This is a genomic window from Acinetobacter sp. GG2 (assembly GCF_000292385.1).
Classification (GTDB): domain Bacteria; phylum Pseudomonadota; class Gammaproteobacteria; order Pseudomonadales; family Moraxellaceae; genus Acinetobacter; species Acinetobacter seifertii.
This window is the reverse complement of the sequence record NZ_ALOW01000027.1, coordinates 57,672-115,342: the sequence shown is the minus strand read 5'-3', so window position 1 is coordinate 115,342 and position 57,671 is coordinate 57,672. Positions and strand designations below refer to the sequence as shown.

General features: G+C 38.4%; 55 protein-coding genes, 1 tRNA gene and 2 pseudogenes (1 of these 58 only partly in view). 34 read left to right on the top strand and 24 right to left on the bottom strand.

Annotated features, from left to right (window positions below; all coding sequences use genetic code 11):
- Window positions 1-101: 101 nt before the first annotated feature.
- Window positions 102-1,316, top strand: coding sequence for a multidrug effflux MFS transporter (locus tag B554_RS0105370; RefSeq protein ID WP_019457238.1), 1,215 nt, complete (start codon window positions 102-104; stop codon window positions 1,314-1,316).
- A 24-nt stretch (window positions 1,317-1,340) separates the two neighbouring features.
- Here the strand turns inward: B554_RS0105370 and B554_RS0105365 are convergent, their stop codons facing one another.
- Window positions 1,341-2,045 carry a nitroreductase gene (locus B554_RS0105365; RefSeq protein WP_019457237.1) on the bottom strand — a complete coding sequence of 235 codons (705 nt, stop codon included), beginning with the start codon at window positions 2,043-2,045 and terminating at the stop codon, window positions 1,341-1,343.
- Between the two features lie 509 nt (window positions 2,046-2,554).
- On the opposite strand from B554_RS0105365, the gene B554_RS0105360 reads away from it, so the two are divergent.
- The 6 genes from B554_RS0105360 to sbmA all read left to right on the top strand — a co-directional run bounded on the left by B554_RS0105360 (window position 2,555) and on the right by sbmA (window position 8,658).
- Entirely contained in the window at window positions 2,555-2,758 is a 204-nt protein-coding gene (locus B554_RS0105360; RefSeq protein ID WP_004705793.1) for a hypothetical protein, read from the top strand.
- 183 nt (window positions 2,759-2,941) lie between these two features.
- Window positions 2,942-3,082 carry a hypothetical protein gene (locus B554_RS18520; RefSeq protein ID WP_077162500.1) on the top strand — a complete coding sequence of 47 codons (141 nt, stop codon included), beginning with the start codon at window positions 2,942-2,944 and terminating at the stop codon, window positions 3,080-3,082.
- A 99-nt stretch (window positions 3,083-3,181) separates the two neighbouring features.
- Window positions 3,182-4,657 (top strand): alanine/glycine:cation symporter family protein, encoded by a 1,476-nt coding sequence (locus B554_RS0105355; protein WP_019457236.1) that lies wholly within the window; start codon window positions 3,182-3,184, stop codon window positions 4,655-4,657.
- Between the two features lie 165 nt (window positions 4,658-4,822).
- Window positions 4,823-5,794: a patatin-like phospholipase family protein gene (locus B554_RS0105350; RefSeq protein ID WP_019457235.1), complete on the top strand. Its 972-nt coding sequence runs from the start codon at window positions 4,823-4,825 to the stop codon at window positions 5,792-5,794.
- A gap of 196 nt (window positions 5,795-5,990) precedes the next feature.
- Window positions 5,991-7,226, top strand: a complete 1,236-nt coding sequence (locus B554_RS0105345; RefSeq protein ID WP_019457234.1) for a threonine ammonia-lyase — start codon at window positions 5,991-5,993, stop codon at window positions 7,224-7,226.
- Window positions 7,227-7,461: 235 nt separating this feature from the next.
- Entirely contained in the window at window positions 7,462-8,658 is a 1,197-nt protein-coding gene (sbmA, locus tag B554_RS0105340; RefSeq protein ID WP_019457233.1) for a peptide antibiotic transporter SbmA, read from the top strand.
- A 42-nt stretch (window positions 8,659-8,700) separates the two neighbouring features.
- Here sbmA and B554_RS0105335 read toward each other — a convergent pair whose 3' ends face one another.
- Window positions 8,701-9,450, bottom strand: coding sequence for a DUF4850 domain-containing protein (locus B554_RS0105335; protein ID WP_019457232.1), 750 nt, complete (start codon window positions 9,448-9,450; stop codon window positions 8,701-8,703).
- 126 nt (window positions 9,451-9,576) lie between these two features.
- On the opposite strand from B554_RS0105335, the gene B554_RS0105330 reads away from it, so the two are divergent.
- Both B554_RS0105330 and B554_RS0105325 read left to right on the top strand, forming a co-directional pair.
- A complete protein-coding gene (locus B554_RS0105330) occupies window positions 9,577-10,644 on the top strand; it encodes a DUF1176 domain-containing protein (protein ID WP_019457231.1) in 1,068 nt (355 codons plus the stop codon).
- An 83-nt stretch (window positions 10,645-10,727) separates the two neighbouring features.
- Window positions 10,728-11,246, top strand: a complete 519-nt coding sequence (locus B554_RS0105325) for a hypothetical protein (protein ID WP_004705802.1) — start codon at window positions 10,728-10,730, stop codon at window positions 11,244-11,246.
- A gap of 78 nt (window positions 11,247-11,324) precedes the next feature.
- Here B554_RS0105325 and B554_RS0105320 read toward each other — a convergent pair whose 3' ends face one another.
- The 5 genes from B554_RS0105320 to gatC form a co-directional block, all read right to left on the bottom strand.
- On the bottom strand, window positions 11,325-11,903 hold the full coding sequence (locus tag B554_RS0105320) for a DJ-1/PfpI family protein (RefSeq protein ID WP_019457230.1): 579 nt from the start codon (window positions 11,901-11,903) through the stop codon (window positions 11,325-11,327).
- 169 nt (window positions 11,904-12,072) lie between these two features.
- Window positions 12,073-12,537 (bottom strand): hypothetical protein, encoded by a 465-nt coding sequence (locus B554_RS0105315; RefSeq protein ID WP_025465099.1) that lies wholly within the window; start codon window positions 12,535-12,537, stop codon window positions 12,073-12,075.
- Between the two features lie 109 nt (window positions 12,538-12,646).
- Window positions 12,647-14,116, bottom strand: coding sequence for an Asp-tRNA(Asn)/Glu-tRNA(Gln) amidotransferase subunit GatB (gatB, locus tag B554_RS0105310; RefSeq protein ID WP_019457228.1), 1,470 nt, complete (start codon window positions 14,114-14,116; stop codon window positions 12,647-12,649).
- Window positions 14,116-15,594: an Asp-tRNA(Asn)/Glu-tRNA(Gln) amidotransferase subunit GatA gene (gene gatA / locus B554_RS0105305; RefSeq protein ID WP_019457227.1), complete on the bottom strand. Its 1,479-nt coding sequence runs from the start codon at window positions 15,592-15,594 to the stop codon at window positions 14,116-14,118. The genes gatB and gatA overlap by 1 nt, the downstream gene beginning before the upstream one ends.
- Window positions 15,595-15,647: 53 nt before the next feature.
- The gene (gatC, locus tag B554_RS0105300) at window positions 15,648-15,962 is read right to left on the bottom strand and encodes an Asp-tRNA(Asn)/Glu-tRNA(Gln) amidotransferase subunit GatC (protein WP_000107699.1); all 315 of its coding nucleotides are present in this window, start codon (window positions 15,960-15,962) and stop codon (window positions 15,648-15,650) included.
- Between the two features lie 133 nt (window positions 15,963-16,095).
- Here gatC and B554_RS0105295 point away from each other — a divergent pair, with 133 nt between their 5' ends.
- The 6 genes from B554_RS0105295 to B554_RS0105270 all read left to right on the top strand — a co-directional run bounded on the left by B554_RS0105295 (window position 16,096) and on the right by B554_RS0105270 (window position 20,919).
- Window positions 16,096-17,136: a rod shape-determining protein gene (locus B554_RS0105295; protein ID WP_000601379.1), complete on the top strand. Its 1,041-nt coding sequence runs from the start codon at window positions 16,096-16,098 to the stop codon at window positions 17,134-17,136.
- Between the two features lie 16 nt (window positions 17,137-17,152).
- Entirely contained in the window at window positions 17,153-18,010 is an 858-nt protein-coding gene (gene mreC, locus B554_RS0105290; protein ID WP_004705808.1) for a rod shape-determining protein MreC, read from the top strand.
- Window positions 17,997-18,488 carry a rod shape-determining protein MreD gene (gene mreD / locus B554_RS0105285; protein ID WP_004705810.1) on the top strand — a complete coding sequence of 164 codons (492 nt, stop codon included), beginning with the start codon at window positions 17,997-17,999 and terminating at the stop codon, window positions 18,486-18,488. Before mreC ends, mreD begins: the two co-directional genes overlap by 14 nt.
- On the top strand, window positions 18,476-19,036 hold the full coding sequence (locus B554_RS0105280) for a Maf-like protein (protein WP_004705811.1): 561 nt from the start codon (window positions 18,476-18,478) through the stop codon (window positions 19,034-19,036). The genes mreD and B554_RS0105280 overlap by 13 nt, the downstream gene beginning before the upstream one ends.
- 113 nt (window positions 19,037-19,149) lie before the next feature.
- The gene (rng, locus tag B554_RS0105275; RefSeq protein ID WP_004705812.1) at window positions 19,150-20,604 is read left to right on the top strand and encodes a ribonuclease G; all 1,455 of its coding nucleotides are present in this window, start codon (window positions 19,150-19,152) and stop codon (window positions 20,602-20,604) included.
- Between the two features lie 141 nt (window positions 20,605-20,745).
- Complete coding sequence (locus B554_RS0105270; protein ID WP_002116397.1) at window positions 20,746-20,919, top strand: PA1571 family protein; 174 nt, start codon at window positions 20,746-20,748, stop codon at window positions 20,917-20,919.
- Between the two features lie 29 nt (window positions 20,920-20,948).
- Here B554_RS0105270 and B554_RS0105265 read toward each other — a convergent pair whose 3' ends face one another.
- Window positions 20,949-22,334: a WS/DGAT/MGAT family O-acyltransferase gene (locus B554_RS0105265; RefSeq protein ID WP_019457226.1), complete on the bottom strand. Its 1,386-nt coding sequence runs from the start codon at window positions 22,332-22,334 to the stop codon at window positions 20,949-20,951.
- Between the two features lie 173 nt (window positions 22,335-22,507).
- Window positions 22,508-23,242 carry a phosphoadenylyl-sulfate reductase gene (locus B554_RS0105260; RefSeq protein ID WP_019457225.1) on the bottom strand — a complete coding sequence of 245 codons (735 nt, stop codon included), beginning with the start codon at window positions 23,240-23,242 and terminating at the stop codon, window positions 22,508-22,510.
- Window positions 23,243-23,426: 184 nt separating this feature from the next.
- On the opposite strand from B554_RS0105260, the gene thrH reads away from it, so the two are divergent.
- Window positions 23,427-24,044: a bifunctional phosphoserine phosphatase/homoserine phosphotransferase ThrH gene (gene thrH / locus B554_RS0105255; RefSeq protein WP_017400224.1), complete on the top strand. Its 618-nt coding sequence runs from the start codon at window positions 23,427-23,429 to the stop codon at window positions 24,042-24,044.
- Window positions 24,045-24,104: 60 nt separating this feature from the next.
- On the opposite strand, the pseudogene B554_RS18515 reads toward thrH, so the two are convergent.
- Window positions 24,105-25,536: pseudogene (locus B554_RS18515) on the bottom strand (OmpP1/FadL family transporter).
- Between the two features lie 597 nt (window positions 25,537-26,133).
- Window positions 26,134-26,832, bottom strand: coding sequence for an NAD(P)H-dependent oxidoreductase (locus B554_RS0105240; protein ID WP_019457224.1), 699 nt, complete (start codon window positions 26,830-26,832; stop codon window positions 26,134-26,136).
- 157 nt (window positions 26,833-26,989) lie between these two features.
- On the opposite strand from B554_RS0105240, the gene B554_RS0105235 reads away from it, so the two are divergent.
- Entirely contained in the window at window positions 26,990-28,024 is a 1,035-nt protein-coding gene (locus B554_RS0105235) for an AraC family transcriptional regulator (RefSeq protein ID WP_019457223.1), read from the top strand.
- A 42-nt stretch (window positions 28,025-28,066) separates the two neighbouring features.
- On the opposite strand, the gene B554_RS0105230 is transcribed toward B554_RS0105235, so the two are convergent.
- Window positions 28,067-29,059 (bottom strand): fatty acid desaturase family protein, encoded by a 993-nt coding sequence (locus tag B554_RS0105230; protein WP_019457222.1) that lies wholly within the window; start codon window positions 29,057-29,059, stop codon window positions 28,067-28,069.
- A gap of 106 nt (window positions 29,060-29,165) precedes the next feature.
- Window positions 29,166-29,966: a PaaX family transcriptional regulator C-terminal domain-containing protein gene (locus B554_RS0105225; RefSeq protein WP_019457221.1), complete on the bottom strand. Its 801-nt coding sequence runs from the start codon at window positions 29,964-29,966 to the stop codon at window positions 29,166-29,168.
- A gap of 344 nt (window positions 29,967-30,310) precedes the next feature.
- Between B554_RS0105225 and B554_RS0105220 the strand changes: the two genes are divergently transcribed.
- The 4 genes from B554_RS0105220 (at window position 30,311) to hchA (ending at window position 34,304) form a co-directional block, all read left to right on the top strand.
- Window positions 30,311-31,129: an undecaprenyl-diphosphate phosphatase gene (locus B554_RS0105220; RefSeq protein WP_017393864.1), complete on the top strand. Its 819-nt coding sequence runs from the start codon at window positions 30,311-30,313 to the stop codon at window positions 31,127-31,129.
- Between the two features lie 159 nt (window positions 31,130-31,288).
- Window positions 31,289-32,182 (top strand): AraC family transcriptional regulator, encoded by an 894-nt coding sequence (locus B554_RS0105215; protein WP_019457220.1) that lies wholly within the window; start codon window positions 31,289-31,291, stop codon window positions 32,180-32,182.
- Window positions 32,183-32,228: 46 nt separating this feature from the next.
- The gene (locus B554_RS0105210; RefSeq protein ID WP_019457219.1) at window positions 32,229-33,227 is read left to right on the top strand and encodes an NAD(P)H-quinone oxidoreductase; all 999 of its coding nucleotides are present in this window, start codon (window positions 32,229-32,231) and stop codon (window positions 33,225-33,227) included.
- A 201-nt stretch (window positions 33,228-33,428) separates the two neighbouring features.
- Window positions 33,429-34,304, top strand: coding sequence for a glyoxalase III HchA (gene hchA, locus B554_RS0105205; protein ID WP_019457218.1), 876 nt, complete (start codon window positions 33,429-33,431; stop codon window positions 34,302-34,304).
- A 9-nt stretch (window positions 34,305-34,313) separates the two neighbouring features.
- Here the strand turns inward: hchA and B554_RS0105200 are convergent.
- Window positions 34,314-34,386: transfer RNA gene (locus B554_RS0105200), tRNA-Arg, on the bottom strand.
- A 312-nt stretch (window positions 34,387-34,698) separates the two neighbouring features.
- On the opposite strand from B554_RS0105200, the gene B554_RS0105195 reads away from it, so the two are divergent.
- Window positions 34,699-34,953 (top strand): TIGR03643 family protein, encoded by a 255-nt coding sequence (locus tag B554_RS0105195; RefSeq protein ID WP_004705831.1) that lies wholly within the window; start codon window positions 34,699-34,701, stop codon window positions 34,951-34,953.
- 85 nt (window positions 34,954-35,038) lie between these two features.
- Here the strand turns inward: B554_RS0105195 and B554_RS18510 are convergent, their stop codons facing one another.
- Together B554_RS18510 and B554_RS0105190 are read right to left on the bottom strand one after the other, a co-directional pair.
- Complete coding sequence (locus tag B554_RS18510) at window positions 35,039-35,179, bottom strand: DUF2256 domain-containing protein (RefSeq protein WP_077162469.1); 141 nt, start codon at window positions 35,177-35,179, stop codon at window positions 35,039-35,041.
- A 4-nt stretch (window positions 35,180-35,183) separates the two neighbouring features.
- Window positions 35,184-36,707: a cryptochrome/photolyase family protein gene (locus B554_RS0105190; protein ID WP_019457217.1), complete on the bottom strand. Its 1,524-nt coding sequence runs from the start codon at window positions 36,705-36,707 to the stop codon at window positions 35,184-35,186.
- A gap of 288 nt (window positions 36,708-36,995) precedes the next feature.
- On the opposite strand from B554_RS0105190, the gene nudC reads away from it, so the two are divergent.
- Window positions 36,996-37,775: an NAD(+) diphosphatase gene (gene nudC, locus B554_RS0105185; protein ID WP_019457216.1), complete on the top strand. Its 780-nt coding sequence runs from the start codon at window positions 36,996-36,998 to the stop codon at window positions 37,773-37,775.
- Window positions 37,776-37,871: 96 nt separating this feature from the next.
- On the opposite strand, the gene B554_RS0105180 is transcribed toward nudC, so the two are convergent.
- Complete coding sequence (locus B554_RS0105180; RefSeq protein ID WP_004705835.1) at window positions 37,872-39,227, bottom strand: amino acid permease; 1,356 nt, start codon at window positions 39,225-39,227, stop codon at window positions 37,872-37,874.
- Between the two features lie 379 nt (window positions 39,228-39,606).
- On the opposite strand from B554_RS0105180, the gene prpF reads away from it, so the two are divergent.
- The 3 genes from prpF to B554_RS0105165 all read left to right on the top strand — a co-directional run bounded on the left by prpF (window position 39,607) and on the right by B554_RS0105165 (window position 42,294).
- A complete protein-coding gene (gene prpF / locus B554_RS0105175) occupies window positions 39,607-40,794 on the top strand; it encodes a 2-methylaconitate cis-trans isomerase PrpF (RefSeq protein WP_019457214.1) in 1,188 nt (395 codons plus the stop codon).
- 160 nt (window positions 40,795-40,954) lie between these two features.
- The gene (locus B554_RS0105170; RefSeq protein ID WP_019457213.1) at window positions 40,955-41,866 is read left to right on the top strand and encodes a polyprenyl synthetase family protein; all 912 of its coding nucleotides are present in this window, start codon (window positions 40,955-40,957) and stop codon (window positions 41,864-41,866) included.
- A 59-nt stretch (window positions 41,867-41,925) separates the two neighbouring features.
- Window positions 41,926-42,294, top strand: coding sequence for an MmcQ/YjbR family DNA-binding protein (locus B554_RS0105165; RefSeq protein WP_019457212.1), 369 nt, complete (start codon window positions 41,926-41,928; stop codon window positions 42,292-42,294).
- A gap of 69 nt (window positions 42,295-42,363) precedes the next feature.
- On the opposite strand, the gene B554_RS0105160 is transcribed toward B554_RS0105165, so the two are convergent.
- The 4 genes from B554_RS0105160 to B554_RS0105145 form a co-directional block, all read right to left on the bottom strand.
- Window positions 42,364-43,218 (bottom strand): SPFH domain-containing protein, encoded by an 855-nt coding sequence (locus tag B554_RS0105160; RefSeq protein WP_004705838.1) that lies wholly within the window; start codon window positions 43,216-43,218, stop codon window positions 42,364-42,366.
- 28 nt (window positions 43,219-43,246) lie between these two features.
- Window positions 43,247-43,708, bottom strand: coding sequence for an NfeD family protein (locus B554_RS0105155; protein ID WP_004705839.1), 462 nt, complete (start codon window positions 43,706-43,708; stop codon window positions 43,247-43,249).
- Between the two features lie 105 nt (window positions 43,709-43,813).
- Window positions 43,814-44,731, bottom strand: a complete 918-nt coding sequence (locus B554_RS0105150) for a patatin-like phospholipase family protein (protein ID WP_019457211.1) — start codon at window positions 44,729-44,731, stop codon at window positions 43,814-43,816.
- 67 nt (window positions 44,732-44,798) lie between these two features.
- A complete protein-coding gene (locus tag B554_RS0105145) occupies window positions 44,799-45,425 on the bottom strand; it encodes a lysophospholipid acyltransferase family protein (RefSeq protein ID WP_019457210.1) in 627 nt (208 codons plus the stop codon).
- A gap of 127 nt (window positions 45,426-45,552) precedes the next feature.
- Here B554_RS0105145 and B554_RS0105140 point away from each other — a divergent pair, with 127 nt between their 5' ends.
- From B554_RS0105140 to B554_RS0105120, 6 genes and pseudogenes are all read left to right on the top strand, one after another.
- Entirely contained in the window at window positions 45,553-46,800 is a 1,248-nt protein-coding gene (locus B554_RS0105140; RefSeq protein ID WP_019457209.1) for an MFS transporter, read from the top strand.
- An 80-nt stretch (window positions 46,801-46,880) separates the two neighbouring features.
- Window positions 46,881-47,070 (top strand): annotated as a pseudogene (locus B554_RS18935) (hypothetical protein).
- A gap of 272 nt (window positions 47,071-47,342) precedes the next feature.
- A complete protein-coding gene (locus B554_RS0105135; protein ID WP_019457208.1) occupies window positions 47,343-48,677 on the top strand; it encodes a DcaP family trimeric outer membrane transporter in 1,335 nt (444 codons plus the stop codon).
- Window positions 48,678-48,860: 183 nt separating this feature from the next.
- Window positions 48,861-50,510 (top strand): phosphoethanolamine transferase, encoded by a 1,650-nt coding sequence (locus tag B554_RS0105130; RefSeq protein ID WP_019457207.1) that lies wholly within the window; start codon window positions 48,861-48,863, stop codon window positions 50,508-50,510.
- Window positions 50,511-50,524: 14 nt separating this feature from the next.
- A complete protein-coding gene (locus tag B554_RS0105125; protein ID WP_004705846.1) occupies window positions 50,525-51,199 on the top strand; it encodes a DNA-binding response regulator PmrA in 675 nt (224 codons plus the stop codon).
- 25 nt (window positions 51,200-51,224) lie between these two features.
- Window positions 51,225-52,559, top strand: a complete 1,335-nt coding sequence (locus B554_RS0105120) for a two-component system sensor histidine kinase PmrB (protein ID WP_025465096.1) — start codon at window positions 51,225-51,227, stop codon at window positions 52,557-52,559.
- Here B554_RS0105120 and B554_RS0105115 read toward each other — a convergent pair.
- From B554_RS0105115 to B554_RS0105105, 3 genes are all read right to left on the bottom strand, one after another.
- On the bottom strand, window positions 52,556-53,254 hold the full coding sequence (locus tag B554_RS0105115; protein ID WP_019457205.1) for a phosphatase PAP2 family protein: 699 nt from the start codon (window positions 53,252-53,254) through the stop codon (window positions 52,556-52,558). The genes B554_RS0105120 and B554_RS0105115 overlap by 4 nt on opposite strands.
- A 259-nt stretch (window positions 53,255-53,513) precedes the next feature.
- Entirely contained in the window at window positions 53,514-54,701 is a 1,188-nt protein-coding gene (locus tag B554_RS0105110) for an ammonium transporter (protein ID WP_025465095.1), read from the bottom strand.
- A 306-nt stretch (window positions 54,702-55,007) separates the two neighbouring features.
- On the bottom strand, window positions 55,008-55,892 hold the full coding sequence (locus B554_RS0105105; protein ID WP_019457203.1) for a LysR family transcriptional regulator: 885 nt from the start codon (window positions 55,890-55,892) through the stop codon (window positions 55,008-55,010).
- 115 nt (window positions 55,893-56,007) lie between these two features.
- Here B554_RS0105105 and B554_RS0105100 point away from each other — a divergent pair, with 115 nt between their 5' ends.
- Window positions 56,008-56,913, top strand: a complete 906-nt coding sequence (locus B554_RS0105100) for an AEC family transporter (RefSeq protein ID WP_025465094.1) — start codon at window positions 56,008-56,010, stop codon at window positions 56,911-56,913.
- Between the two features lie 94 nt (window positions 56,914-57,007).
- Window positions 57,008-57,671, top strand: partial view of a molecular chaperone DnaJ gene (locus B554_RS0105095; RefSeq protein ID WP_019457201.1) — the 5' portion only. Its footprint extends 353 nt past the window's final position; 664 of the gene's 1,017 nt are visible here — the first part of the coding sequence; its start codon is at window positions 57,008-57,010; its stop codon lies off the right edge, out of view.

Below are 57,671 nucleotides of genomic sequence, written 5' to 3'. Positions count from 1 at the left end.
TGATAAAGGATTTGTGTATTTCTACATCAATGTTGCACAAATCATACGATAGACAGTGTAAGCTTGTCTGTATGCAAATGAGTGAAAAATGAAATATCGTTATGTCTGAACAAACAGCCCAGCGTCAATATTCTATTGGCTGGATTATGTTGCTCGCGTTACTCACGGCCTTAGGGCCTTTATCTATTGATATGTACTTACCTGCGTTGCCTCAAATGGCTCACGACTTTGGGGTAAGTACGCAAATGGTGGCAAACACACTACCAGCTTATTTTTTTGGTCTAGCCATTGGACAGCTGGTGTATGGCCCATTAAGCGACCGTATTGGAAGAAAGAAACCGCTTTATTTTGGTCTCGCACTTTATGCAGGTGCAAGTTTATTGTGCGTGCTTGCTAAAAATGAATGGGGTTTGATTGCAGCGCGTATTTTACAAGCTTTAGGTGGTTGTGTCGGTGTGGTCATGGCTCGCGCCGCTATACGTGATAGATTGGATGTTCAAGGCTCGGCTCAAGCTTTTTCTAGCATGATGATCGTGATGGGTTTAGCACCTATTTTGGCACCTATGATTGGAGCTTGGATTTTAATCTGGTTTCCGTGGCAAGCGATTTTCATTACGCTTTCAATTGTGGGCGCGATATGCTGGCTATGTGTACATTTCTTTTTCAAAGAAACTTTGGCAATTGATAAAAGACTTAAACTATCTTTATATCAAGTGGCTACCTTATATGGTGCTATTTTCAAAGATGCGAGTTTCCGCTTACCTATGTTCGCAGGATGCTTAACAGGTGCAGCGTTATTCTGTTATATCAGTTCTGCTCCAGCTGTTTTTATGGACCAATATGGCCTAAATCAGCAAGAATTTGCTTATGTATTTGGTCTCAATGCTTTTGGTATTATGCTGATGTCATCGTTAAACAAGCATTTAACAACACGTGTTGAAATTACCAAGCGTTTAAAAGCAGGTTCAATGGTACAAGTAACTGGGGCAAGCATTGTATTAATTGCTGGTTTAATCCCTATGGCACCTTTATGGCTTGTAATGTTAGGACTATTTTTAGCGATTTCAGGAATTGGATTAACTGGTCCAAATGCTATGGCACTTGCAATGTCTAAGCAAGGTGCTCGTGCTGGAACAGCAAGTGCAATTATGGGCAGTATGCAATTTGCTTGTGGATTATTAGGTGGCTTGCTTCTTAACTTTCTTGTTTGGTCTGCATCACTCAATATGGGAATAATGATGGTGCTATTTACTTTAAGTGGCTTCATTGTTGTTTTAAAAGCGACGCAGCAGGCAAAAAGCAAACCTCTCTTATAATTTAAGAGAGATTTACATAATTTTTTAATCTAGAAAGACTGCAAAATTCTCTACAGGTTCTCTGGGAGTAATAAAAGTATTTACAATATGTGCGGGATCTGCATGACCTAACGCAATCGCACATACTAGATCTTCATCATCTGCTGCCCCTAAAATATCTAAAACTATCGGGTGGAAATGGTTCCAAGCTGCCTGTGGACATGTATCTAAACCGCGAGCCTTAGCAGCAACCATGACATTCTGGATCATCATTGCGATATCCATTTTTGAACCAATTCCCATCGCTTTATTGACTGTAAAGAAAAGTCCGACTGGTGCATCAAACAGTTTGAAATTACGTAACTGTTGAGCAGCCATTTTTTCTCTTTCTCCCTTTTTAATGTCCAATAGACCGTAGAGTCCCCAACCATTTTCACGGCGACGGTCAATAAAAGGTGAAACCCATTTTTCAGGGTAATAGGCAAAAGTTTCTTTATATTGTTCTGCAAGTTCAGGATTTTTAGAAATCTCAATCTGTGCTGCACAGACACGCTCTACCATTTCATCACGTTTTTGCCCTGTCACAACATAGACTTTCCACGGTTGAGTATTCGTTCCGGAAGGAGCGCGACTTGCGACTGTTAAAATATCTTTAATGATTTGCTGTGGTACTGGAGTGTCTAAAAAGGCACGTACAGAATGTCGAGAGGTGATAGCCTCGTCAACAAGATGGACTTGTTCCAAACTCATGATTACTCCTGATCTTATTCTCTAAAATCCAATACGTTTTGATGCTTCATTTCACATCTTGAAGTTGCTGCATTTATAAGCAAAAAATATTAGAAAAGAGATATCCTTACATGTATGATGATGCGATTCGTTTAGACATAATGGCTGATTAATTATAATTCGAATATGCCACTTTTGACTTAAATGCACAAAATAGTGCGAGTTTGTCGATTATAAAAAAACAAAGATTAAGCTTGGGTGAGCGAAAAATATTCAATTAGAAAAAAGGTAGAATATGTTTAAAAACAGTACAAAACGGATGACTTTATATAAAAAATAACCAATTTTCATATAAAGTTTTAATGAAAAACATACACAAAAGTTTAAATTTCTGCATAATACCGACTTTTTTACGCAGGTATGATTTCTCCATACTCACGTTAGGAAAAGTAGTGGCTGCATAATGAATACTTTTACAAAAAGATTTTTATGCAGAAGTGGAGAAATACACGAGGTATAAGGAGCTTTACATGAGTTTACCGCTCATCAACAAGCAGTTCATGAAACAAGGATTGGCGATTACCATTGCGACCATGAAAATGAACTTAACTCACGCAACGACTAGGCTAAAAAAAATACAACAGCTTGGTACGCATCTCAACGCACGCTTCTTGAGTAGCAAGGATCGGGGCGCAGATAGTCGCGTTATAGCGCTGGCTTGTTACAGTCTTTGAAATTTATATGCAGTTTAGACATTCGCTCAAAAGTATATGTAAATATGCTTATGGCTTAAATCCAGATTTTTTATAACTCGATTAATTGATGTGAATCATTAAGCGAGCTGATTTAGCGGTGGTCATTTGTTAGTTTCCAAGTTTGTAGCCGAGTCGATGCATGCTGTTCATCCCAATGGGACTATGTTCAGTAATGCGATGAATTCATTTTATTTGAAGAGTGCTTTCTCTCATGCAACCTTCAAAGGCTTAGTGCTGGGCATCATGTTGCTTAAACTTGTGACGATAATTGCTATTCAATTGACATTAAAAGTTTTTTCTTAAATGTACTGAAAAAGTCCCAATTTTGAGGGGCTTTTTTGTTTATTGCAGTATTTTGGCTTGTGCTAATAGCGCATTAGCAAGAACGTAAGCGGACCGAGTATGAATGAACAACTCAATGCGACATTGATGTCGTGGGTAAAATTTTTTAATGACCCTTTATGGGATTTCCTAGTTATTTTCTTGCTGGCTGTCGGTATTTTTTATACGGTCTTAACTGGAGCAGTGCAAATTCGCATGTTCTTGCAAAGTATTCGTGTTATGAAAAGCAGTCGTACTGAAGGCGAAGACGAGCATGGTCTTACACCTTTTCAGGCATTTGTAACAGGTCTTGCGAGCCGTGTTGGGGTAGGTAACATTGCTGGTGTAGCAATCGCGATCGCAATTGGTGGTCCTGGTGCAGTGTTCTGGATGTGGGTAACAGCTGTTCTTGGTATGAGCTCGGCTTTTATTGAGTCTACACTTGCTCAGTTATTTAAAGTTCGAGATAGCAAGAGCAAACAGTTCCGTGGTGGACCGGCTTACTATATTACTCAAGGTTTACGTAGTAAAACCTTCGGTGTAGTTTTCGCACTGGCATTAATCTTTACTTACGGTTTCGTATTTAACTCAGTTCAAATCAATGCAATTGCTAATGCATCTTCACATGCATGGGGTTGGGACAAGGCCAATCTTATTGCTCATTTAGGTGGTGTTGATTTAGAAATCTCTTGGGTTGGTATTGCGCTTGTCGTTATGGTTGCATTGGCAATTTTTGGTGGTATCAAACGTATCGCTAAATTTGCAGAAATGTTCGTACCTTTAAAAGCAGGTCTTTACCTATCTGTTGCGTTATATATTGCATTAAGCAACTATGCAATTTTGCCTGATATTTTAAAGCTGATTGTGACTGAGGCTTTCCATTTTAAGTCTGCAGCAGGTGGTTTCTTTGGTGCTGCCATATCAATGGCAATGATGCAAGGTATTAAGCGTGGTTTGTTCTCAAACGAAGCGGGTATGGGTTCTGCGCCAAATGCTGCTGCTGCGTCTGATGTAAAACATCCTGTAAACCAAGGTTTGGTACAAATGCTTGGTGTATTCGTAGATACCTTCATTGTTTGTACAAGTACTGCAATTATCATTTTGGTTTCTGGTGTTTACCATGATGCGGGCTTCGTTGGTGTTGAATTAACTCAACGTGCTTTAGAAACTCAAGTTGGGCATTGGGGATCGGACTTCCTTGCTGTTCTATTATTCTTGTTCTGTTATTCAGCTGTACTAGGTAACTATGCCTACGCTGAAGGTAATGTGCAGTTTATTAATAACAATCCGAAAGTTATGTTCATCTTCCGTATTTTTGTATTGGTAATGGTGTATTTCGGTGCAATTGGTAGTGTTCCATTAGTTTGGTCAATGGCTGACTTGTTTATGGGTATCATGGCGACGATTAACTTAATCGCAATTTTACTTTTAACACCAGTGGCACGTACTTTGTTGAAAGACTACCGTGAGCAATTAAAACAAGGTATTAAAGAACCAGAGTTTAAAATTAATAAATATCCAGAGCTGAAGAAAAAAGTCGATTCAGATATTTGGTAATTTTCAAAAAAGCCTCTTAGAAATAAGGGGCTTTTTTTATACACCATAAAAACACTTGAGTATAAATTTTAAACATGACAAATTAAATAAATTCAATACAGCTTTTCACAGAACGAGCAACTAAACTTGCAGTTCAAATTTAACGTCATAGTGCAAAGATGGGTCATGAAACAGCTTAAATTGTGGATTCTCGGACTTTCTATGGTGTTGGCTAGCTGCCAGACCACCTCACACTTATCTGCCTTAAAACCACAAACGGCAGAGGCATACTCTCGTTTTGTTGACCAGCCCTTTGCAAAAATTAAGAAACAGCAGAAAAAGCCAGTTGTCGCGCTAGTGTTAGGTAGTGGTGGCGCCCGAGGTTATGCACATATCGGCGTGATTGAAGTTTTAGAGCAGCATGGTATTCGTCCTGATTTTATTGTTGGAACCAGTGCAGGCAGTATTGTTGGGGCAATTTATGCGAGTGGAAAAACACCTGATGAACTGCGCGATACCGCATTGAAAATGAAAGCGGCCGATGTTCGTGACATCAGTATCGGTTTAAAAGGTTTTTTTGATGGCAAAAAAGTTGAAGACTATGTAAATCAACAAGTAAATAACTTACCGCTCGAAAAAATGAAAATACCGATGTATGTGGTTGCAACAGAGCTCAAGCATGGCACAAAAACCGTATTTAACTATGGCAATACTGGGCAAGCTGTTAGAGCATCTGCTTCAATTCCAAGTATGTTTATACCCACTAAAATTGGTAAATCTGAATATGTAGATGGCGGTTTAGTCAGTCCAGTGCCTGTTGAAGTAGCCCGTGATTTAGGTGCTGATGTCATTATTGCTGTCGATATTTTAGCTCAACCGATTTATACGGAAACCTCGAATGTGTGGGGGCTTTTTAACCAGAATATTAATATTATGCAAGGGCGTTTAGCTGCTGAAGAACTTCAATATGCAGATGTCGTGATTCAACCGGATTTAAGAGAAAAAGCCCATATTTTTGATGTGAAAGGCCGTGAAGCAACCATGAGAGCCGGTATAGATGCAGCAAATGCAAAGCTGTCTGATATTCAGTTTGCGATTGATGAAAAAATAGCTGAACAGAATCTTTCTACCGATGGTTTAAGTGCCCAGTCCAAATAAATTATAAGCAAGTATATGAAAATTAAATAAAAGCCCGAGAAGGGCTTTTTTGTTGAAAAATAAAAGATTTGTATGTGCTGATAAAAATTTTTGTATAGTGGAGCTATGCTGAAAACTCCTCATGACAGATATGAGAAATTCATGCTATTTTTCAAAAAAATAATTGATTTGTAACATATTGAGGCCGACTAATTAGATGATTCAGCAACAGGTAAAACAAGAGTTTCCAACATTAGAAGATATACATGCCGCTGCAGAGCGTTTAGATGGTTTAGTGGTTAAAACCCCCTTTGTTTTTTCAGAAACCATTTCTAAAACCCTAGGGGCAGAAATGTGGCTGAAATTTGAAAATCTACAATTTACGGCTTCTTTTAAAGAAAGAGGCGCATTGAATAAACTCTTGAGTTTATCCGAACAAGAAAAGCAACATGGTGTAATCGCTGCTTCAGCAGGTAACCATGCACAAGGGGTTGCTTATCATGCTCAGCGTACAGGAGTAACAGCAACTATTGTCATGCCTAAATCGACCCCTAATGTAAAGGTACAACGAGTACGTGAATATGGCGCACGCGTTATTTTGCATGGACAAGACTTTTCTGAAGCTGCTGCTGAAATGCATCGTGTTGCACAAGAAGAATCTTTAACGATTATCCACCCATTTGATGATGCAGAAATTATTGCAGGTCAGGGAACCATTGCGCTCGAAATGCTTGCAGCTGTTCCTGAACTAGACATTTTAGTTGTGCCAATTGGCGGTGGTGGTCTCATTTCTGGTATTGCGATTGCAGCAAAATCGATAAACCCTAAAATTAAGGTTATCGGGGTTCAGTCGGTTGTATACCCAAGCATGGCGAAATTGCTTTGTAACTATCAAATTGCAGTTTCCTTAGGTTCAACCGTAGCTGAGGGTATTGCGGTTAAAACTCCGGGTGAGCTTACGACCCAAGTCGCTAAAGAATACGTTGATGACATTGTTGTTGTCACTGAAGACATGATTGAAGAAGCAATTGCGCTGTTACTTAACATTGAGAAAACAGTATGTGAAGGAGCAGGAGCGACAGGTATCGCTGCAATTATGTCTCGACCAGATCTATTTTTAGGTCATAAAGTCGGGGTTGTTTTATCTGGAGGCAATATTGATACACGAGTGATGGTTTCCGTATTACAGCGTCACTTGACGCGTACGGGGCGTATGGTTCGTATTCGTGTCGAATTACCAGATAATCCGGGTGCTTTAGCGCGTTTAACAGCAATTATTGCTGAGCAAGGCGGTAACATTTATGAACTGCGCCATGAACGCTTTGCTGCAACAAGTCGTGCCAAAGAAAGTGCGGTTAGTGTTGATGTTGAGTTAAAAAGTGCTCCAGATCTGGAACCTTTAATTCAGGCTATGCAGCTCGAAGGCTATATTGTTCGTAAAGAAGAGATTTAAACACAGATATCGCTATGATATAAAAGCTGTATATGGCTCTTAAGGGAGTCATATACGAAGCAATTTAAATGGATTAAATTGCAAAAAGGATGAATTTACAAAAAAACGATCAAATCCTTCAATGAAATGGGAAAAACTGACAATTCTCTAAACTTTGCCCTTCACAATTTTAAGGTTTAGGTTTTAGTATTCTCTTCATTGCAAATTTGAAGAAATATAGGGATAACAACACTCAATGTTCAAATCATTTTTTCCGTCACCACGATATTTCTTTATATCGGCGGTTATTTGGATCGCACTAAATATGGTGCTCTGGTACACAGGTGGAAACACATGGGGAACTTTTATCGGCTTTGCTCAAGGCTATCATCAAGCTCAATTACCTGTTGGTGTTAGCCGTTTTTGGTCTCCAACTTTCTTATGGTTTTATGTCTGGTTTTTAGTCTCCACAGCATTGTTTGCCGGTTTTTGGAAAATTGTTTCTAGTAATCCTTGGCAAAGATGGTCCATTTGGGGTTCTGCTTTTATTCTGTTTAACATCTGGTTTGGTGTTCAGGTCAGTGTTGCCATTAATGCATGGTATGTACCGTTTTGGGACTTAATTCAGAAAATGCTTTCTGATGGAGGTGGAGATCTCTCTGCACTATACAGTGAAACTCTAGTTTTTCTTTATATTGCAATGGTCGCTGTAACCTTAGCTGTTATTAATGCTTTTTTTACAAGTCACTATGTATTTCGTTGGCGTACGGCAATGAATGAGTACTACACGGAACATTGGGAAAAGCTTCGCCATATTGAAGGTGCTTCGCAGCGTGTACAAGAAGATACGATGCGTTTCGCGACTATTATGGAGGACCTAGGTGTTGAACTGGTAAAAGCTGTGATGATTTTAATCGCATTTTTACCTATTTTATTTCAGCTCTCTAAACACGTTCCTGTTTTACCAATTGTTGGTGAACTAGAACATTCTCTAGTATGGGCTGCAATTGTATGGGCTGCTTTTGGTACCATTTTATTAATGGTTGTTGGTATTAAATTACCTGGTCTACAATTTAACAATCAAAAAGTAGAAGCAGCTTATCGTAAAGAATTGGTTTATGGTGAAGATCATGTCGACCGTGCAAAACCAGCTACTTTAAAAGAGCTTTTCAGTCGAGTCCGTACAAACTATTTCCGTCTCTATTTTCATTATGCTTACTTTAACTTGGTAGCAACTTGGTATAAGCAATTAGACATTTTATATAGTCTAGTGGTCTTATTCCCTGCAATTGCGAGCGGGAAGATGACGTTAGGCTTAATTAACCAAATTGGTGGTGTATTTGATAAGGTTCGTGAATCATTCCAATATTTAATTAGTTCATGGAAAACCATTATTGAGTTACTTTCGATTTACAAGCGTTTAAAAGCTTTTGAATCGATATTGCATAAATAAATAAAAACCCGCGAAAGCGGGTTTTTTTATAGGTACAAATATTTAATGAGTTGCATTATAAAAATTAAGAATAGGACCAACTAATGATTGCTGAGATTTATCTAAGGTGACTTGAATCTCTTTGTAGTTGAACGTGTCCTCATCATAATATTTGGCAATACCATGCGTTTTATTGTTCACTTGTGGAATTTGATAACTAAAAAAAGCCACTTTTTTAGAGGGATGAACGATGGTAATGAGTTTTTTTGGGTCTTTTAATCCGCCAAAATCATCTTCAACACTTTCTTTTAACAGTTCAGGAAAATAAAGCGTTGCATTTGGTAATCCACACCCAACGCAAAAAGAAGAGTCATAAAGCTCTATCGCTTGTTTTTGATCTGGACTCATTGCTAAAGCAAAACCAGTTCCATTTGCACCTGCATTTGCTTGCACATCTTGCCAATTTCGTGGAACCAGTACTAAACCTGTTTCAGGTAATGCAAGAAGCTTGAGTTGCTTAGCATGTTGGGCATCGAGTTTGAAATTAAAACTACAGCTTTTAGGAGTACAAGTTTTAAAGTCTTTAAGTAAACCATCATCTATAGGGTTTTGTGCCGTCACCCCATAAAATGGCACTGTAACGCCGTTTAAAAAATTTGCTTCTCCAAGCTTGTAGAACTGATTATTTGCTTTGCGTGTTGCAGCAGAGCTATCAAACTTTGGAAAAAGAGGAGTAAAGCTTTTTACTTCTGCATAAGCAGTTGAAGTGAGACTTATCAATGCCGTGCATAATAAAAAATTTAATTTTTTCATTTTTAGAAAGTAATCAATTTAAAATCTTATATAAATCTAACATATTCTTTTAAACTATAAGGTAGTTCAAAATTGAAAACTGTTTTTAATTTCATAATAAAAACAGATTTATAGAGATATGGAAAAATGAAAAATATACTTTCAATTTGCTGTTTAGCAGCAATAAGTTCTTATAGTTTTGCTCAAGACATTAAAGGCATTTCATTTTCTCATCAAGAATGGGAAATCTATTGTAGTAATACAGGTACTTGTAAGGCTGCTGGCTATCAAAATGAAGACAATGGTGATAATCCAGCTTCAATTTTAATAACGCGTAAAGCAGGGCCAAAACAACCTGTGCAAGTTGAGTTTGCTTTGTCTGACTATGAACAAAGCATGCCTGCAAATCAGCTTAAAAATATCCATTTTTATATCAATGGCAAAGACTTAGGGCTTGTGGCTGTAGATGGTACTGAGCTGCCAATTATGGGTAAATTAACTAGTTCACAAGCCAATGCTGTACTGCAGCAGTCTAAACAGAAAACTGAAATTGTATTTAAAAATGCGCAACATGAATGGAAAATTTCTGATGCTGGTATGACTGCTGTGTTATTAAAAATGGATGATTTTCAGAAGCGTATTGGGACCGTTGGTGCTTTAGTCAAAAAGGGCAGTGCCAATGAAAATCAAGTGCTGATGCCTGAACCAAAACTAGTTGTAAAACGTATTAAAACGGCAACTAAACCTTACTTAACTTTACAGCCAAAAAATAAACAGTACCAAACAATATACCGTAGCCTGATGGCAGCTAAACCGAATCCGAAAGAAGACGGCTTTTGTGAAGGCGTTTATGGCGGTAATAGTGATGGAGCTGAACCACAAGAAATTGACCTATATAAATTAACCAATCAAAAAGTTCTGGCGACTACATTGTGTTGGAGAGGGGCTTATAACGAAGGGTATGGAGCTTGGGTACTCGATGAGTCTTTAAATGGTAAGGCAACGTTTGTGACCGAGTCCGCTTCAGATTTCGATAGCGGTATGATCAGCAGTTCTCAAAAGGGACGAGGCATAGGAGACTGCTGGGCAAGTGAAGAATGGGTCTGGGATGGCAATAGCTTTGTGCATACTAAGGATATGTGGACAGGGATGTGTAAAGGCTTGGCAGCAGGTGGGGTGTGGGAGCTTGATCGAATAGAGTCTGTGGTGAAATAACTACTTTGCGGTTACAGAGTCATAACAGGTAACTTTGGTGACTCTGTGATAAAAAGAACAGATTGTTTATTGGAGCTAGACCTATGTCACGTCATCTTTACGCTATTGCTCGCCATAAGTTTTCACATCTGAGTCGTTCAATATGTGTGGCGGCGGCTGTACTTGGCACAACACAAATTGCAATGGCGGGTCCAACGGTCGATCAGCTCAGTGATTGTCTTGTTAAAGCGACAACAGCTTCAGATAAAACTACAGTGCTTCAGTGGACATTTACGGCTTTAGCAGCTCATCCCGATTTAAAAGCATTTAGTAATGTAACACCTGAGCAAAAAGACCAGTTAGACCAAAAACTGGCTCAGGTTTTACAACGCGTGATTGTAGAGCAATGTTCTACCCAAACTAAAGCTGTGATTAAGGCAGAAGGTGTGAAGGCAGTTGGAGAAGCTTTCCAACAGTTAGGTCAGAGTGCTGGTGAAGATATTGTTAAAGACCCAGCCGTTAAACAACAGTTGCAGGGTACATTACGCTATATCGACCTAAACAAATTGGTGACAACGTTTTTAACACCAGAGATTTGGAATAAGCTGGGAATTACAAGATAAAAATCTAGTTTTCTATTTTGATAATAAAGCCTGCTATTTAAGTGCAGGCTTTATTGTATACGGGATAAAGAGATCTCTTTAGATCGTAATCGTAGCGCCTAAAACTTTCACAAATTGAGCTAACCAAGCTGGATGTGCAGGCCAAGCTGGTGCAGTTACTAAATGTCCATCTGTAACAGCATCAGTTACAGCAATATCTGCATATTGACCACCTGCGAGTTTTACTTCGACAGCACATGCTGGATAAGCAGAACATAGCCGGCCTTTTAAAATGTCAGCCGCTGCGAGTAACTGAGCCCCATGGCATACGGCTGCAATTGGTTTTTTCACTCGATCGAACTCACGTACAATTTCGACAACGCGATCATTCATACGTAAATATTCTGGTGCACGACCACCCGGAATGACTAGGCCTACATAGTCTTCGGTATTAACGGCATCAAAATCATAGTTAATTGCAAAGTTGTGGCCTCGTTTTTCGCTATAAGTTTGTTCGCCTTCAAAATCATGAATAGCTGTCGTAATATGGTCACCGTTCTTTTTATTCGGGCAAACAGCATGCACGGTATAACCTAAACCTGTTAAGAACTGAAATGGAACCATAGTTTCATAGTCTTCAGCATAGTCACCGACTAACATTAAAATCTTTTTAGACATGATTTATCTCTCTTTTTAAAATATAAGTGATTTCTATTTTTAATTTAAATTAGCATAACGGTAGTGTGATTTTTAGAAAAAAGCTCATTCTTTAGTCGAAGAGTGTTTCGTAAGTGATATAAAAAAAGCCTCGATAAATAGAGGCTTTTAAATTTATGGGGTCTGCTTTTTATAACTCACAAGCTTTACCTTCATATTCATGACGGTTTACAACGTATTCTTGACTATTCCATCGATAAATAGCAGAACAGAAGCCTGGTCCCCCATTTTCAATATCAGGCCAGCCATCTTTGCCTTTAGTTTTCAAAAAGGTGGGAAGGCCAGAGTTGCCAAAGAGTTTTTTCCATCGACCGTCTTTTTGCTGTGAAACAATATAGTAGCCAACCCCTGTATTGCCATAACACATACTGCTACTATCTTGAATAACTGCATCTTTATGACCATCACCATTTAAATCTTTATAAATAATAATTTCACCAGTATCACAGTTACCTTTCCAGCCATGTTTTGTTTTTTTGAAGTTTGCAGCTTTAAAAATAGATGCTACTTCACTCTTTGGAACTTGAACTGTTTGAGCAAAAAGTGTCGAGTTCATTAACAATAAAGAGGTCGTAATAAGTAATTTATTTATCATGAGTAACCTGTTCAGCATAGTTTTAGCTTAAAAATTATTGTGGATTCATTGCATTTCAAAATAGATAAAAACCCGCTCTAAAGCGGGTTTTTCTAAAAATTGGATCAGTTTAACCAATCAATTTTTTCATTAATTCATTTACTTGAGCAGGGTTAGCTTTACCTTTAGAAGCTTTCATGACTTGACCAACAAGACCGTTAAAGGCTTTCTCTTTACCAGACTTGTACTCTTCAACCATTTTTTCATTGGCTGCAAGTACTTCTTTAATGATCGCTTCAATTGCACCTGTGTCAGTTTCTTGCTTTAAGCCTTTTTCCGCAATAATGTCATCGGCAGATTTACCTTCCGATTCCCACATAAAGCCAAAGACTTGTTTAGCAATTTTACCGCTAATGGTGTTGTCAACAATACGTGCAATCATGCCGCCAAGCTGTTCAGCAGAAACAGGTGATTCAGCCAAATCTAGGCCTGCTTTGTTTAAAGCACCTGAGAATTCGCCCATTACCCAGTTTGCAGACACTTTACCTTGCTTCGCACCGCCAGCAGCTGCTACAACAGCCTCATAGAAGTCCGCCATTTCGCGTGAGAGCGTAAGTACGTGAGCATCGTACTCAGTTACACCAAAGTCTGCAATAAAGCGTGCACGGCGTGCAGCAGGAAGCTCTGGAAGCGCAGCACGAGCAGCTTCGATTTGCTCATCTGCAATAATCACTGGTAACAAGTCTGGATCTGGGAAGTAGCGGTAATCGTTCGCTTCTTCTTTAGAACGCATTGAACGCGTTTCCATTTTGTTTGGATCGAACAAACGAGTTTCTTGGTCGATACTTCCGCCGTATTCCAAAATTTCCATTTGGCGTTCAATTTCAACATTGATCGCTTGCTCAATGAAACGGAATGAGTTGAGGTTTTTAAGCTCACAGCGCGTACCAAAAGGTTGGCCCGGACGGCGTAAAGACACGTTACAGTCCGCACGGAATGAACCTTCTGCCATGTTACCGTCAGAAATACCTAACCAACGTACCAGCGTGTGAATCGCTTTGATATAAGCAACCGCTTCTTCAACCGAGCGCATGTCGGGTTCAGAAACGATTTCAAGCAAAGGTGTACCAGCACGGTTTAAGTCAATGCCAGACATACCTTCAAATTGATCATGAACAGATTTACCAGCATCTTCTTCAAGGTGGGCACGAGTTACGCCAATACGTTTAGTCGTACCATCTTCAAGTTGAATGTCGATGTGACCCAAGCCCACAATCGGATTGTCCATCTGGCTAATTTGATAGCCTTTTGGTGAGTCAGGGTAGAAATAGTTCTTACGTGCAAACACAGATGCTTGGTCGATGTAAGCATCGATACCCAAACCAAAGCGAATTGCAAGATCAACTACTTTTTCATTTAAAACAGGCAATACACCCGGCATAGCCAAGTCTACAAGGCTCGCTTGTGTATTTGGGTCTTGACCAAATTCAGTCGATGAACCTGAGAAAATTTTAGAATTGGTTGCAAGCTGAGTGTGAATCTCGATACCAATAACGACTTCCCAACCGTCAATCAGTTTCAACTTTTGAGCTTCAGCCATTATGCATTCTCCTCAGCAATTGCCGCACGTTGAGTATGGAAATCGGTGTTTTGTTGGTATTGATGAACAATCGACAACAATTGTGATTCTGACCAGTAGTTACCAATTAATTGTAAGCCTACAGGTAAGCTGTCTTTATCAAAACCAACAGGAGCATTAATCGCTGGTAAGCCTGCCAAGTTCACTGCAAGTGTATAGATATCGCCTAAATACATTTCAGTTGGGCTTAAGTTCGCACCAATCTTATATGCAGTTGTTGGAGCAGCAGGGGCCGCAATCACATCTACATTTTCAAATGCTTTTAAGAAATCTTGTTGAATTAAACGACGTACTTTTTGTGCTTTCACATAGTAAGCATCGTAATAACCCGCAGAGAGTGCATAGGTACCAATTAAGATACGACGTTGAACTTCTGGACCAAAACCTTCTGAACGAGAGCGTTTGTAAAGATCCATCAAGTCAGCTGGATTTTCACAGCGGTAGCCATAGCGAACACCGTCATAACGAGACAAGTTAGAAGATGCTTCTGCTGGCGCAATGAGGTAATACGTTGGTACATAGGCTTCAGTCATGTTGAGATCGATCTCAACAAGTGTTGCACCCATTTCTTCAAGCTCTTTCAAAGACTCTTCAACACGTGCTTTTACGTCAGCATCTAAGCCTGCAACGTCAAAGTACTGTTTAGGAATACCAATGCGTAAACCTTTTACAGATATGCCATTTAAGTTTGCAACGTAGTCATCAACTTCCTTTTTAACCGAAGTTGAGTCTTTTGCATCGTGACCTGCCATTACGTTCATCAGGTAAGCACAGTCTTCAGCTGAGCGTGCCATTGGGCCCGCTTGGTCTAAAGATGATGCATAAGCAATGATACCGAAGCGAGATACACGACCATAGGTCGGTTTTAAGCCTGTTAAACCACAGAAAGAGGCAGGTTGACGAATTGAGCCACCTGTATCGGTACCTGTAGCAAAAGGTGCTAAATCAGCTGCTACAGCCGCAGCAGAACCACCAGATGAGCCACCAGGAACGTGGTCAAGCGCCCATGGGTTACTTGTTGCGCCAACATATGAGCTTTCAGAAGTTGAGCCCATCGCAAACTCATCCATGTTCACTTTACCTAAAGTGACAAGACCAGCTGCTTTAGTTTTTTCAACAACAGTTGCATCGTAAGGAGAGATGAAGTTGTCTAATATTTTTGAACCAGCAGTGGTTTTAATGCCTTTGGTACAAAAGATATCTTTATGAGCAAGTGGAATACCCGTTAAAGCGGTTGCATTACCGGCTTTTAAAGCTGCATCGGCTGCGTCGGCTTCAGCAAGCGCTTGCTCAGGCGTAACCGTCACGTAGCTTTTTACCAGTGGGTCAATTTTAGCAATACGTTTTAAATAGTGTTCAGTCAATTCGCGAGATGAAAACTTCGCTTGGCTTAAGCCTTCAGCAAGTTCACGAATTGATAAGCGATGTAAATCAGTCATGAGTAAAATTTCTTTACATTCAAAATTGGGAAGATGGATTAATTGACTAAAAGTTATTCAATCACGCGAGGAACAAGATACAAACCATCTTGAGTTGCAGGTGCAACAGCTTGGTATTCATCTCGATGATTACTTTCAGTTACCACATCAGCACGTAAAGGTTGAGGATTGTCAAAAGGACTCTTCAAAGGTTCTACGCCTTCCGTATCAATGCCTTTTAAGGTTTCCATCATGCCTAAAATTTTATTTAGACTTTGAGCATATTCAGCAGATTGCGTATCATTGAGCGACAATCGAGCAAGATTGGCGATTGCTGAAACTGTTTGTGCATTTAAATCTGCTGAATGCTGTGCATCCGATGTAGACATAACATCACCTAATCAGTATTAAAAATTTTCAAAATATCGTGCGTTATAATAAGCGATTGACTTGTTCAAATCATCACATTTAGTTTAAAGTTGCCACCTTGCATCCACATGAAAGTTTAACTGAGAACGAACCGTGATTCTAAAACGACTAATTGGCTTGTTTTCGCCGGATCTAGCCATTGATTTAGGTACAGCAAATACACTTATTTATGCACCAGGCCGCGGCATTATATTAAATGAACCAACAGTTGTGGCAATTCGTCACAGTGGTTCACAAAAAATTGTTGCTGCTGTAGGGCTGGATGCGAAACAAATGTTAGGCCGTACGCCTGCAAATATTTCTGCAATTCGTCCAATGAAAGATGGTGTAATTGCAGACTTTGAAGTGACTGAAACCATGCTGAATCAGTTCATTGGTAAAGTTCACGAAAAACGTTTGTTCCCACCTGCACCTCGTGTAGTTGTATGTGTACCATGTAAATCAACTTTGGTCGAGCGTCGTGCGATTCGTGAAGCCGTATTTAATGCGGGTGCCCGTGATGTGCGCTTAATTGAAGAGCCGATGGCGGCTGCAATTGGTGCGGGTATGCCAGTTGAACAAGCATGTGGTTCTATGGTTGTGGATGTTGGTGGTGGTACAACTGAAATTGCAATTATTTCATTGCAAGGTTGTGTCTATGCTGATTCTTTACGTATTGGTGGCGATGTATTTGATGAGCAAATCATTAATTATGTTCGTAAAGCTCACGGTTGCGTAATTGGTGAAACCACAGCTGAAATTATTAAGAAAGAAGTAGGTATGGCTGTTTCTGATGGTACGACATTAGAAATTGAAGTACGTGGTCGTAACCTTGCAGAAGGTGTGCCTCGTGCAATTACTGTAACTTCTGACGAAATTACTCAAGCGATTTCTGACCCATTACAAAGCATTGTAAGCGCGGTGAAATCAGCTCTTGAACAAACTCCTCCTGAACTTTCTTCAGATATCGCTGAGCGCGGTATTGTGTTGACAGGTGGTGGTGCGTTACTTCGTAATCTCGACAAATTATTAGCTCAAGAAACTGGTTTACCAGTTGTTGTGGCTGAAGATCCTCTTACTTGTGTAACCCGTGGTGGTGGTAAAGTATTAGAATTCTTCGACAACCCGAACCATGACATGCTTTTCGTCGGTTAAGTTTAAGGATTAGGCGGTGCAACCGAATATTTTTTCAAGACAGCCGCCATCTTTCCGCTCGTTCATTATTGCGGTCATTACATGCTTGGTTGTGCTTTTCTTTGATTGGCGTATGCCTTATGTAATTCAGCCAGCAAGGGATGTCTTGTACGCTGCATATAACCCAATTTATGCGCTTGCAAGTTATCCGGTACTGTCGAGAGAATGGCTGAATCAACAAACTAAATCTGAAACACAACTTCGCCGTGAAAACACTGCAATGCAGGCCGAGCTGTTACAAGCTCAGGTTCGTTTGCAGAAGCTGTCAGAACTGTCTGCTGAAAATACCCGATTACGCGGCTTACTTGATACACCATTAATTATTGATGGTCGTATGGAAATTGCTGAAGTAATTGGAACAGATGCCGATCCGCTGCGTCATATCATCATTATTAACCGTGGTTCAATGGATCACCTCAAGGTTGGTCAAACGGTTCTGGATGATAAAGGGATTATGGGGCAAATCATTAATGTGTATCCTCATAGTTCACGTGTGATGTTACTTTCTGATAAAGAGCATTCACTATCTGTTCGTCTAGAGCGTACAGGTATGCGGGCGATTGTTTCTGGTACTGGCGATTTAGGTCGCTTGAAAATGGAATATGTTCCAACCAGTGCAAATATTCAGGTTGGCGATAAAGTATTGAGTTCTGGCTTAGGTGAGCATTTTCCAGCAGGTTACGCAGTGGGTACAGTAGCTAAAATTCGCCGTCATAATTCAGGTGAGTTTGCGGAAATTGATATTACTCCAGCTGCTCAGCTCGCAACGGGGCATCATGTTATTGTACTTTTCTCAGACTCATTAGCGAAGGAGCAGCCATATGCCGATCGCTAAATTGAAACGTGAGAAGCGTAATGATCCATTATGGGTAATTATACTCTCTGTAATCGTGGGTTCAGTACTCATGGTTTACCCATTGTCCTACGATATTTCTGGCTGGCGACCATTGTTCATGCTTATGATCATGTTGTTTTGGGTCGTTTGCCAACCAACATGGTGTGGAGTATGGTTTGCATTTGGTATGGGGCTTTTTACAGACTTACTACTTGATGCTCCATTAGGACTAAATGCACTGAGCTTTGTTATTGTTACCTTTGTTACCCGGTTTTTAATACGCGAGCGTCGTATTTTGACTTTCGGTAATTTATGGACAATTGCCACTTTGGTTATTATTGCTCATTTAGCCTTTATGTGGGTGACCCAAACCATGGGAGGTACTCACTTCTCAATTGCTCGCCATTGGCAACCATTAATGACCAGTGTTCTAACTTGGCCAGTAGTTTATTATTGTTTAGCAAAATGGCGCATTTAGTTTTAGCTTCCAGTTCTCCGCGTCGGAGAGAGTTGTTGCAGCAGTTGGGTTTAGATTTTGAAATTTATAGCCCTGATATTGATGAATCTGTTCATGACGGTGAGCTGGTTTATCAATATGTTGAGCGTTTAGCTAGAGAAAAAGCCCAAGCCGTATTAAATATTTTTCCAGATGCTGTGGTTATTGCTGCCGATACAAGTCTTGGGCTTGATGGTCAGATTATTGGTAAACCTGACTCAAAACAGCATGCCTTTGAAATTTGGAAACAATTATCTGGCCGTTGGCATGATGTGTTTTCCGGAATTTGTATTGCGACACAGCAGCAAATCTTGAGTCAGGTGGTGCAAACACAAGTTGAATTTGCGGCCTTAACTACACAAGATATGGAAGACTATTGGGCCACAGGAGAACCTGTAGGGAAGGCCGGTGCGTATGCAATTCAAGGAATTGCTTCGCAATATATTCCCAAAATTCAAGGAAGTTATAGTAATGTGGTAGGACTTCCTTTGTATGAATTTTCACAGTTATTCAAAAGAGTGAAGACATAAGGGGTTGTTGATAATTCTTGATTGAATTGCATTGTCGATGAATAGTGGACAAAGCTACGTTAACAGTCTCTCTGACTCTTTAATAAAAATTTTATAATGCTTTGAGTTTATGTATGTCAGAAGAACTACTTATTAATGTCACGCCTATGGAGTGTCGGGTGGCATTAATCGAAAATGGAACTGTTAATGAGCTGTATGTAGAACGTACAGTTAAACGTGGTTTAGTCGGTAATATCTACAAAGGTAAAGTTGTTCGTGTACTGCCTGGTATGCAAGCGGCTTTTGTTGATATCGGTTTATCTAGAACAGCCTTTTTACATATTAATGATATGGTTTGGCCTCGTTCTCAACCAACGCCTAACGTTTTTGAATTACTTCATCCAGGACAAACGCTTACCGTTCAGGTTATGAAAGATATGCTGGGTACAAAAGGCGCCCGCCTGAGTACAGATCTTTCAATTCCTTCTCGCTATTTAGTTCTCATGCCATATGGTAATCATATCGGGGTTTCTCAGCGTATCGAGTCAGAAGAAGAACGTGAGCGTTTACGTAATATCATCGAAGGTATTCAGGCAGAGCACAATCTACCGGGGAGTGTGATTGTACGTACTGCTGCTGAAGGCGTAGATGATGCTGAGATTGCGCAGGATATGTGTTACCTCAGTAAGCTATGGGAATACATTCAGCGTAAGCAAGTTGACGTTGCAGTACCTTCCTTAATTTTTGAAGAATTACCGCTACCACAACGAATTATTCGTGATTTAGCAAGTGAAGAAACTGCAAAAATTTATGTCGACTCGAGAGAGATTCATGGAAAACTCCGTGAATTTGTAGATGAGTTTGTACCGAATATGCAAAGTCGCTTGATTCATTATCCAGGTGAACGCCCATTATTCGATCTTTATAACGTTGAAGAAGATATTCAAAAAGCGTTACAAACCCGTGTTGCTCTAAAGTCTGGTGGTTATCTAATGATTGACCAGACTGAAGCCATGACTACCATTGATGTGAATACTGGTTCTTATGTCGGTGGTCGTAGTCTTGAAGACACAGTCTTTAAGACGAATATGGAAGCGACTCAGGTTATTGCACGTCAGCTCAGACTAAGAAATCTGGGCGGTATTATCATTATTGATTTTATTGACATGCAAGAAGCCATTCACCGAGAAGAGGTGATGCGTCAATTTGAAAAAATGCTTGAACGCGATCATGCGAAAACCAAAATTACTCAGGTGTCTGAACTTGGTTTGGTAGAAATGACACGTAAACGGACGCGAGAATCACTCGAGCACTTGTTATGTGAGTCGTGTCCAACGTGTCAAGGACGTGGTTTTGTCAAAACAGCAGAGACAGTATGTTACGAAATATTTCGTGAGATATTACGTTATACCCGTGCTTTCGAGTCTACGAGTGGCTTTACTGTTGTTGCGCATCCATCGGTGATTGACCGATTATTAACTGCAGAAGCCCCAGCAGTGGCTGATTTAGAGCATTTTATCAACAGAGTTATTAAATTTCAGGTTGAAAATTTATATACGCAAGAGCAATACGATATCATTTTAAGTTAAAGTTGTAACAAGATATCGCTTAATCCTTGTTACAACTGAAATTTTACTTTCATTCATGAATTTTAAATACTACTTACATACAGTAGCCCTAGACGTTCTCCCTATTTAAAACGTCTTAGCAAACAATAAGAGGTATAACCCATGAATGTAAGTGAAAACTTAATTAGCAACGGTCTTAAACATGTTTTAGAAAGCACGCCAGTAAATAGCTGCTATATGTTGAATGACCAAGGTAAAGAAGTACCGATCACAACTGCAATGATTCGTTCAGTATGTCATCAGTTACTTAATCAGTGCCGCACAATTAAAAAATAAGGGGCCATTTCAAAGCCCCTTAGTTTTTCTTAACCAACCGAATGATGTTTTAGTTGTTTCTCTTCAATAATCTCTTCAAAACGTTGAATCTCGTCTTCAAGATGAGTTAGAAGGTTTTGCATTTTAGGTAAAGCATTTCGACATGCTGTTAAACCTACTTCAAGCTTATCTAGATAGCTCGTCATCGTAATATTGAGTGCTTGCCCGTCCATGACAATAGAAGCTGGGTAGAGCGCATCTAATTTCGCACCATTCCAATAAAGTGGCTCACGTGGGCCTGGTACATTAGAAATCACTAAATTAAACGCTTGGCGCTTAGGAAGCATCCCAGACATGATGTTTAGACCTGCTGGACCATAAACCACAGCACTATAGTTTAAAATCTCATTTGCAGTCATGCGGCTAAAGCGTTGCTTCGAATTTTGCATACTACGACGAATGATTTCGAGTCGTTCTAAAGGCTGGTCTTTATGAGTCCCCAAATTCGCTAGAATCATCGTAATGCGGTTACTCACATCAGAATCATCTGTGCGTAGTGAAGCAGGAACCATGGCAATAAGAGGCTTTTTAGGCAAACTGTTATGACTAATCAGGTATTCACGTAACGCACCCGAACACACAGCAAGCACGACGTCATTAATAGTTACACAAAGTGCTTTAGAAATCTTTCTAAGACGGCTTAATTCAAATGATTGAGCTGCAAAGCGACGTGAAGCACTTACACGCTGATTTAAAATTGAAACTGGAGCTTGAAAAGTCGATACATAGTCGGGATTTTTCCCCATTTCTTTAAAAATGGTTTGTGATAACTCATGCATGACTTTAGGTGTAACTTCAAGTTGTGACTTGATGCCTCCCAAAATACTTTTGATTTTACTGGTACTTGGTTTTGGCACTTTTAAGCGCTTTGTTCTTTTACTTTCTACACACCAAAGGGGAACTACATGTTTTTCTTGTGGGGTCTTGGATAGAGACTTTTCAATTAAGCGCATACCTGCAACGCCATCTACCATGGCATGATGAATCTTAAAGTACATCGCGAAACGATTTCCTTCGATTCCTTCAATAATGTCGCACGTCCAAAGCGGTTTTGCTCGGTCAATTAAAGAACTATGCTGTTGCGAAATATAAACCAGTAACTCACGGATTCGACCAGGATGAGGTAGAGCAATATGACGGAAATGGTGATCAATATCGAATTCTTCGTCTTCATCCCAAAATAAACCATTTAAACGGTTATTGAAGGGAGGGACAGGAATACTTTTTGATTGGCGAATTTCTTCTACTAAATCACGTACAAAAGTTTCAGGGGCATTTTCAGGAATTTCAAATAAAAACAATCCGCCAACATGCATCGGTTGTTGTCTTTTTTCTAGTGATAGAAAAATAAAATCAATAGGGTGTAATGGACGCATAACTTGTTGTGCCTCATGCTTTTTTCTAAGAAGCCCTTAACTGAGCTCTTATTAGAATTATAGAACCGTAAAATTTAGTATATAGCGTTTATTACAGATTAAATATGACTTTGTGTACGAGATATAACTGTAAAAAAAACCACTGATTCATCAGTGGTTTTTTTTATACCAGACTATTTTTTTAAGTTGCCTGCATGTAAGCCACATTCTTTTTGTGTTGCTTCTTCCCACCACCAACGTCCTTCACGTTCATGTTGGTTTGGAAGTACTGGACGAGTACATGGTTCACAGCCAATAGAAACAAAACCACGCTCGTGTAGAGGGTTATATGGAATTTCCATCATACGGATATAACTCCATACTTCGGCGCTAGACCAGTTCGCAAGCGGATTATATTTAATGAGTTGTTTGTCTGGACCAGAGAAACCTGCGTCAGCTTGTACGACAGGAATTTCGGTACGTGTACCCGGACTTTGATCTTTACGTTGGCCTGTAATCCAGCCATCTAAGGTTGCAAGTTTTTTACGCAAAGGCTGAACTTTTCGAATACCACAGCATTCTTGGTGCCCATCTTTAAAAAAGCTAAATAAGCCTTTTTCATTCACCATGCTTTGCACAGCTTCAGATTCAGGAAAGCAAATTTCGATATTAATATTGTAATGCTTACGAACAGTTTCAATAAATTGGTAAGTTTCAGCATGCAAGCGTCCGGTATCAAGGCTAAAAACACGGAAAGGTTTGCCTAAACGTGAAGCCATATCAATTAAGACGACGTCTTCTGCACCTGAGAATGAAATTGCGATTTCACCTTGTTGGCTTAATGCAAGTTCTAAGATCTCGCGTGGGCTTTTAGCTGCATATTCAGCTGCGAGAGCATCAACAATATCAATAGTCGGAATAACGGTCATGGGTGTTCCTGGCAAAAGGCTTGGGCGCATTGAGTTATGAAAAATATTCTAAAGGATAGTAAATAAATTGCTTAGCACTTTAATTTCGATCCTTATGAATAAAATTGATTTGATCAATAACAACGCAAAACTGAAAATCTTAATGGTATGATACAGCAATTTTTAACCAACGTTGGAAGCATTCATGGAAATCGTATGCCTAGATCTTGAAGGGGTTTTAGTTCCTGAAATCTGGATCAATTTCGCAAAAAAAACAGGGATTAAAGAACTAGAAGCAACAACTCGTGATATTCCAGATTATGATGTTTTAATGACTCAGCGTCTGAATATCTTAAAACAACATGGTTTAGGCCTAAATGACATTCAAGAAGTGATTGCTGAGATGGGGCCATTACCAGGTGCCAAAGAGTTTGTTGAATGGGTAAGTACTCATTTCCAACTTGTGATCTTGTCAGATACCTTCTATGAGTTTGCTCATCCTTTAATGAAGCAATTAGGGTGGCCAACAATTTTCTGTCATAAATTAGAGACAGATGAAGAAGGAATGATCACCGCTTATAAACTACGTCAACCAGATCAAAAACGTGAGTCAGTTAAAGCACTTCACGGTTTAAATTTCCGTGTAATCGCGGCAGGGGATTCATATAACGACACAACCATGCTTGGTGAAGCTGATCATGGCTTCTTATTTGATGCACCTGCAAATGTCATTGCTGAGTTCCCTCAGTTCCCAGCAATTCATGGCTATGATGCATTAAAAGAAGCAATCCGTTCAGTTTCGCAGCGTAATATTCCTGCTTAAGAATGGACAATAAAAAAAGGCGCTTTAAGCGCCTTTTTTTATATGTGATAATTTTTAAACTTAGAATTTATAACCAAGTTTTAAGCCATAAGCGATCGCGTTGTTGTCAGAGAACTCTGCAACATATTGATCGCTACCAGCTTGAGCACCAGTTTGTGCTTTAGCATCACCCAACCAGAAGTATTTTACACCACCAGCAATGAAGGTTTGTGGGGTAGGGCTATATTGAACACCTAAACCTACGTTCCAGTAACCTTCTGTTGGGCCTAATGTAGTTACAGGGTTTCCTGCACCAGAGTCCCAACCTACAGAGACATTACCTGCCCATTTTTCATTAAGCTTACGACCTACACCAGCATTAACAGACCATTGATCATCAGCATATTCAACTAAATTAAAACCGTTCGGACGACCAACAAGATTACCCACAGCTTCTGAAACTTTACCAAATTTATATGGTTGAATTGAGAAATCCTTCCAGTTCACCCAACGTACGTTAGCAAATGCAACAGTGTTCGCCATGATACCTGTTTGTAAATCAAGGTTAACAGACTGTGGTGTTGTAATTGTAGTTTTACCAGATGTATTAATTGCTTGAAGTTTAGATGCTGGAACATCTAAACCAGTAAGTACTGAAGTAAGACCAGGGAAGTTTAATAAAGATAGATTTTCATTAATATCCACTTTATGGTCAATTTCAGAGCGATAAGTCACAGATGCTTTAAGCGCAATTTCAGGAATTTGATAAGCTGCACCTGCTAACCAACCAGCGCCTGTAGTTTCTTTAATATTTGCATCATAGCCATTATAAAGGCTATAAGCTTGACCACGTAAACTTACATTACCTTTAACTGTTTGTAATACAGGACCTGCGTAAAAGTTGAAGTTTTTAGTTGGTTGATAACCAAATACAAAAGATAAGTTCTGTGTATCAACTTTAACTTTAGTTCCACCATTACCCAAATAATTATTTGCCGCAGCAAGTGCATCAGCTAAAGCTTTGAATTCTTTACTTGCTAAAACTTCACCTTTTACTAATGCTAAAGTTTGGTCATTAATAGGTGCGTTTTGTGCTTTCAAAATGTCCGTTGCTTTTTTTAGTAACGATGCCATCAACAGCTGCTGCTGATAAAACAGTATCAGTGCCTGGATTCGAAACGAATACGTTGTTACCTGAATATTCTGCATCTGCTCCAAATGGTTGGTCATAGAGTAAACCAAAAGAGAATTTATCGTTAAGTTGTAGTTTTAATGCAGCACTTGGGAAGTAGTAATCATTACCCATATCGTCAATATTACGACGTGTTGCGCTTGTTCCTGCTTCTTTACCCTCTACAGTTGGGTCTAAAACAGAAATACCTGCTTCAAAGTAATTACCTGGTTGTAAGAATGCAGACATTGACTGTCCAGAGCGATCCAAAGCTGCTGCGAAAACCCCAGTTGCAGGCAGCGTTGCCAAAATCATTGCAGTGCTCAGATGTTTTAATTTCATTTTAATCTTTCCTTGAACTTCAAGACATTTTTTTAAAAGTAACAGAGTTAAACCGTTTAAACTGTGTTGCCTTCAAAGCTTTTAATTACAAGTTTCAAAGCTTTGATAACTCCATGTAACAAAAATAGCATAATTACACTAAGAGTAAATCTGTTATATGAACTGGGGAGTACTCATTTTTTATACAAAAAAAGTCAATAAAGAATGAAATGTGGAGAAATTTTTACATTATTAAAATATTTTAAATAATTGATATTTATATTTTTAATCTATTAGTAATAAGCCATGTATTTATGACATTTTTGTCAAAAATCCAAGAAAAATGGTCAAAGATTTTTTTGTAAAAATATGAGTTGATTGATCATGAAGTGAGTATTGGTTATCATTTTTACTGGATAAGTCTAGTTTCTCTACATGTGTATATTATTGATTCCATTTTATATTATTTAAAATAGAGCATAAATCAGTATTTATTTTTTACCATTTGATCAATTTTTAGGTGTTTTCAGCAGATAAGTTTAACCGGCTAAAATACAAAGAATGAACCAAATTAAAAGTATGAATACAATTATTCCGTTTTAGAGTTAAAACAAACCGTTAAAGGGGATATAACTTTTCATCAAATTCTTCAAGTTTGGGAAACTTTAAAGGTTCGAGCTGGTCGAGGTGAGTAAGGTACGTTATATAGTCCTCAAGAATGGTTTCTCGTGCTTCTTGGCTAATATAAGGTACATGATAGGCAATGAATGGTGGAAGAACTTCAAAGCCAGTATAAGCTAAGGTACCGCGTTGAATAGGTGATAGATAATGCTCTATTGGTCCGTGAATAGAGTTCTCGCCAAACATATGCATTCTACCGCCCAGTGTTAAACAGAGCATTGCTTTTTTACCCCCCATACCACCATGGTTATAAAAGCGTTTTCCGCCATAAAAAAGTCCTGAAACGAATACGCGATCAATCCATCCTTTTAAAATTGCTGGGACAGAGGTCCAGTAAAGAGGAAAGTTTAAAATGATCAAATCTGCTCGTTTTACCTTTTCAATTTCCGCTTGAATATCAGGTGCTAGAAGGTTTTGCTTGGTGGCATTACGCTGTTCTAATGCGTAGTTGAAATAGTCGGGCTGATTGAGCTCTAAAAAATCCTCTTTAGAAGCTACAGGGTTGAACTGCATTGCATACAAGTCAGAAACTTCTACATGATGACCCAGCTTTTTAAAGGTTTGCTGGGCTGTCGTTTTCAATGATGCTGTAAAAGACTGTGGCTCTGGATGAGCATGAACAATCAGGATATTCATAAGGTGACCTGTATTCTTTTCAGAAATTGTGCTGTCTAGCGCGATTCAGTAGATTCCGCTTTGAACAACTATGCATCAATTTAAAAACGTGGCATAGTTCATGAACTGACAGTTTTTACCATTTGACGCCACAATTATGATTGCTAATGGATCACGCATGAATCCAGAATTACCCGGAACTTATATTAATTTATTAGTTGATATGGTTAAGCGCTGGAATATCTCGGGTGATCAGCTTCTAGATGGAAGTGGCATAACATTAGAACAATTAACCAAACCCTATTGGTATGTTGAATTTAATGCTTTAAACAAACTTCTTGAACATGCTATTGAACTCACTCATGAGCCAGCATTGGCGGGTTATTTGGCTTTGGAAATGAAAGCATCTTGTTATGGTTCGGTGGGTATGGCGGCCATGGTCTGTGCAAATTTAGAAGAAGCCCTAAAAACACTTGAACAATTTATTGGATCACGTTGTGATGCATTTAAGCCAGAGTTAAAACAAGAACAAGATTATATTTACTGGTCTATACGCCAGCCTTTGAAAGCTTTTCAGTTGAGTCTAAATGCTACTATTTTTTTGTTATTAGGTTTTGTTCAAATTGCGAAGCATCTAACAGGATTATCTTCTTTAGGTACCGTTAAGTTAAATATGTCTGAACCCCTCAGTTTTTCAAAACTAAAAGCCGAATTGGGTGTAAATTGTTCATTTAATGAAAAACAGAATGTCTGGATTTTTCCAAAAGAATATTTATCGCAGTCTATCCTAACAGCCGACCCGATGCTTGCACCTTTACTAAAAGCACAGTGTAAAAAAGATATCGATAAATTGAAGTTACGCAGCGGATGGAAAGCAGAAATTAGCCACGTAATTAAAAAATTATTGATGAATAGTCAGGGGGAAATATTAAAAGTTAAGCAAGTCGCTCAGATGATGAATATGTCAGAGCGGAGCCTACAGCGTTATTTGGCAACTGAGAATACAAGTTTTTCAGCATTAGTTGATTTAACTCGAAAAGAACATGCGCATAATCTTTTAGAAAATAGTGCAACATCAATTGAAACTGTGGCCTTAAGTTTAGGCTATGCCGATACACCCCATTTCACTCGTGCATTTAAGCGCTGGATGGGTGTAACACCGAAGTATTATCAAACTCAGTTAAAACTAAAAAATTTAGATATAAGTGAATAATCAAGAAGACCACAAATTTGAAAGTGGTCTTCTAACCCTATTTTAATTTGTTAACTCTTGTTTTGATGAAAGTGTATGAATTACTTCAAAATAGCTCGGTGGAGTGGGCACATGCCCACGTTCTCTTAATATTTTGTGCATACGCGGTAATTTAAAATATGGAACAGACGCCATTAAATGATGTTCCATATGGTAATTGACATGAATAGGGGCCACAAAGCTTCTCGCGATCCACCCAGCTTTGGTTGTTCGAGTATTGGTTAAAGCAGTATTGCTGGTTTGCATACCAGCATGTTCTGCCATAGAGCGAATACGTAAAAAAAGTGGGAATGGGGTTAAATAAGCCAGAGGCCATAACCAATAAAAACGTTGCTGACCAAATGCTTTTAGAACACCATAAAGTGCCAGATTGGTTGCAATAGCGCCCGTACTGTTTTTTGCAATACTCTTTGCATAGTCAACGAAATTTTTATGACTGCGGTCTAACCAGATTTGATCATTGGCAACAGTCCATTTCATGATATCCAGATCCATTAAAACTCGACCTAAGCTAAACTTTAATCCAGTCATACCTGTTAAGTCGCGTAAGAATTTACGAGTCAGAGACTTTTTACTGACAGGAAAACCAGCAACTAAAGAAAGATCTGGATCATCTGGAGTAGAGGTTTTTGCATGGTGACGAACATGGTGTACACGATATTTTTGAAGATCATTCCAGATTGGGCGGGCGCATAGCCATTCACCTACGAAATCATTTATTTTCTTATTTTTGAACAGACTTTTGTGAGACGCATCGTGCATTAAAATTGCGAGGCATAACTGACGACCAGCCAAGATTGCTAAGGCAAGCATACATGCTAATAATTTACCCCAACTCGGTAAGTAGTCCCACATCATGATTAAGCTAGCGAATGTTCCACCAATAACAGCCCATGTACTGGCAACAGCCCAAGCACCATAGACATCTGAAGGTTCTGTAAGCTCTTGTATTTCTTCTCTACTAAATAGGTCCGTAACACTTACCTGTGTATTCATTTTTATTCTCCCAAATTAGAGTTCGGTATCTATATTTTATATTACAACTATAGTCATAAAAATTTAAAAAGTGAAATATTTGTTTGTAAAAAAATAAATCAGATGACTATAGATTTAATTCTTGTTCATATATTTTTTTCCAAAGTTTTTGGCCGATTGCGTCTAGCTGTTGTACATCTTGAGCAAATTGATTACGCGCAGACTCATTTACAAATGGTGCTGGTAATAGAGGGTCATTCATGAGTAAAGCAATCGTTTCCCTACCTAAAAGAAGGGCTTTAACTGCTGCATCATTTAAGGAGAGATGAGTATAGTTTTCAAGCCAGTGTGTGATATCTCGACTATACATTTCATAATTTTTTTCGAGTTGTTTGGTATCCCATAAAGAAAAAATTTGCTTAAGCGTTGAGGGTTCGAAATGCTGAATAATACAAATTTTTGCTTCTTTCTCTAGTCCAGCTAAAACAAGCTCCTCACAGGTTTTTTCAAAACTATAAGCTAAATTGTCTGGGCGGATGTAAATACCTGTTTCTAATTCTTTAAAACCAAATTGACGCAGTACACGTTCACGTTTTTTTAGAGCAGTTCGGTCTATACGACCCAGTGTGCCTGTAAACACAGCAATATAATGTTGCTGCCATTCTTTAGTTTGTTTAATACCATTTTTACGATTGAGAATTACTTTTGCCCAATCTTTCGTAGAAGGTGAAAGTTGATAGATTCCGCGTTCTACGCTTTCGATCATTCCTTCATTTAACAAACGAGTTGTCGCAACTCGAATACCATTTTCACTTAAGTTAAACAGTTTGGCTGCCACCAAAATTTGTTTAATACTCAGCTGAGGGTACGCAGAGGAAAGAAAGAGATCGATAATCAGATGACGTGCGTTGATTTTAGTATTTTTCATTCTGTTTAAATTTTAAATATAAATGACATATGCTTGAAATAATATCATGTTTATTTGATGTTTTTAGATGGTTTGTTGGATTGCTTGAGCGTGAGAGCTTTTATTTATAACTAGAAGACGATTTGTTATTGATTAGATTTTATCTTTTTACGATAGTTAACCTAAGTTTGTCATAATGATGTGATACATTATTGCACTTTAAATAATCGGCCTTTAATTAAAGGCAATAACCAAAATGCTAGAAATGATCTGATATTGAACATGAATTAGGCCAAAGTGTTGGTTTATCCATGATATAAAACAAATTTTTAGACCTTTCTAGTGATTAACTTTTTGAGCAAGTGATGGAAAATTTTGAAGTTATAAAAGCACTATTTCTAGGGTTTGTTGAAGGTTTAACTGAATTTTTACCAATTTCCAGTACTGGCCATTTGATTTTATTTGGTCATATTATCGATTTCCATTCAGATGGTGGTCGTGTATTCGAAGTAGTGATCCAGTTAGGTGCTATTTTGGCAGTGTGCTGGTTATATCGACAAAAAATTATTAACTTGATTAAAGGCTTCTTTAGTGGCGATGTAGAGTCGCGTCATTTTGCTTTTAGTGTATTAATTGCTTTTTTCCCAGCAGTGATTATTGGCGTTTTAGCTGTCGATTTTATTAAAAGTGTTTTGTTTAGCCCAATTGTGGTTGCGATTGCCCTCATTGTCGGTGCACTCATTATTTTCTGGGTTGAATCTAAACAGTTTGAGCATAAAACACTAGATGCGACAAAAATCACGTTTAAGCAGGCACTTTTAGTCGGTCTTGCTCAATGTGTTGCGATGATTCCGGGAACTTCTCGTTCAGGTGCGACAATTGTAGGCGGGATGTTTGCAGGTTTATCACGTAAAGCCGCAACAGAATTTTCGTTCTTCCTTGCAATGCCGACCATGTTAGGGGCAGCGACATTTGACTTAATTAAAAATGCTGATGTGTTGACCTCAGACAATATGATTAATATTGGTGTTGGTTTTGTTGCAGCATTTATTGCAGCTTTATTTGTAGTAAAGGCACTGGTACTTTTTGTTGAGCGCCATACGCTACGCGTATTTGCTTGGTACCGTATTGTGCTCGGTGTCATTATTTTGATTGCAGCAATGTTCTTTAACTTATCTGCTTAATAGTCAGACTAAGTGAAAAAAACCTAGAATCTTCTAGGTTTTTTTATGCCTAAAAATAGTTTTAACTTGCTTATTTATACAAAGTACTACCAAGAAACGCTTTTTCCTTTTAGTTTGATTGATATAGTAAATCTTAAATAGCCTGTAAAAAATAAAGCAATGCAACAGAATGATCTGATGAAAAGTTTGGTAGAGGCTTTTTTATATTTAGCTCCTCAAGAAGGGCTATATCCCACCTATATTTCAAATATCACTCTTGTGAGGGTAGATCATTCCACACAACCTGTTGCTGTATTACAAGAGCCTTCAATTGTTTTAGTCATACAAGGTGTAAAGCGTGGTTATATCGGGAAAGATATTTTTCAGTTTCAACAAGGCCAGTGTTTGCTGATCTCGATCGCTATCCCTTTTGATTGCGATACATTGGTTGAAAATGAACCGATGCTGGCAATTGCGATTAAATTTGAATCACAAATGATGGCTGATTTAGCCACTAAAATGAACAAAGAGCAGCAGTTATCTATAGATGAACTTGAAAAAAGAGATATAAAGCTCAGCTGTGGTTTAAATATTATAGAAATGAACTCTGTTATATCTGAAGTTGCTTTACGTTTGTTGCATTTACTTCGTTCTAAACAAGACACCGCAATATTAGGAGAGCAGATAAAACGAGAACTCATTTATCGGGTTTTGCAGGCCGGTAGTCGTGATTTAATCGAAAATCTTTCGGCTATGATAAGTCGAAATAGTGTGATTTATACAATTTGTGAAATTATTCAAAGAGATTACTATCATAATTTAACGGTTCAGGAACTCGCTAAACAAGCAGGAATGAGTGTCTCTCTTTTTCATCAAGCGTTTAAGAAAGTCACGAACTATTCTCCATTACAGTACATTAAGATTACTCGATTACATAAGGCACGTGATTTAATCTTAAATAATCAAATGGGTGTTGCTGAAGCCGCCTATCAGGTTGGGTATGTAAGTGCTTCACAGTTTAGTCGAGAATTCAAACGGCTGTTTGGAGTCCCACCTAAATCTTCGATGAATTAAAGTAAATCAATACATTTAAAATATAAACCAAACATGGAGCATATCAATGAGTCTTCCAACAACCATGAAAATTGTTGAAATTACGGTTCCCGGCGGACCTGAGGTCTTAAAACTTCAAGATTCAGATGTTCCAGTACCTCAAGCAGATGAAGTGTTAATTGAGGTAAAAGCTGCTGGAATTAACCGTCCAGACGTATTGCAGCGTATGGGTTTATACCCAATGCCTAAAGGTGTTACGCAAATTCCGGGTCTTGAAGTCGCTGGGGTCGTGGTTGCTGTAGGTGACCAAGTGCAACAGTTCAAAGTTGGAGACAAGGTTTGTGCTTTAACCAACGGTGGTGGTTATGCTGAATACTGTGCTGTCACTGCAACGCAAGTATTGCCAATACCTGAAAATCTAACATTTACCCAAGCTGCTGCGATTCCGGAAACATTCTTTACAGTTTGGGCAAACCTGTTTGATATCGGCCGTTTAAAAGAAAACGAAACAGCACTGATTCATGGTGGTGCAAGTGGTATTGGGACCACAGCTTTAACGATTTGCCATGCTTTAGGGATTAAAACTTTTGCTACAGTTGGAAGTGAAGATAAAGTTGCAGCACTCTCTAACTTAACGACTGCAATTAACTATAAAACCCAAGATTTTGAGCAAGAAATTTTGAAACACACTCAAGACCAAGGTGTTGATGTGATTTTGGATATTGTGGGTGGTTCATATTTCTCGAAAAACTTAAATCTATTAAAACGTGATGGTCGACTTGTGATTATTGGTTTTATGGGCGGTCGAATTGCAAAAGAATTTGATTTACAAAAATTGATTTTAAAACGTGCAACTATTACTGGCTCAACTATGCGAGCACGTAATAGCCAAGAAAAAGCCCAGATTGCTCAGTCATTACATGAACATGTGTGGCCGTTATTAGAGCAAGGCAAGTGCTTACCGCAAATCTATAAAACTTATGATTTTTCAGATGTACAAAGTGCCCATGCATGTATGGAACAAGGTGACCATATTGGAAAGATCGTTTTAGAGATTAATACCTAATTTAATCTGTGACAATTTAGGTGAACGTCATGTTTGCCTAAACTGAAATTTATAATTATTAATTGTGCCTATTTCTATATAAAAATTGCCAAATTCTATTGGCGTGTTGCACCAGTTTCTTGATCTAAATATACATGTACTAAGAAATAATAACTGGCTTAAAGCTGTTATTTCGTTCTTCAATTCTAAAGGATGGTAACAATGAATACCCCAGCATCAAATGATAAAAATCCGACCCCAGATTTGGCAGAAGATAATGCATTCTTCCCATCACCATACTCACTAAGCCAATATACTTCGCTTAAAACAGATTACGACGGGACGACTTACCCAACGCCGTATACAGGTAATAAAAAGGTCTTAATGATTGCAACCGATGAGCGTTATATCCAGATGCAAAACGGTAAGTTCTTTTCTACCGGAAACCATCCAGTAGAAATGCTTTTGCCAATGTTTCATTTAGATAATGCGGGTTTTGAAATTGACGTTGCGACACTTTCCGGTAATCCAGCCAAGCTTGAAATGTGGGCAATGCCAAAGCAAGAGCAGGTGGTATTAGATACTTTTCATAAATATGCAGATAAATTAAAAAATCCGCTAAAACTTGCCGATATTTTAGAAAATGCAGTGGGGAAAAACTCACTATACGCAGCTGTATTTATTCCGGGTGGGCATGGTGTTTTAGCTAAGATTCCACATAGCGTGGATGTCAAAAAAGTTCTGAAATGGGCAATTGAACAAGACAAATTTATTATTACTTTATGTCATGGTCCAGCTTCGCTGCTTGCTGCGGCAGTAGATGAACAGCCTGAGAATTATATTTTTAAAGATTATCAAATTTGTGTATTCCCTGATTCATTAGATAAGGGGGCAAATATTGATATCGGTTATATGCCGGGAGCTTTACCATGGTTAGTCGGTGAGAACCTTGAAAAACTCGGTGTGAAGATTTTGAACACTGGCATTACAGGACAATGTCATAGAGATCGTAAATTATTAACAGGTGATAGTCCGCTTGCTTCTAATAATTTAGGAAAACTTGCAGCTGAAACATTGCTGGCTGAAGTGAAGGATTAATTAAATGCGTGCGCCCTGCGGGACTCGAACCCACGTCGGTCGCTTAGGAGGCAACTGCTCTATCCAGTTAAGCTAAGGGCGCATAATTTTATGATTATAAACAAAAAAGCTATTGCTAAGGCAATGGCTTTTTTCATGTTTTAGGTATTAAAAATTTTGTCATAGTGGTTAATAAAAAGTTAAACCACTCAAAGGTTTTAGAACTGTTTATGTCTTATATAAAATAGAGTTTATAAAGCAAAAAAATCACAAAAAATTCATGTTTGCCTTTCTATGATCTGAAGCAAAACACGAGAACATTCAAGGCAAGCAATCGGGTAAGTGAAGCTATTTTCAGAAAGGTTGTTTGTTAAAGAATCAGATTTGGTTACAGCATAATTTAAAAGGTCATAACATGAAAAAAATTGATGAACAGGACTTATCTAGAATTATTGAAATGGCATGGGAAGATCGAACCCCATTTGAAGCAATTGAGCGAGAGTATGGCTTGCGTGAAAGTGAAGTTATTCGTTTAATGAGATATAACTTAAAATCGAGCAGTTTCAAACTCTGGCGCAAGCGTATGGCAGGGCGTAAAACTAAGCATCAGCAATTACGTTCACCAGAAGTTGAAAGAGCTTACTGTTCTCGTCAGTATAAATATGCTTAAGACTATCAAATATAATCAATTGAAAGACAACTGATTCAACAATGAAGAGGAGTGTTGAATCAGTTAAAACAATCGGGTGAAATATTTACTTATTTGAGCGGGCTTGTCGTTTACATCTTTCAGAGCAATATTTTACTTCTTCCCAGCAACGTTCCCATTTTTTTCGCCAGTCAAAAGGGCGTTGACAATAGACACATATTTTCTGAGGTAGATGCTGTTTTTTCATGATCTTAAAGCTCATCAAGTTGATGAATAAGTAACTTTGCATGCTGCATGACAGAAGCTTTATCTTTCATACGATCAATGTTTTTATATACCATCGCCATTCTGGGATTTTGACGAAATATGGCCTCATGCTGGCTCATAAAATACCAATACAAGCTGTTAAATGGGCAACTGTCTGGTTCAGTTTTGGTTTTGACGTTATATGTACAGTGCTGACAGTAATTTGACATTTTATGTATGTAATTACCTGATGCAGCATAGGGTTTACTTGCCATGATGCCACCATCTGCATACATGGCCATGCCTAATGTATTCGGTAATTCGACCCATTCATAAGCATCTACATAGACTGCTAAATACCATTCGCAAATTTCTGATGGATTTACACCTGCTAAAAGCGCAAAGTTGCCTGTAATCATTAAACGCTGAATATGGTGAGCATAGCCATGTTCAAAGGTATTTCTGAAACACTCGGCCATACATGCCATTTTTGTATCACCCGTCCAGTAATATTGTGGCAGCGGCGTGCTGGCATAAAGGGTATTTTGATCGCTATAGTTAGGCATAGATAACCAATAGATTCCACGCACATATTCTCGCCATCCTAATATCTGACGAATAAATCCTTCTACTGCATTTAAGGGGGCCTGTCCGTTGTAATAGGCTGTTTGAGCAGCGTCGCACACTTCTTGTGGCAATAACAATCCACAATTTAAATAAGGCGAGAGCAGACTATGAAACATAAAATCTGAACCATAAACCATGGCATCTTGGTAATCGCCAAAGTGGGGTAGGTTGTTAGAAATAAAATGGTCTAAAGCAAGTAAGGCATTTTGGCGGGTTGTTGCCCATTGAAAGGAATTGAGATTGCCCATATGTTGAGAAAATTCTTTCTTGACCAGTTGAATAACATCTATATCAATTTGATCATACTCAAAGGTTAATTTTGGTGGCAAAGGTGGATTGCCTGACCACGCTTTTCGATTGGCTTGATCAAAGTTCCATTGCCCGCCTATGGGTTGTTGGTCATGCATTAAATAGTGAGTTTGCTTGCGCATTTCTCGGTAAAAGTATTCCATCCTTAGCGTTTTATATTTGTTTGCCCATTGCTTGAATTGTTCTACGGTACAAAAGAAGCGATCATCTTCTAAACAAATAACAGGTAGTTTTAGTGAGTTAGACCATGAAGTATCGATTTCATGTTGTAAGCGATACTCACCACATTGGGTAACGACGAGAGTATTTGCCGAGAAGTGTTGCTGCTGCAAAGCAATAAAGTCGACTAACTTTTTTATATGACTTTCGCGCTTAAATGTGTGATAACGGATTTTCCAGCCCTGTGCTTTTAATTCTTTTGCAAAGTGTCGCATTGCACTAAAAATCAGCGCTATTTTTTGTGGATGATGAGCAACATAAGATGTTTCCTCAAGTACTTCAGCCATCAAAATAATGTCTTCATTCTGGTTTAAATACTTGAGCGTTGCGAGTTGGTGATTTAATTGATCACCCAGAATTAAACCAAATCGCATATTTTTGCTTCATGAGATGGAACTAAAACTAGTCTAAATTTTCAGAGATCAATTTTATGTGAAGCAGTGCTTCTAAGTTCATCACTGGTCAGTTAACTATAAAGTCATAGATATAACTTAAAAGCATAGCATGCGTGAATAAAATGTGATTTTAATCAAAAAGATACAAATTAAATAAATTGAAGATGTTAGCCAGTATGCGTAAGATTTTTGAAAAATATGTTTTAAGTCTGATCCTTTTGAAGGAGCTATAGAGGCCGTCGAAAGGTTCTTCACTCGAGTATATAAATGAATACCAACAACCATCCTATTGCTTATATTTTTCAGCAGCAACAACTTTTGGTTGATGCGAATTTTAATTTGCCTTGTCTTAAACAGCAGGAACATGATTTATATATACAAGCAGACCCTCAAGTAATAGCAAGAGATTTCCAAGAAGGTGAACCTATACCAAATGGATATCAGTTCATACCTATTCGCCAACTCTTACAGTATTGGACTAAACCGCAGTTTGAACAGGCGAGTCGTGCTTTTCAGTTACTGGAGTGGCGTCGTAATCATCAGTTTTGTAGTCGTTGCGGACATAAAACCCAGCAGCATAGGACTGAATATTCTATGACTTGTCCAGCATGTAGTTTTAGTCAATATCCTAGAGTTAACCCTTGTGTGATTACTATTATTACACGTGGAGAGAACGAGATTTTGCTGGCTAAAAATGTCAGAAATACAACCCAGATGTACAGTTTAATCGCTGGCTTTGTCGAGGTAGGGGAAACACTAGAAGATGCCGTTCGACGTGAAACATTAGAAGAAGTTGGATTGCACATTAAGAATATTCAGTATTTGGCGAGTCAACCATGGCCATTTCCGAGTAACTTAATGTTGGCTTTTAAAGCTGAATATGAAGCGGGCGAAATTGAAATTCAGGAGAAAGAACTGAGTGATGCTCAATTTTTCAAACTTGATCAATTACCTGAAATTCCATTTAAAGGCAGTATTGCGCATGCAATGATTATGCATGTTATTCATGGCACACCTGTGGCTGATGATACGAAACAGTGGCTCTAAAAGACATTCAAATATGGTTTTAATCTTAGAGCCTTAAATAAAAAAGCCATTGTCTCGACAATGGCTTTTTTCATGTTTTAAGTACAAATGTTCAGATTATTGTTCTTTAGCATTGAGTACTTTAAACAAAATAAACATAAGAACAATCCAGATCGGAATCATCATTACAGACTCTTTAAAGCCTTGACTCCACATAATGTAGAGTACAACAGCAATGAAACCTAAAACCAAATAGTTACTAAATGGTGCCCAAAGTGCAGGGAAGTGAGTTTTTTGACCGAGTTTTTTCATTGCTGATTTAAACTTAAGGTGAGTCATACTGATCATCGCCCAGTTCAACACCAATGCGCCAACTACAATGTACATTAAGTGGCTTAAAGCATCTTCAGGTACAAAGTAATTTAAAAGAACACAGCCAAAAATAAGTAATGCAGACAACAAAACTGCTGGTACAGGTACACCTTGTTTGTTTACTTTCTTGAAGATTTTTGGCGCATTACCTTGTTGAGCTAAACCGTAAAGCATACGGCTATTGGCAAACATCCCGCTGTTATAAACAGAGAGGGCAGCGGTTAAAATAATAAAGTTAAGTAAGTGTGCAGCCCAACCAATACCCATTTGACTAAAGATCATAACAAATGGACTTTTATCGAGACCGCCAAGATCTAATTGGTTCCATGGCACTAATGAAAGTAAAATTGCCAATGAACCGATATAGAAAATCAAGATACGGAAAACAACTTGGTTAATTGCTTTTGGAATGGTTTTTTTCGGATCTTTTGCTTCTGCCGCAGCCATACCAATCAGTTCAATACCACCAAAGGCGAACATCAAGAAAGCCAACATGTAGAACAGGCCACTAAAGCCATTTGGAAAGAATCCACCATGTGTCCAAAGGTTGCTAAATGAAATGCTTGAACCTACATCTGCTGTAAATAGCAAGTAAAGTCCAAAAATAATCATTGAGATAACCGCAACAACTTTAATAATAGCGAGCCAGAATTCGGACTCACCATAAAATTTGACGTTTGTTAGATTAATTGCCGTAATCACGACAAAGAAAAATAAGACAGACGTCCACGCTGGAATATGAGGCCACCAATAATTAATATATTTGGCTACCGCAGTAAGTTCGCTCATCGCGACCAGAACGTAGAGTATCCAATAATTCCATCCAGCTAAAAATCCGGGAAATTTCCCCCAATATTTATAAGCAAAATGGCTGAACGATCCTGCAACAGGTTCTTCAACAATCATTTCTCCCAAATGACGCATAATCAAAAATGCGATTAAGCCGCCAATGGCATATCCTAAAATAATGGATGGTCCCGCAGATTGAATCACTTGCGCCGAGCCTAAAAATAATCCGGTACCAATTGCTCCACCCATAGCAATTAATTGGATATGTCGATTTTTTAGTCCTCGTTGCAGTGTAGAAGATTCGTTGGTCAAAGGTCTTCACTCACTATGAATAAGTAAATTATTCTAATAGATGGATTTATTTTAGCCTAGACTACAAATTAACAAGCGGTGACTGAAAAGTAACACTAAAAAATATTTAAAATCATTAACTTGCTTTTAATAATGCAAAAATGATTGAAAAATATTCTAAAAATATATTTTTTGATAGACTCTTTTTTTCATGATTTTGCTTAATTCGGTCATTGCGAGCATGAATCTAAATTCTCAAAATAAGTCTGCGTCAATACGATTGATGTATAAAAGCATAACGCTATCTCTAGATCACAAAACGATTTAAGATGAAGTGAATGACTAAACAAGTCTGTTTGTTTCGAGATATAAAAACACAATAGTAAGGATAACAGTTGATATGAGCTCAGTACCGCAAATTAAAATTCCAGCAACTTACATGCGTGGTGGAACCAGTAAAGGTGTATTTTTTAAACTTGATGATTTGCCGGAAAGAGCTCAGGTGGCAGGTCAAGCAAGAGATCAACTCTTACTACGTGTCATTGGTAGCCCAGATCCTTATGGAAAGCAAATTGATGGAATGGGTGGAGCGACTTCAAGTACCAGTAAAACTGTTATTTTGGCTAAAAGCACCCAGCCAGATCATGATGTCGACTATTTATTTGGACAGGTTTCAATAGATCAGCCCTTTGTGGACTGGAGCGGTAACTGCGGTAATTTGACTGCTGCGGTTGGCTCTTTTGCGATTTCAAATGGTTTGGTTGATGCAGATCGTATTCCAGAAAATGGCCTATGCACGGTTCGAATCTGGCAAAAAAATATTCAGAAAACCATTATTGCACATGTCCCTATTACCAATGGTCAAGTTCAAGAAACTGGTGAGTTTGAACTGGATGGGGTGACTTTCCCTGCCGCTGAAGTTCAAATTGAGTTCTTAGATCCTGCCGATGATGGTGAAGAAGGCGGCGATATGTTCCCAACAGGGAATGTTGTTGACCAACTAGATGTTCCTGATATTGGCAGTTTTCAAGCGACATTTATTAATGCAGGTATTCCAACCATTTTCTTAAATGCAGAAGATTTAGGATACCAAGGTACAGAGTTGCAAGATCATATCAATAGTGATGCAACTGCGCTGTCACGTTTTGAAAAAATTCGTGCGTATGGTGCTGTGCAAATGGGGTTAATTAAAGATATTTCAGAAGCAGCTGCACGTCAGCACACACCAAAAATTGCTTTTGTCTCTAAGCCGAAAAACTATACAGCTTCAAGCGGTAAGTCCGTTTCAGAAAGCGATGTCGACTTACTGGTTCGTGCTTTGTCGATGGGTAAACTTCATCATGCCATGATGGGTACAGCAGCTGTAGCAATTGGTACTGCTGCTGCTATTCCGGGCACATTGGTAAATTTAGCAGCTGGTGGTGGAGAGCGTGAAGCAGTGCGTTTTGGACATCCATCTGGAACATTACGTGTTGGTGCTCAAGCTGAACTTGCAAATGGCCAATGGGTGGTAAAAAAAGCCATTATGAGTCGTAGTGCACGTGTCTTAATGGAAGGCTGGGTTCGAGTTCCGGGCGACAGTTTCTAAAAGTTATTTAAATGAAAGAGCCTCTCTACTATAGAGAGGCTCTTTTGCATGTGGCATCCATAACACATCACGCACTTTTTACAGCGAATCGTGTATGATGTAGTACACGAATGTTTCATAACATTTAATAAAATTTCTCTACTGATTTTACGAGGCGACTGTGTCATCACTCTCTCAAGTTAATGCGGATGTTTTAAAACAAGCTCAACAACGTATTCAACAAGATTTATTGACAACACTCGCTGCATTTTCAATTCCTGAACCTTTAAAAAGCGCAGTACACCATGCCGTTATGCTTGGTGGAAAACGTGTTCGTCCGGCTTTGTGTTACGCCACAGCTTCTTTACAAGATAATCCAAATTTTGCTGCCGCTCGCCGTGCTGCAGTTGCAGTTGAACTTATTCATTGTTACTCGCTAGCGCATGATGACTTGCCTTGTATGGACAATGACTTGCTTCGTCGTGGTCAGCCAACGTGTCATGTAGCATTTGGTGAAGATACGGCTTTACTTGCAGGCGATATTTTACAATCAATGGCTTTTGAGGTTTTAGGTAGCCGTTTGTTTGATGAGCAAGGGCAGGGAACTGATGCTGCAATTGTATTAAAGCAAATTCAAATTTTAGCAACAGCCAGCTCTAAAATGGTTTGTGGGCAGGTTTTAGACCTACAAGCTGAAGCTAAACAAATTTCTCAAGACGAACTAGAAAATATCCATCGTAATAAAACGGGGGCGCTTATTCAGGCGGCTATTATGATGGGGGCAGTGACACTTTTCTCTGGAACGGATCAGGCAATTCCAAAATTGCGCCAGTATGGACAAGCGATTGGACTGGCTTTTCAGGTGCAAGACGATATTTTGGACATTACCTCAAGCACTGAAACTCTAGGTAAAACTGCGGGTAAGGATGAACAAGTACAAAAGTCGACTTATCCTGCTTTAATGGGACTTGAGCAAGCACAGGTTTATGCAAAAGAGTTGCATGACCAAGCTTTTGAGGCTTTAGCGCATTTTGGTGAAAATGCAAAAGAGTTAGTTGAGATTTCACAGTTCCTTTTAGCCCGTACCAACTAATATAAAATCAAATTAATAATCCTGCTTGTATTCATATTGAATGAATAAAGGAGATAAGAATGAATGGTGATCAGCTCCATCAAGCTGCAATAGATATTGCGCGTAATCTTCCTTTTAGTGAGCAAAGCCAACCCTTTGGTCCAGAATGCGACGTCTTTAAAATTTTAGAAAAGATGTTTTTATTAGTAGGGGAAGGAACGGGCACAAAAATGATTACTGTTAAATGTGATCCATATAAAAGTCAGGAATATCAAGAGCTTTATCCTTTTATTATTCCAGGGTATCACATGAATAAAAAACACTGGATCTCTATTACTCCGCATAAAAACTTAACACGTGATTTACTTCAAGATTTGATTCGCGATTCTTATGACTTGGTTGTAAAAAAGCTCCCTTTGAAAGATCAGAAAAGATTAAACAACCAATAATACTCAATATAAAAACGGCGACATGATTGTCGCCGTTTTTATTTCAATGACTTATTTGAAGCAATTAAATTAATTATGTTTTCCCATAATGCCACGAATTGTATTTAAAACATCGGCAGGTAACACAACAGTTTTGGCATTGCTTGATTTCGCCATCTCTTGCATTGCTTTAACGTATTGTTCACCTAACAGGTAGGCAACAGGTGTTTCTTTATCGCCCACTGCGCTTGTTACCATTTCAATCGCTTTTTGAGATGCTTCTGCTAAGACAACTTGTGCTTCTGCATCACGGCGTGATGCTTCTAAACGGCCATCAGCTTCTAAAATTGCAGCTTGTTTCTCACCGTCAGCTCTGGTTACTGTGGCACGACGTTGACGTTCAGCAGCAGCTTGCGCTTCCATGGCAGCTTGCATGGTTGAAGATGGTTGAATATCTTGAATTTCTACGGTTTTTAAAGTGATACCCCAATCTGAAATATCATCAGAAATCGCAGCTTTGAGTTTAGCTTTAATGTGATCTCGAGATGATAAAGCATCATCTAGATCCATTTCACCGACAATTGAACGTAGAGAAGTCTGTACAAGGTTTTGAATTGCCCAAGTATAGTTTTCAATGCCGTACACTGCTTTTTCTGGAGTAGTCAAATTGATATAGGCTACTGCATTCATAAGCAATACAGCATTATCACGGGTAATCACTTCTTGAGATGGAATATCCAGCACAATATCTTTAGTGGTAACTTTATAAGCCACTTCGTCAATATAAGGAATAACGAAGTTAAGCCCCGGATTAAGCGTGGAATGATATTTCCCTAAACGCTGAACAATCCATTTATAACCTTGAGGAACAATACGTACCCCTTTAAAAATGGTAACTGCAACAAAAGCCAAAAAGGCTAAAACAATAATGGTACCAACTGGCATGAAAATAACCTCTCTTTATCTTTAATGTTTATGAAGTACTGTGGGGCTGAACAATTAAGTCATTACCCGAAATATCAATGACTCGAACCCGATCACCGACTTTCACAGGGGTGGTGCTTCGACAGTTCCATTCATCGGCCCCTAAAATAGGCATAGGGAAACGAACAATAATTTGGTCATGAGCGAGTTCGGTCTGAATCACCATACCGATTTGCCCAATGGTGGCTTCACGAGGTAAACCCGCTTTAGTTTTATCAATCGACAATGGTTTAATAAATTTGAACCAAAGAATAGTGCACAGCACCGATAAAATAATCCACAATACAATTTGTGTTGTCAGGCTAATATCAGGAAATAGCCAATAGAGAAAGCAAACCATAATGGCTGCAATACCAAACCAGAGAGCGGCAAAAGCAGGGATAATCAGCTCAGAAAGAATAAGTAAGATACCCAATACAAACCAGTGCCAAGGTTCTACAACAAACTCCATAGATCTGCTCTTTTATATATCTTTATGATGGGTAAAAGTGATCTCATATCACTTTTACCACTGTAGCAGATGATGGTAGGTGTGGATAGAAAAAAACCACCTCAATTAAAATTTAGGACGTGGTGCTGGCTTAAATGCGGCAGGAGATTTTTTGAAATTCGCAATGGCAGTTTCAATTTGACGAATTTGACCTTGAGCAGCTTTCTCACCCTCTAAAATAGCTTCATTACTTGATTTTAAATCGAGTGTACCTAGGTGTCCGACTTTAGGTTGGATGACTACGTTTGCTAGCTTTAACTCTTCATTAATACTTTGTTGACCCATAATATTAATGGTTTGATCAAGCAATCCCCACATATTCGCTGGGCGATTCCCTGCTGGACGTGCTGAAATATCAACCGCAATCACGATATCTGCACCCATATCACGTGCTGTTTTTACAGGAATTGGGCTAACTAATCCGCCATCTACATATTTTTGATTACCAATAGTGGCAGGTACAAATACGTTTGGAATACTACAAGACGCGCGTACCGCTTGACCTGCATTACCTTTAATGAAGTCAGTTTTTTGACCATTATCAAGCCGAGTTGCTACCGCGGCAAAACGAATTGGGAATTTCTCAATCGGCTTGTTGCCAACGTTACGGTTCACGTAGTCCTGTAACTTTTGCCCAAGAATAATACCTTGGCGATTAAGCGTTAAATCACGAATATCAGATTCTTGCAGTTTAAGTGCAAGATTTTGGAGTTGATAAGGTGTTTGTCCGCTGGCATAGATACTTCCTACAAAACTGCCGGCACTTGTACCCGTAACAATTTTAGGCTTAATACCATGTGATTCTAAAACCTTGATAACACCAATATGTGAAAATCCTTTTGCTCCACCGCCACCTAAGGCAAGTGCGATTACTGGTTCGCGTGCTTTAACTGAAGTGGTCGGTGTTGGTGTTTTGCTGAACTTATCACAGCCGAATAGGGCTAAAGAGATAAATCCGATACTGGCAAACTGAGCAATTTTCATCTTTAAAAAACAATCTATGGCAAGATAAATTAAGATGGCTCATCAGACCAGATTCGTTCAATTTTTGCTAGGTTTTTTTCACAAGATTTTGTAAAGGCTCCGCAAGCCAATTACGATTTTTCGGTGACATTTTTCCTTTATAACGCTCAAAAATCTTTTGTAGATCTTGATCATAGTTGCTACTTGGATTTAAGTGTCCTAGGCAGTGAATAGTTTTACGATCATAATCAAAAGAAAACATCACAATCGGAATATTGGCTTTTGCAGCAATATGATAAAAACCACTCTTCATTTTTTTTGCTTTCTTACGTGTGCCTTCAGGTGCCATGCCAATCCAGACTTTGTCATAGTCTTGAATCGTGGCAACAACTTGTTCCGTCAGACCATTAGCAGAGTCACGTTTTACAGGAATAACACCTGCCCAATCTAGAGCGCGTTTAAACGGTGGCTTAAATAGACTGTCTTTGCCTAGTACTGTAATTTGAATACCCAATCCAAAAATGGCAAGAAAACCATACCAGCCATCAATATTAGATGTATGGGGAGAAATGATAGCTACTGCTTTAGGAAAGTTGGGAACTTCACCTTCTATAGTCCAACCTTGAGCCAAAAAAAGTTTTTTAAATAATGCCCGACTTAAAGCATTACCACGTTGAGGTACCTCTGGAGGGAGGGTAGGGAAATGTTGTTCCATATTTTTAAGTTTTAAATCATCCTTTGTTTTATCTTAATCTTTTGAAATCTGTGCTTCATTGGCAAAATGTAAGACCACACATGGTATTTCATGTGATTACCGCACAAACAAATAAAAGTAGGTATATATGTTTCGACAGCAAAATCTTTATTTTTTGCTCTTTTCCCTTTATTGGGCACAAGGTTTGCCAGTAGGTTTTATGACTCATGCCTTGCCAGTAATATTAAGAGCCCAAGGTGTTTCACTTGCCCATATTGGTGGTTTTGGGCTGCTCATGTTGCCTTGGTCAATCAAAATATTTTGGGCACCGTGGGTAGATCGACATGCGATTTCACGCTTAGGACATTATCGAAGCTGGATTTTACCTACTCAGCTTTTGACGGTGGCCGTACTTTGTGTTTTATCTTTCTTTCCCATTCAAGCCTTAGATCAGCCGCTGTACTTATTTATATTTTTTATTGCACTGTTATTTATGAACTTGACGGGTGCAACACAAGATATTGCAACCGATGCGTTAGCTGTTAATTTATTGCAACACGATCAGCAGCATTGGGGAAATACTTTTCAGGTCGTAGGTTCTCGGCTTGGTTTTATCGTGGGTGGGGGAGCTGTGCTGTGGTGTTTAGACTGGTTGTCATGGCAGCCGACATTTTTATTACTAGCTGCTTTAGTCTTCGTCAATACGCTACCAGTTTTACTATTTAAAGAACCTGTTCATGGTTCTCATTCTACTAATGAACCTAGCCAGCTAAATTTAGTCACAAAAATTAAGGCTTATTTGAGTTATTTTTCTCAAAATAAAGAACTTCGATCTTGGTTAATGGTACTTATCACTTTTAAAGTAGCAGATGGTTTGGCTGGGCCATTACTCAAACCTTTAATGGTGGATATGGGACTAAGTTTTACCCAAATTGGTGTTTACATCACTATGCTAGGCGCTGTAGCTGCTTTAATGGGGGCATTTATTGCAGGTTGGGTGTTAAAGCACTTTTCTAGACCAACTACATTAATTAGTTTTTCAATATTAAAAATCATGAGTTTAGGTGCCTATGTTTATTTGGCTTATGCTTACGAGCAAAAGATAAAAATAAATGCATGGCTTATCTATACTATAAATGCTTTAGAAGATGCCTTTGCCGCCATGCTACTCGTTGTAATGTTAACCTTAGTCATGCATTACAGTCGAAAGAACTATGCTGGCACTGATTTTACTTTTCAGGTTTCGGTCATGGCGACCGTAAGTGGTGGGCTTTATACTTTGAGTGGTGTTATTGGAGATGTACTTGGTTATTTCCATTATTTGATAGCTATTGTCACTATTGCTGTACTATTTTTAATTCCTATTTACGTATGGAAAGCAACAAAAACTGTATAAAAAATGACATTAAGTCGATGAAATAAAGAGACTTAAATCAGCTTAAGTTATGTTAAAAAATGGCGGTTATGTATTTAGTCATTCTTTTAAAAATGTATATTTTTAGCTATTCAAATGGCTTATTAATTGTGCCATCTTGTTTGAGTAGCAATTGGAAGCTAGATGGAGAAAAGGGATGCGGATAACAAGAAAAATCATGTGAATCAATCGATTTGGATAAGAGAATATTCAATTAGACTGTATATTAGCCTAAAGTCTAAAAAAGAATAATGAAATAATGATTTAATCATTCTATAAGATAAGAGAGTTGTGTAGGATTCGTTACAACATGAAGTTAAGGTAAAAGTTCTGTAAACAAAAAGCTGTTTTGATTTTTTTGATTTGGAATTTTTAATCTTACCCAGCGTTAAAATTGGTTTTGATTGCGGTAATAAAATTAATGCAATCAAATTTGGAGAAGAGTTGATTTTTTGGTGCTCAATGGTCACACGAATCAACTTGGCATGGATAAGCGACATAAAATATATTTTTAGGAGTTTTTGATGGATCTATTCCTTAATCGTAAATCGTTTGTTGTTAAAAGTTTAGCTATTACAGTAACAGCTTTAATGATGAGTGGGGCAAATGCGGCAACCTCTGAAAAAGAGGAAATTCAAAAACTTCGTCAAGAAGTTGAAGCATTAAAAGCATTAGTTAAAGAACAGCGTCAAGTACAACAGCAGCAGCAACAAGTACAGCAACAACAGCAAGTACAGTTAGCTGAAGTTAAAGCACAGCCACAACCAGTTGCTGCGCCAGCTTCGCCATTAGCTGGATTTAAATCTAAAGCTGGTGCTGATGTAAACCTTTATGGTTTTGTTCGTGGTGATGCTAACTACATTATCGAAGGTGCAGATAATGACTTTGCTGACGTTAGTAAGACTGATGGTAAAACACACGATAAATTACGTGCGACTGCTAAAACTACACGTCTTGGTTTAGATTTTACTGCTCCAGTAAATGATGCCAAAGTGGGCGGTAAACTCGAAGTTGATTTTGCTGGTTCAACAACAGATTCAAATGGTTCATTGCGTATTCGCCATGCTTACTTAACGTATAATGACTGGTTATTTGGTCAAACGACATCTAACTTCTTATCAAGCCATGCACCAGAAATGATCGACTTCTCGACAAACGTTGGTGGTGGTACTAAACGTGTACCGCAAGTACGCTATGGTTACAAGTTAGGACCAACTACACAATTGTTTGTTTCTGCTGAAAAGGGTGATAGTACTGCCCTTAATGGTAAACAAGATGCAAATGGCAACTGGACAAGTGACAGTATTAAATATAGCTTACCTGCATTAACTGCTAAAATTACCCAAGGTTATGCAGATGGTAGAGGTTCTGCATCAGCACGTGCTTTAGTAGAAAACTATAAATCACCAACGGGCAATAAGGATAATAAAACGGGTTGGGGTATTGCAGCAGGTACAGACTTTAAAGTTTCTGATCCTCTAAAACTTTTTGCTGATGTTTCATATGTAGTTGGCGATAATAGCTATTTATACGGTAGTAACGCTGCCTATACATTGGTAAATAACAATATCGAGCAAAATAAATTTGTTGCTGTACAAGTAGGTGGTACTTATAAAATTCTACCTAACTTACGTACTACTTTAGCATACGGTGCAGAATTTGCTGATGATGGCACGGATTATGCTAAAGCATATACAGCTGGTAATGAAAAAGTTCAGCAAGCGTGGATCAACGTTATCTATTCGCCTGTTAAGCCAATTGACTTGGGTCTTGAATATATCAATGGTAAGCGTGAAACATTTGCTGGTAATGATTACAAAGATAACCGTATTGGTTTAATGGCTAAGTATAGCTTCTAATTTTTCAAAGATTTAAGTCTGAAAAAGTCGAGGTTCTAGTTAACCTCGACTTTTTATTTGTAGTTGAGTTAAATAATACTAAGCGCTTAAAAATGGTTTATACCGATCATTCTATTATTTAAGTCATTTTTAAGTTTCAATTTTTACATTAGAAGATCATAAAAAAGGTCGTAGTAACCAGAGATGCTGAGTTTTTTTTCTAAATTAAGAAATAAGCAGATTTCCCTGTTTATGTTCAACGTCATTATAGCCATTTGGTTAGGAGCAATTCTAAATATTGGTTTTTATAAGAAAGTTCATCTATTAACACCATATTTAGGTATAAAAGCAACCTTATTTTTAGCGGCTACCGTAGTGATTGTTGTTGCTATCTATTATGCAGCTTTACAAATTTTAAACTGGAAATGGACAGCCAAATTTTTTGCCATTTTTTTGATATTTATTGGTGGATTTAGCTCATATTTTGTAAATACTTTGGGCGTGATTGTTTCACCTGACCAAATTCAAAATATCGTACAAACAGATGTCTCTGAAGCTACAGATTTACTTTCTTTGCGTTTTGCACTCTGGACTATTTTCTTTGTTGTTTTACCTATATTTTTGATTACTCAGGTCAAACTCAAATCAGAAAAAATATTTCCACTTTTACTTAAAAAAGTACTTTCAATTGCTCTTGCATTTGCGGTCGTAGGTGGTTTGCTGTTTACTTATTATGTCGATTTTGCAGCAATATTTAGAGAGCATCGTGACTTAAAAGGAATGATATCACCTCAGAATACTATTTCTTCGGTCATGTCTTATTACCGTAAAAAAGCACCTAAGAAAAATCTTCCACTTGTGAAATATGGTGAAGATGCTCATCAAGTGCAGCAAACTCAGAAAGATTTACCTAAGCTTATGGTGCTTGTAGTGGGTGAAACCGCACGTGCTGAAAGCTTCTCGCTTAATGGTTATGCCAAAAATACAAATCCAGAGCTTTCTAAACAAGATATTTTAAACTTTTCACAAGTGACATCCTGTGGTACGGCAACAGCAGTTTCTGTGCCATGTATGTTCTCTGGTATGTCACGTGCTGATTATGATGAGCAATTAGCGGGTCACCGCGAAGGATTACTGGATATTGCTAAACGTGCAGGCTATCAAGTGACTTGGATTGATAATAACTCAGGTTGTAAAGGTGCATGCGATCGCGTTGAACAATATCAAATTCCAGAAGAGTTAAAGCAAAAGTGGTGTAAAGATGATGAATGTCTTGATGGCATTCTGGTTGATAGCTTAAAACAGTATTTGGCTTCTATTCCAAAAGATGATAAGCGTCCACGTTTAGTTGTATTACATCAGATGGGTAGCCACGGCCCAGCATATTACAAACGTGCACCTGATGGATTCCAACCATTTAAACCAACTTGTGATACCAATGCGATACAGGGTTGCTCACCAGCTGAACTCGTAAATACTTATGATAATACAATCGTATATACAGATCATGTATTGAACCAAATGATTAATACTTTAAAAGAAGTATCGAATTATCAAACAGGTTTCTGGTATTTATCTGATCATGGTGAGTCTACAGGTGAACATGGTATGTATTTACATGGTTCACCGTATTCAATCGCACCGAGCCAACAAACGCATATCCCAATGATTATGTGGTTCTCTGATGGTTGGAAACAACATAATCTTGCTCAAGTAAATTGTTTAAATCAACAAACCAAACAAAAGTTAAGTCAGGATAATTTATTCCCAAGTTTGTTAAGTTTGTTGGATGTAAAAACTCAGGTCATCAACCCTCAACTCGACATGTTGCACTCTTGTGCCAATGTAAACTAAAGCGAGCCTAGAACATGACAAAAATCTTGATGATTGAAGATGATTTTATGATTGCAGAGTCAACGACTACGTTGCTGCAATATCATCAATTCGAGGTGGAATGGGTCAATAACGGTTTAGATGGTTTGGCCCAACTGGCAAAGAATAAGTTTGATCTCATTCTTTTAGACTTAGGCTTGCCAATGATGGATGGTATGCAGGTGTTAAAGCAGATCCGTCAAAGAGCAGCTACACCAGTCTTGATTATCTCTGCACGTGACCAGTTGCAAAACCGTGTTGATGGTTTAAATCTGGGAGCAGATGATTATTTAATTAAGCCTTATGAGTTCGATGAATTACTCGCTCGCATTCATGCGTTATTACGCCGTACAGGGGTAGAGGCTCAACTTGCGAGCCAAGATCAACTCTTAGAAAGTGGTGATCTGGTTTTAAATGTTGAACAGCATATCGCAACATTTAAAGGGCAACGTATTGATTTATCAAACCGTGAGTGGGCAATTCTGATTCCGCTTATGAGTCATCCAAATAAAATTTTCTCGAAAGCTAATTTGGAAGATAAGTTATATGATTTTGATAGTGATGTGACTAGCAACACGATTGAAGTATATGTCCATCATTTAAGAGCAAAGTTGGGTAAAGACTTTATTCGAACGATCCGAGGGTTGGGTTACCGTTTAGGTCAATCATAATTTAAGATTTCGGGACTTCATGAACGTGCATTATTCACTAAAAAAGCGACTGATTTGGGGCACCTCAATCTTCAGTGTGATCTTAGGTTGTATTTTGATTTTTAGTGCATATAAGGTTGCACTTCAAGAAGTCGATGAAATTTTAGATACTCAAATGCAGTACTTAGCCGAAAGAACGGCTGAGTACCCCTTAAAAGCAGTAAGTAGCAAGTTTGATTTACATCGAACTTACCACGAAGAAGATTTATTTTTAGATATCTGGGCTTATAAAGATCAGGCTAATTTATCTCATCATCTGCACTTATTGGTTCCTCCTGTCGAGCAAGCTGGTTTTTATTCACATAAAACCGCTGAGGGTGTAGTCCGAACATATGTTCTACCGTTAAAAGACTATCAAATTCAGGTGAGTCAACAAGAACGTGTTCGTGAAGCTTTCGCATGGGAGCTTGCGGGCAGCATGTTCATTCCTTATTTAATTATTTTACCTTTTGCGATATTTGCCTTGGCCGCTATTATTAGTCGTGGTTTAAAACCAATAGATGATTTTAAAAATGAGTTAATGGAACGAGATTCTGAGGAATTGACACCAATTGAGGTGCATAATTATCCTCAGGAGCTTTTGCCTACCATTGATGAAATGAATCGTCTGTTCGACCGTATTTCTAAAGCACAAAATGAACAGAAGCAATTCATTGCAGATGCTGCTCATGAACTACGAACACCTGTTACTGCATTAAACTTACAAACCAAGATTTTGCTAAGTCAGTTCCCTGAACATGAGTCGTTGCACAACTTAAGCAAGGGGTTGGCACGTATTCAGCATCTAGTTACACAGCTTTTGGCACTGGCAAAGCAAGACGTAACGCTTAGTATGGTTGAACCTACCGGCTATTTTCAGCTTAACGATGTGGCTTTAAATTGCGTTGAGCAGTTAGTTAATTTAGCCATGCAAAAAGAAATCGATTTAGGCTTTGTGAGAAATGATCCTGTTGAGATGCATAGTATTGAACCTACTGTGCATTCGATTATTTTTAACTTAATTGATAATGCGATTAAATACACACCGCATCAAGGCGTTATTAACATTTCAGTTTATACCGACCCAGATAACTACGCATGTATTCAAATTGAAGATAGTGGTGCAGGTATAGACCCTGAAAATTACGATAAGGTACTTAAACGTTTTTATCGAGTACACCACCATCTAGAAGTAGGAAGTGGTTTAGGTTTATCAATTGTAGACCGTGCAACTCAAAGACTTGGTGGAACTTTAAGTCTCGACAAGAGTTTAGAGCTTGGTGGTCTTTCTGTTTTAGTGAAGTTACCTAAAGTACTACATGTAAATGAAACAAGAGCTTAACTAAGCTCTTGTTTTAATTGTTTTTCGAACTCAAAGCGATGAATACAAATCGCATAAAATAAAATATTGACTGCCCAAACGACCCAACCAGTCCATAAGTTATGACTCAGGAAATGTGCTCCTCGCATCATTTGTGCCCAGCCCATCATAAAACCCAATAAAATGCCTGCAATTAAATAAAAGTAAGCACGTTTAGGTTGTTCAAGGCGATAAACAAAATAACCAGTCATGATGATAAAACCTGCGCTAGCATGACCACCCGGGAAACAATGTCCGTGTTTCGCCGTGAAGTCCCAAATATAACCACCTAAACTGTTAGGATGAACCATATTCCAAGGGCAGGCATGAGCAGATTGTGACTTGAGTAGACCAACAACACCGCTACCGATCATACTGACAAAAAACATATAACCATATTGCCAGCGATATATTTTTAGCTTTTCTACTTTAAATGAAGCAAGCCAGAGGCCAAAAAACATAATATAAACCGCAGTAATAATATCTTTTACGATTTGATGATTAAGTCTTTCAAGATACCAATTTTCCCGATTAAAAAATTGACCAGTTGAATCAATCCAAGGTTGGATAAGATACATATCAATTTTTCCACCCACTGGAAATACAAATAAAAGTATAAAAAAACTGATGGTAAGAAAAATAAGCTGAAGCTGAAAAAAATGTTTTTGTTGATTCATTGTGTTGTAACATCAATTTAAGCGTGAATTGAAGGCATTACATAAAATAAAACTTAAATTGTTCTTAAACTATTTAATATTTCATCTATAAATCTTAAGATAATATTAAAATTAATATATTTTTCAATATTCTAAATTGATTAAATAAAGACTTAAAAGAATATTTTTTAATCAATAATTAGTGTTTTTATTTAAGAAGTTTTATTTATATTAGGCAATCAGAAGCAGGATATTTAAATCCTGCTTCATAATCGCTGAATTAAAACATACCTTCTTCAGAGTTGGCAGAGATTTTATGAATAGATAAATCTGCACCTCTAAACTCATCTTCTTGAGATAAACGAATACCAATAGTTGCTTTAAGTATGCCATAAACAATAAATCCACCCGCAAGTGCAATTGCAATCGCTAGAGCGGTCCCGATGAGCTGAGAGGCAAAAGATACACCACCTAAACCACCCAGCCATTTTTGACCAAACAGACCCACTGCAATACCACCAAATGCACCGCATACACCATGCAAAGGCCACACACCTAGTACATCATCAACTTTGAGTTTATTTTGAGTATAGGTAAATAAGTACACAAACATTGCACCAGCTGCACCACCAATAACCAGCGCACTTACTGGATGAACAATGTCAGAACCCGCACAGATTGCAACTAAGCCTGCAAGTGGACCGTTATGTAAGAAACCAGGGTCATTTTTCCCAATCGCATTTGCTGTAATGGTTCCGCCGACCATAGCCATGAGTGAGTTAATTGCAACCAGACCAGAAATAGCATCAACACGCTGTGCACTCATCACATTAAAGCCAAACCAACCTACAATTAAAATCCATGAACCGAGCGCTAAAAATGGAATAGAAGATGGCGGATGAGCACTTACACGGCCATCTTTCTTATAACGACCAGAACGTGCACCCAATAAAATCACGGCAGCAAGTGCAATCCAACCACCCATAGCATGTACCACAACTGAACCTGCAAAGTCATGAAAAGCTGCACCAAAAGTTGCTTCTAACCATTTTTGCAGACCGTAGTTACCATTCCAGACCATGCCTTCGAAAAATGGATAAACCAGCGCAACTAAAGCGAGTGTCGCAATTGCTTGCGAACGCATTTTGGCACGCTCAGCAATACCGCCTGAAATAATCGCAGGAATTGCCGCAGCAAAAGTAAGTAAAAAGAAGCAACGCATTAAGTTGTAGCCATGATCACTTGCTAGAGCTGTACCATCATGGAAGAAATGCTGGCCATACGAAATGTAATAGCCAACAAAGAAATAGGCGATTGCAGAAAGGGCAAAGTCAGTCAGAATTTTACTAAGCGCGTTCACCTGATTTTTGTGGCGAACTGTACCAAGTTCCAAGAATGCAAAACCTGCGTGCATGGCTAGAACCAAAACTGCACCAAGTAATAAGAAAAATAGATCTACATTTTGCATAGCATGCTCGAAAAAAGTGCTAAATTCCATTTTGGAACAAATCTGGGTCTGTAAATTGCACCAAAATAGATTTAAGGAATCTAAAAACCTAAGTTTGTCGAAACAAACTCAATTGCATAAAAGTGAATATGCAATAAGCGCACCAATTTGGATTGTGAAATTAGTTTTTGGCGATAAATGGTGCGTTAATTTGCTTAAAATAGGCTGTTATGGCACATTTTTATGATAAAAGTCATCTGATTTGTTTATAAAACGACCTAAATGAGTTCGTTATTAAAATATGAAACAAATTAAATTCTGATTAGATTATTGATTAGACCAAACCTCTTGAGCAACTTCTATAAATGCTTTCACTGCTGGACTGATGTGTTTTTTGTTTTTTACTGCAAGGCCAATAGAACGTTTAAGGTTCGGTTTAAAAGGGCGTTTAACCACGTTTGGATAAAGTGAGAGTAGCTCTTTGGTAATGACCATATCAGACACAATGGACACCCCCAACTGGTTGTGAACCATACTCACGATACTTAGAATTTGTGAAACATAAAATTTGATGTCTGGTTTCACATTAAAGTTTTTTAAAATTAATTCGACCTGATGTCGACTACCAGCCATTGTCATAATAAAAGGGCAGTTTTCTAGCTGTGCTGGATCAATATAGAGTTGCTGTGTGAGCGGGTAACCACTCGGAATTAAGGCAACAAAACGATCTTCAATTAGAGGGAATGTATCAAAACGCTCATCTGGCATAATCAAAAAACCAACCTCTATACGCCGTTCTAGTAACCACTGAGCAACTTCTTTATCTTCACCTTCATCAATATAAATTTCGATTTTAGGGTAGCGCTGCCGAAAAGTTTCTAGAATTTCAGGCAATAGATAAATAGAGGATGAAGCTCCAAAAGACCCTATGCGTAAGGTACCTTCGTTTAAACCGTGTATAGCAGCTACTTCTTTTTCTAAAGTGTCGGAAATACTTAATAGCTCTTTTACATGCGTAAGTAGCTGCTGACCTGTCGTGGTGAGCTCAATATCACTTTGAGTTCTTGAAATCAGGTTAATGCCCCATTGTTGTTCTAATGATTTAAGCGCATGAGAAACTGCCGACTGTGAAATTCCCAGCTTTTCTGCCGTCGCAGTGAAACTTTTTAGTTCAGCAATGAGTGCGAAAATCTCAAGTTGGGTAAATGTCATGTTGTATTTGTTATGAGTAAAAACTCATTTTATCATGAGTTTTCATTATCTTTAATATATGAGTAAGCCAAGGTTATTGCCAAACAGCAAACCTCCACAAAACTCGAGTAAAGAAATGAATAGCATTGTTTTATCTCTTTTTCCCTTAGTTGCATTAATTGCATCGGGATACTTATTTAAAAAATATCGTTTTTTTAGCGATGAGTTTTGGGCTGGGGCAGAAAAGCTCAATTACTATATTTTATTTCCTGCTTTGCTTTTTAGTACGCTATCGACTGCAAAAATTGACTTACAAAGCTTAAGTGCTGCCATTATTGCAATGTTGATTGTGGTTTTAGCAGTGACCGCCTTTTTATACATACTCCGAATGTTTTGGCACATACCACCTGCACGTTTTGGTGTGCACGTACAAAGTATGGTTCGCTTTAATACCTATATTGGTTTGGCTCTAGTCACTGCGCTTTTTAAAAGTGAAGGAATGGCAATTCTGGCAATTTTATTGGCGCTTTGCATTCCGCTTGTGAACGTTATTTCGGTACTCGCTCTAACCTCTAAAGAACATATGGCAATTAAACCTGTTTTGATTGCACTTCTTAAAAACCCTTTAATTGCATCGTGTGTGGTTGGGGCAGCAGTCAATGCACTTCAAATCCCGATTTGGGAAGGCTTTACTCAGTTTATTAAGCTTTTTTCAGTGTCGAGTTTGCCACTAGGTTTGTTATGTGTGGGTGCAGCTTTACAGTTTATGCAAATTAAAAAAGACATTGTGGTATTGGCAGCAGACACATTTGCACGACTTTTAGCAGTACCTGCCTTGGCTTACGCGGTATGTACGTGGTTTGGTTTACCAAGTTTGCAAACTCAAATTCTAGTTATTTTCTTTGCGCTACCGACGGCTTCCGCTTCTTACATTTTAACTAAAGTTTTGGATGGCGATAGTCAGCTCATGGCAGCCGTAATTAGCTTTCAAACTCTATGTGCTGCCGTGACTTTGCCATTAGTGATTTGGTGGATTTCTTAAAATATAAACTTTAGATAAGTAGTATTTAAAGAATGCTTTGCTACCTTCCTCATCTGATTATTGCTACACTTTTTTCTTTTTCAGGTGGATGAGTATGTCCTTTGATCTCAAAGTGAGCTTGCAGCAAAGGTCTGAACCGTCTGCACAGCAGAAAAAATTGAATCGCCTGATTGATAAAATAGAGCAACAAAAAGTTAGCCTAAGCACATGGCAAAATGCGCAAGCCGAGATTCAACAGCATATTCGGCAAAAACTGATGCCTGTGTATAGCGATTTGCATGAAGTCTTATTTCAGCAGTTAGATCAACTCTGGAATGTGTTACATAGCCATGAGTTTTCTAAAGCAGATGTACAACAAATAGATGAAAAAATTGCCCAGCTTGCACACATGTTGAAGCGCTCCAAAATACTGTCTGCTGAACAGTTGGAGTTGGTGAAGCAGGCCGATACCTTTTATCAACAACATACACAAGAGTCAGCAAGGAAGAATAAAAAAGCTCAACCAATAGAATTTGGATATGAAGAAAGTGCTGATCAAGGTTTAGAGTTTGAAGAAGACTTTGAACAATACGCAGCCGAGCAACAGCAAGCACGTGAACAAGCCAAACAACAAAGACAGCAACAGAAACGTGAACAAGCCGAGCAAATGGCAGCGCAGTCGTTAAAAACAGTTTATTTAAAAATTGCTGCGATGATTCACCCAGACCGTGAGCAAGATGAAACAAAAAAAGAAGAAAAAACTGAGTTGTTCCAACAGG

What these genes read in the sequence shown, in the direction of transcription:
- B554_RS0105125 (WP_004705846.1), top strand. Translation starts at nt 50,525, where the DNA reads ATGACAAAAATCTTGATGATTGAAGATGATTTTATGATTGCAGAGTCA.
- B554_RS0105195 (WP_004705831.1), top strand. Translation starts at nt 34,699, where the DNA reads ATGAAAAAAATTGATGAACAGGACTTATCTAGAATTATTGAAATGGCA.
- B554_RS0105320 (WP_019457230.1), bottom strand. Translation starts at nt 11,903, where the DNA reads ATGTCTAAAAAGATTTTAATGTTAGTCGGTGACTATGCTGAAGACTAT.
- B554_RS0105105 (WP_019457203.1), bottom strand. Translation starts at nt 55,892, where the DNA reads ATGACATTTACCCAACTTGAGATTTTCGCACTCATTGCTGAACTAAAA.
- B554_RS0105270 (WP_002116397.1), top strand. Translation starts at nt 20,746, where the DNA reads ATGAATGTAAGTGAAAACTTAATTAGCAACGGTCTTAAACATGTTTTA.
- B554_RS0105110 (WP_025465095.1), bottom strand. Translation starts at nt 54,701, where the DNA reads ATGCAAAATGTAGATCTATTTTTCTTATTACTTGGTGCAGTTTTGGTT.
- gatB (WP_019457228.1), bottom strand. Translation starts at nt 14,116, where the DNA reads ATGGCTGAAGCTCAAAAGTTGAAACTGATTGACGGTTGGGAAGTCGTT.
- B554_RS0105370 (WP_019457238.1), top strand. Translation starts at nt 102, where the DNA reads ATGTCTGAACAAACAGCCCAGCGTCAATATTCTATTGGCTGGATTATG.
- B554_RS18510 (WP_077162469.1), bottom strand. Translation starts at nt 35,179, where the DNA reads ATGAAAAAACAGCATCTACCTCAGAAAATATGTGTCTATTGTCAACGC.
- gatC (WP_000107699.1), bottom strand. Translation starts at nt 15,962, where the DNA reads ATGTCTACATCGGATGCACAGCATTCAGCAGATTTAAATGCACAAACA.
- B554_RS0105360 (WP_004705793.1), top strand. Translation starts at nt 2,555, where the DNA reads ATGAGTTTACCGCTCATCAACAAGCAGTTCATGAAACAAGGATTGGCG.
- prpF (WP_019457214.1), top strand. Translation starts at nt 39,607, where the DNA reads ATGAGCTCAGTACCGCAAATTAAAATTCCAGCAACTTACATGCGTGGT.
- B554_RS0105315 (WP_025465099.1), bottom strand. Translation starts at nt 12,537, where the DNA reads ATGATAAATAAATTACTTATTACGACCTCTTTATTGTTAATGAACTCG.
- B554_RS0105130 (WP_019457207.1), top strand. Translation starts at nt 48,861, where the DNA reads ATGCTGAGTTTTTTTTCTAAATTAAGAAATAAGCAGATTTCCCTGTTT.
- B554_RS0105135 (WP_019457208.1), top strand. Translation starts at nt 47,343, where the DNA reads ATGGATCTATTCCTTAATCGTAAATCGTTTGTTGTTAAAAGTTTAGCT.
- B554_RS0105330 (WP_019457231.1), top strand. Translation starts at nt 9,577, where the DNA reads ATGAAAAATATACTTTCAATTTGCTGTTTAGCAGCAATAAGTTCTTAT.
- B554_RS0105325 (WP_004705802.1), top strand. Translation starts at nt 10,728, where the DNA reads ATGTCACGTCATCTTTACGCTATTGCTCGCCATAAGTTTTCACATCTG.
- B554_RS18520 (WP_077162500.1), top strand. Translation starts at nt 2,942, where the DNA reads ATGTTCAGTAATGCGATGAATTCATTTTATTTGAAGAGTGCTTTCTCT.
- B554_RS0105155 (WP_004705839.1), bottom strand. Translation starts at nt 43,708, where the DNA reads ATGGAGTTTGTTGTAGAACCTTGGCACTGGTTTGTATTGGGTATCTTA.
- B554_RS0105115 (WP_019457205.1), bottom strand. Translation starts at nt 53,254, where the DNA reads ATGAATCAACAAAAACATTTTTTTCAGCTTCAGCTTATTTTTCTTACC.
- B554_RS0105150 (WP_019457211.1), bottom strand. Translation starts at nt 44,731, where the DNA reads ATGAAAATTGCTCAGTTTGCCAGTATCGGATTTATCTCTTTAGCCCTA.
- B554_RS0105100 (WP_025465094.1), top strand. Translation starts at nt 56,008, where the DNA reads ATGAATAGCATTGTTTTATCTCTTTTTCCCTTAGTTGCATTAATTGCA.
- B554_RS0105145 (WP_019457210.1), bottom strand. Translation starts at nt 45,425, where the DNA reads ATGGAACAACATTTCCCTACCCTCCCTCCAGAGGTACCTCAACGTGGT.
- B554_RS0105365 (WP_019457237.1), bottom strand. Translation starts at nt 2,045, where the DNA reads ATGAGTTTGGAACAAGTCCATCTTGTTGACGAGGCTATCACCTCTCGA.
- thrH (WP_017400224.1), top strand. Translation starts at nt 23,427, where the DNA reads ATGGAAATCGTATGCCTAGATCTTGAAGGGGTTTTAGTTCCTGAAATC.
- B554_RS0105265 (WP_019457226.1), bottom strand. Translation starts at nt 22,334, where the DNA reads ATGCGTCCATTACACCCTATTGATTTTATTTTTCTATCACTAGAAAAA.
- B554_RS0105260 (WP_019457225.1), bottom strand. Translation starts at nt 23,242, where the DNA reads ATGACCGTTATTCCGACTATTGATATTGTTGATGCTCTCGCAGCTGAA.
- nudC (WP_019457216.1), top strand. Translation starts at nt 36,996, where the DNA reads ATGAATACCAACAACCATCCTATTGCTTATATTTTTCAGCAGCAACAA.
- B554_RS0105225 (WP_019457221.1), bottom strand. Translation starts at nt 29,966, where the DNA reads ATGAAAAATACTAAAATCAACGCACGTCATCTGATTATCGATCTCTTT.
- B554_RS0105350 (WP_019457235.1), top strand. Translation starts at nt 4,823, where the DNA reads ATGAAACAGCTTAAATTGTGGATTCTCGGACTTTCTATGGTGTTGGCT.
- mreD (WP_004705810.1), top strand. Translation starts at nt 17,997, where the DNA reads ATGCCGATCGCTAAATTGAAACGTGAGAAGCGTAATGATCCATTATGG.
- B554_RS0105165 (WP_019457212.1), top strand. Translation starts at nt 41,926, where the DNA reads ATGAATGGTGATCAGCTCCATCAAGCTGCAATAGATATTGCGCGTAAT.
- B554_RS0105160 (WP_004705838.1), bottom strand. Translation starts at nt 43,218, where the DNA reads ATGCCAGTTGGTACCATTATTGTTTTAGCCTTTTTGGCTTTTGTTGCA.
- B554_RS0105230 (WP_019457222.1), bottom strand. Translation starts at nt 29,059, where the DNA reads ATGAATACACAGGTAAGTGTTACGGACCTATTTAGTAGAGAAGAAATA.
- hchA (WP_019457218.1), top strand. Translation starts at nt 33,429, where the DNA reads ATGAATACCCCAGCATCAAATGATAAAAATCCGACCCCAGATTTGGCA.
- B554_RS0105335 (WP_019457232.1), bottom strand. Translation starts at nt 9,450, where the DNA reads ATGAAAAAATTAAATTTTTTATTATGCACGGCATTGATAAGTCTCACT.
- B554_RS0105190 (WP_019457217.1), bottom strand. Translation starts at nt 36,707, where the DNA reads ATGCGATTTGGTTTAATTCTGGGTGATCAATTAAATCACCAACTCGCA.
- B554_RS0105215 (WP_019457220.1), top strand. Translation starts at nt 31,289, where the DNA reads ATGCAACAGAATGATCTGATGAAAAGTTTGGTAGAGGCTTTTTTATAT.
- B554_RS0105240 (WP_019457224.1), bottom strand. Translation starts at nt 26,832, where the DNA reads ATGAATATCCTGATTGTTCATGCTCATCCAGAGCCACAGTCTTTTACA.
- B554_RS0105220 (WP_017393864.1), top strand. Translation starts at nt 30,311, where the DNA reads ATGGAAAATTTTGAAGTTATAAAAGCACTATTTCTAGGGTTTGTTGAA.
- B554_RS0105345 (WP_019457234.1), top strand. Translation starts at nt 5,991, where the DNA reads ATGATTCAGCAACAGGTAAAACAAGAGTTTCCAACATTAGAAGATATA.
- B554_RS0105140 (WP_019457209.1), top strand. Translation starts at nt 45,553, where the DNA reads ATGTTTCGACAGCAAAATCTTTATTTTTTGCTCTTTTCCCTTTATTGG.
- B554_RS0105280 (WP_004705811.1), top strand. Translation starts at nt 18,476, where the DNA reads ATGGCGCATTTAGTTTTAGCTTCCAGTTCTCCGCGTCGGAGAGAGTTG.
- gatA (WP_019457227.1), bottom strand. Translation starts at nt 15,594, where the DNA reads ATGACTGATTTACATCGCTTATCAATTCGTGAACTTGCTGAAGGCTTA.
- B554_RS0105355 (WP_019457236.1), top strand. Translation starts at nt 3,182, where the DNA reads ATGAATGAACAACTCAATGCGACATTGATGTCGTGGGTAAAATTTTTT.
- sbmA (WP_019457233.1), top strand. Translation starts at nt 7,462, where the DNA reads ATGTTCAAATCATTTTTTCCGTCACCACGATATTTCTTTATATCGGCG.
- rng (WP_004705812.1), top strand. Translation starts at nt 19,150, where the DNA reads ATGTCAGAAGAACTACTTATTAATGTCACGCCTATGGAGTGTCGGGTG.
- B554_RS0105210 (WP_019457219.1), top strand. Translation starts at nt 32,229, where the DNA reads ATGAGTCTTCCAACAACCATGAAAATTGTTGAAATTACGGTTCCCGGC.
- B554_RS0105235 (WP_019457223.1), top strand. Translation starts at nt 26,990, where the DNA reads ATGAATCCAGAATTACCCGGAACTTATATTAATTTATTAGTTGATATG.